Origin of the sequence: Streptosporangium sp. NPDC051022, from assembly GCF_040683035.1 — a bacterium.
GTDB lineage: Bacteria > Actinomycetota > Actinomycetes > Streptosporangiales > Streptosporangiaceae > Streptosporangium.
Genome location: NZ_JBFBCF010000027.1, coordinates 1 through 55,107 on the forward strand (window position 1 = coordinate 1; position 55,107 = coordinate 55,107).

The 55,107-nt window shown below is 69.5% G+C and carries 60 protein-coding genes (1 of these 60 only partly in view); 6 read left to right on the plus strand and 54 right to left on the minus strand.

Annotated features, from left to right (window positions below; translation table 11 throughout):
- Nucleotides 1–177 precede the first annotated feature (177 nt).
- Entirely contained in the window at nt 178–2,436 is a 2,259-nt protein-coding gene (locus AB0N02_RS33725; RefSeq protein ID WP_363954745.1) for an excinuclease ABC subunit UvrA, read from the minus strand.
- A 63-nt stretch (nt 2,437–2,499) separates the two neighbouring features.
- On the opposite strand from AB0N02_RS33725, the gene AB0N02_RS33730 reads away from it, so the two are divergent.
- Complete coding sequence (locus AB0N02_RS33730; RefSeq protein WP_363954748.1) at nt 2,500–3,528, plus strand: YafY family protein; 1,029 nt, start codon at nt 2,500–2,502, stop codon at nt 3,526–3,528.
- A gap of 96 nt (nt 3,529–3,624) precedes the next feature.
- On the opposite strand, the gene AB0N02_RS33735 is transcribed toward AB0N02_RS33730, so the two are convergent.
- On the minus strand, nt 3,625–4,149 hold the full coding sequence (locus tag AB0N02_RS33735; protein WP_363954750.1) for a DUF2087 domain-containing protein: 525 nt from the start codon (nt 4,147–4,149) through the stop codon (nt 3,625–3,627).
- A gap of 39 nt (nt 4,150–4,188) precedes the next feature.
- Here AB0N02_RS33735 and AB0N02_RS33740 point away from each other — a divergent pair, with 39 nt between their 5' ends.
- Entirely contained in the window at nt 4,189–4,581 is a 393-nt protein-coding gene (locus AB0N02_RS33740; protein ID WP_363954753.1) for an MmcQ/YjbR family DNA-binding protein, read from the plus strand.
- 164 nt (nt 4,582–4,745) lie between these two features.
- Here AB0N02_RS33740 and AB0N02_RS33745 read toward each other — a convergent pair whose 3' ends face one another.
- Nucleotides 4,746–7,238, minus strand: a complete 2,493-nt coding sequence (locus AB0N02_RS33745; protein WP_363954756.1) for a DUF3516 domain-containing protein — start codon at nt 7,236–7,238, stop codon at nt 4,746–4,748.
- Between the two features lie 121 nt (nt 7,239–7,359).
- Nucleotides 7,360–8,649: an acyltransferase family protein gene (locus AB0N02_RS33750; protein ID WP_363954759.1), complete on the minus strand. Its 1,290-nt coding sequence runs from the start codon at nt 8,647–8,649 to the stop codon at nt 7,360–7,362.
- Between the two features lie 189 nt (nt 8,650–8,838).
- On the opposite strand from AB0N02_RS33750, the gene AB0N02_RS33755 reads away from it, so the two are divergent.
- Nucleotides 8,839–10,086: a sensor domain-containing protein gene (locus AB0N02_RS33755; RefSeq protein WP_363954762.1), complete on the plus strand. Its 1,248-nt coding sequence runs from the start codon at nt 8,839–8,841 to the stop codon at nt 10,084–10,086.
- The gene (locus AB0N02_RS33760; protein ID WP_363954765.1) at nt 10,077–10,724 is read left to right on the plus strand and encodes a response regulator transcription factor; all 648 of its coding nucleotides are present in this window, start codon (nt 10,077–10,079) and stop codon (nt 10,722–10,724) included. Before AB0N02_RS33755 ends, AB0N02_RS33760 begins: the two co-directional genes overlap by 10 nt.
- A 31-nt stretch (nt 10,725–10,755) precedes the next feature.
- Here the strand turns inward: AB0N02_RS33760 and AB0N02_RS33765 are convergent, their stop codons facing one another.
- The gene (locus tag AB0N02_RS33765) at nt 10,756–11,157 is read right to left on the minus strand and encodes a heme-binding protein (RefSeq protein ID WP_363954768.1); all 402 of its coding nucleotides are present in this window, start codon (nt 11,155–11,157) and stop codon (nt 10,756–10,758) included.
- A 120-nt stretch (nt 11,158–11,277) separates the two neighbouring features.
- Here AB0N02_RS33765 and AB0N02_RS33770 point away from each other — a divergent pair, with 120 nt between their 5' ends.
- Nucleotides 11,278–12,291: a phosphotransferase gene (locus AB0N02_RS33770; RefSeq protein WP_363954771.1), complete on the plus strand. Its 1,014-nt coding sequence runs from the start codon at nt 11,278–11,280 to the stop codon at nt 12,289–12,291.
- 43 nt (nt 12,292–12,334) lie between these two features.
- Here AB0N02_RS33770 and AB0N02_RS33775 read toward each other — a convergent pair whose 3' ends face one another.
- The 33 genes from AB0N02_RS33775 to AB0N02_RS33935 all read right to left on the minus strand — a co-directional run bounded on the left by AB0N02_RS33775 (nt 12,335) and on the right by AB0N02_RS33935 (nt 40,422).
- On the minus strand, nt 12,335–13,429 hold the full coding sequence (locus tag AB0N02_RS33775) for a ThiF family adenylyltransferase (RefSeq protein WP_363954774.1): 1,095 nt from the start codon (nt 13,427–13,429) through the stop codon (nt 12,335–12,337).
- Between the two features lie 61 nt (nt 13,430–13,490).
- Nucleotides 13,491–13,619 carry a hypothetical protein gene (locus tag AB0N02_RS33780; protein WP_363954777.1) on the minus strand — a complete coding sequence of 43 codons (129 nt, stop codon included), beginning with the start codon at nt 13,617–13,619 and terminating at the stop codon, nt 13,491–13,493.
- 52 nt (nt 13,620–13,671) lie between these two features.
- On the minus strand, nt 13,672–14,964 hold the full coding sequence (locus tag AB0N02_RS33785) for an MFS transporter (protein ID WP_363954780.1): 1,293 nt from the start codon (nt 14,962–14,964) through the stop codon (nt 13,672–13,674).
- A gap of 42 nt (nt 14,965–15,006) precedes the next feature.
- Nucleotides 15,007–16,848, minus strand: a complete 1,842-nt coding sequence (locus AB0N02_RS33790) for a tetratricopeptide repeat protein (RefSeq protein WP_363954783.1) — start codon at nt 16,846–16,848, stop codon at nt 15,007–15,009.
- A 499-nt stretch (nt 16,849–17,347) separates the two neighbouring features.
- A complete protein-coding gene (locus tag AB0N02_RS33795) occupies nt 17,348–18,019 on the minus strand; it encodes a pyridoxamine 5'-phosphate oxidase family protein (RefSeq protein ID WP_363954786.1) in 672 nt (223 codons plus the stop codon).
- Between the two features lie 180 nt (nt 18,020–18,199).
- The gene (locus AB0N02_RS33800; RefSeq protein WP_363954788.1) at nt 18,200–19,978 is read right to left on the minus strand and encodes a phosphatidylglycerol lysyltransferase domain-containing protein; all 1,779 of its coding nucleotides are present in this window, start codon (nt 19,976–19,978) and stop codon (nt 18,200–18,202) included.
- A gap of 515 nt (nt 19,979–20,493) precedes the next feature.
- The gene (locus tag AB0N02_RS33805; protein WP_363954790.1) at nt 20,494–20,655 is read right to left on the minus strand and encodes a hypothetical protein; all 162 of its coding nucleotides are present in this window, start codon (nt 20,653–20,655) and stop codon (nt 20,494–20,496) included.
- A gap of 47 nt (nt 20,656–20,702) precedes the next feature.
- Nucleotides 20,703–21,536 carry a helix-turn-helix transcriptional regulator gene (locus AB0N02_RS33810; protein WP_363954793.1) on the minus strand — a complete coding sequence of 278 codons (834 nt, stop codon included), beginning with the start codon at nt 21,534–21,536 and terminating at the stop codon, nt 20,703–20,705.
- Between the two features lie 4 nt (nt 21,537–21,540).
- Entirely contained in the window at nt 21,541–22,083 is a 543-nt protein-coding gene (locus AB0N02_RS33815) for a DUF6879 family protein (RefSeq protein WP_363954796.1), read from the minus strand.
- Nucleotides 22,067–22,495, minus strand: a complete 429-nt coding sequence (locus tag AB0N02_RS33820; RefSeq protein WP_363954799.1) for a hypothetical protein — start codon at nt 22,493–22,495, stop codon at nt 22,067–22,069. The genes AB0N02_RS33815 and AB0N02_RS33820 overlap by 17 nt, the downstream gene beginning before the upstream one ends.
- Before the next feature lie 124 nt (nt 22,496–22,619).
- Nucleotides 22,620–22,886: a hypothetical protein gene (locus AB0N02_RS33825; protein WP_363954802.1), complete on the minus strand. Its 267-nt coding sequence runs from the start codon at nt 22,884–22,886 to the stop codon at nt 22,620–22,622.
- A gap of 59 nt (nt 22,887–22,945) precedes the next feature.
- Nucleotides 22,946–23,725, minus strand: a complete 780-nt coding sequence (locus tag AB0N02_RS33830; protein WP_363954805.1) for an N-acetylmuramoyl-L-alanine amidase — start codon at nt 23,723–23,725, stop codon at nt 22,946–22,948.
- 2 nt (nt 23,726–23,727) lie between these two features.
- A complete protein-coding gene (locus tag AB0N02_RS33835) occupies nt 23,728–24,003 on the minus strand; it encodes a hypothetical protein (RefSeq protein WP_363954808.1) in 276 nt (91 codons plus the stop codon).
- A 333-nt stretch (nt 24,004–24,336) separates the two neighbouring features.
- Nucleotides 24,337–24,747 (minus strand): hypothetical protein, encoded by a 411-nt coding sequence (locus AB0N02_RS33840; protein WP_363954811.1) that lies wholly within the window; start codon nt 24,745–24,747, stop codon nt 24,337–24,339.
- A complete protein-coding gene (locus AB0N02_RS33845) occupies nt 24,744–26,603 on the minus strand; it encodes a hypothetical protein (protein ID WP_363954814.1) in 1,860 nt (619 codons plus the stop codon). The genes AB0N02_RS33840 and AB0N02_RS33845 overlap by 4 nt, the downstream gene beginning before the upstream one ends.
- Nucleotides 26,604–26,618: 15 nt before the next feature.
- Nucleotides 26,619–28,397, minus strand: coding sequence for a LamG-like jellyroll fold domain-containing protein (locus tag AB0N02_RS33850; protein WP_363954817.1), 1,779 nt, complete (start codon nt 28,395–28,397; stop codon nt 26,619–26,621).
- Nucleotides 28,398–28,409: 12 nt separating this feature from the next.
- On the minus strand, nt 28,410–28,919 hold the full coding sequence (locus AB0N02_RS33855; RefSeq protein WP_363954820.1) for a hypothetical protein: 510 nt from the start codon (nt 28,917–28,919) through the stop codon (nt 28,410–28,412).
- Nucleotides 28,920–28,927: 8 nt separating this feature from the next.
- A complete protein-coding gene (locus tag AB0N02_RS33860) occupies nt 28,928–29,374 on the minus strand; it encodes a hypothetical protein (RefSeq protein WP_363954823.1) in 447 nt (148 codons plus the stop codon).
- The gene (locus AB0N02_RS33865; protein WP_363954826.1) at nt 29,374–29,805 is read right to left on the minus strand and encodes a hypothetical protein; all 432 of its coding nucleotides are present in this window, start codon (nt 29,803–29,805) and stop codon (nt 29,374–29,376) included. The genes AB0N02_RS33860 and AB0N02_RS33865 overlap by 1 nt, the downstream gene beginning before the upstream one ends.
- Nucleotides 29,802–30,053, minus strand: coding sequence for a hypothetical protein (locus tag AB0N02_RS33870; RefSeq protein WP_363954829.1), 252 nt, complete (start codon nt 30,051–30,053; stop codon nt 29,802–29,804). Before AB0N02_RS33870 ends, AB0N02_RS33865 begins: the two co-directional genes overlap by 4 nt.
- A 29-nt stretch (nt 30,054–30,082) precedes the next feature.
- The gene (locus tag AB0N02_RS33875; protein WP_363954832.1) at nt 30,083–33,433 is read right to left on the minus strand and encodes a phage tail tape measure protein; all 3,351 of its coding nucleotides are present in this window, start codon (nt 33,431–33,433) and stop codon (nt 30,083–30,085) included.
- Nucleotides 33,434–33,575: 142 nt separating this feature from the next.
- On the minus strand, nt 33,576–34,106 hold the full coding sequence (locus AB0N02_RS33880; RefSeq protein ID WP_363954835.1) for a hypothetical protein: 531 nt from the start codon (nt 34,104–34,106) through the stop codon (nt 33,576–33,578).
- A 1-nt stretch (nt 34,107) separates the two neighbouring features.
- A complete protein-coding gene (locus AB0N02_RS33885; RefSeq protein ID WP_363954838.1) occupies nt 34,108–34,566 on the minus strand; it encodes a hypothetical protein in 459 nt (152 codons plus the stop codon).
- Nucleotides 34,563–34,982, minus strand: coding sequence for a minor capsid protein (locus tag AB0N02_RS33890; protein WP_363954841.1), 420 nt, complete (start codon nt 34,980–34,982; stop codon nt 34,563–34,565). Before AB0N02_RS33890 ends, AB0N02_RS33885 begins: the two co-directional genes overlap by 4 nt.
- Entirely contained in the window at nt 34,979–35,350 is a 372-nt protein-coding gene (locus tag AB0N02_RS33895) for a hypothetical protein (RefSeq protein WP_363954844.1), read from the minus strand. The genes AB0N02_RS33890 and AB0N02_RS33895 overlap by 4 nt, the downstream gene beginning before the upstream one ends.
- Nucleotides 35,351–35,360: 10 nt before the next feature.
- Nucleotides 35,361–35,675 carry a hypothetical protein gene (locus tag AB0N02_RS33900; RefSeq protein ID WP_363954847.1) on the minus strand — a complete coding sequence of 105 codons (315 nt, stop codon included), beginning with the start codon at nt 35,673–35,675 and terminating at the stop codon, nt 35,361–35,363.
- A complete protein-coding gene (locus tag AB0N02_RS33905; protein WP_363954850.1) occupies nt 35,675–36,061 on the minus strand; it encodes a hypothetical protein in 387 nt (128 codons plus the stop codon). The genes AB0N02_RS33900 and AB0N02_RS33905 overlap by 1 nt, the downstream gene beginning before the upstream one ends.
- Nucleotides 36,061–37,548 (minus strand): hypothetical protein, encoded by a 1,488-nt coding sequence (locus AB0N02_RS33910; protein ID WP_363954853.1) that lies wholly within the window; start codon nt 37,546–37,548, stop codon nt 36,061–36,063. The genes AB0N02_RS33905 and AB0N02_RS33910 overlap by 1 nt, the downstream gene beginning before the upstream one ends.
- Nucleotides 37,549–37,563: 15 nt before the next feature.
- Nucleotides 37,564–37,833, minus strand: a complete 270-nt coding sequence (locus AB0N02_RS33915) for a hypothetical protein (protein ID WP_363954856.1) — start codon at nt 37,831–37,833, stop codon at nt 37,564–37,566.
- 100 nt (nt 37,834–37,933) lie between these two features.
- Nucleotides 37,934–38,284 carry a hypothetical protein gene (locus AB0N02_RS33920; RefSeq protein ID WP_363954859.1) on the minus strand — a complete coding sequence of 117 codons (351 nt, stop codon included), beginning with the start codon at nt 38,282–38,284 and terminating at the stop codon, nt 37,934–37,936.
- 3 nt (nt 38,285–38,287) lie between these two features.
- Nucleotides 38,288–38,590, minus strand: a complete 303-nt coding sequence (locus tag AB0N02_RS33925; protein WP_363954862.1) for a hypothetical protein — start codon at nt 38,588–38,590, stop codon at nt 38,288–38,290.
- On the minus strand, nt 38,590–39,789 hold the full coding sequence (locus AB0N02_RS33930; RefSeq protein ID WP_363954865.1) for a DUF5309 family protein: 1,200 nt from the start codon (nt 39,787–39,789) through the stop codon (nt 38,590–38,592). The genes AB0N02_RS33925 and AB0N02_RS33930 overlap by 1 nt, the downstream gene beginning before the upstream one ends.
- Before the next feature lie 15 nt (nt 39,790–39,804).
- Nucleotides 39,805–40,422 carry a hypothetical protein gene (locus AB0N02_RS33935; RefSeq protein WP_363954868.1) on the minus strand — a complete coding sequence of 206 codons (618 nt, stop codon included), beginning with the start codon at nt 40,420–40,422 and terminating at the stop codon, nt 39,805–39,807.
- 144 nt (nt 40,423–40,566) lie between these two features.
- On the opposite strand from AB0N02_RS33935, the gene AB0N02_RS33940 reads away from it, so the two are divergent.
- A complete protein-coding gene (locus AB0N02_RS33940) occupies nt 40,567–41,094 on the plus strand; it encodes a DUF732 domain-containing protein (protein WP_363954871.1) in 528 nt (175 codons plus the stop codon).
- Here AB0N02_RS33940 and AB0N02_RS33945 read toward each other — a convergent pair.
- The 16 genes from AB0N02_RS33945 to AB0N02_RS34020 all read right to left on the minus strand — a co-directional run.
- On the minus strand, nt 41,061–41,282 hold the full coding sequence (locus AB0N02_RS33945; protein WP_363954874.1) for a hypothetical protein: 222 nt from the start codon (nt 41,280–41,282) through the stop codon (nt 41,061–41,063). The genes AB0N02_RS33940 and AB0N02_RS33945 overlap by 34 nt on opposite strands.
- On the minus strand, nt 41,279–43,741 hold the full coding sequence (locus tag AB0N02_RS33950) for a phage minor capsid protein (protein WP_363954877.1): 2,463 nt from the start codon (nt 43,739–43,741) through the stop codon (nt 41,279–41,281). Before AB0N02_RS33950 ends, AB0N02_RS33945 begins: the two co-directional genes overlap by 4 nt.
- A gap of 21 nt (nt 43,742–43,762) precedes the next feature.
- Nucleotides 43,763–43,972, minus strand: a complete 210-nt coding sequence (locus tag AB0N02_RS33955) for a hypothetical protein (protein ID WP_363954880.1) — start codon at nt 43,970–43,972, stop codon at nt 43,763–43,765.
- A 4-nt stretch (nt 43,973–43,976) separates the two neighbouring features.
- Complete coding sequence (locus AB0N02_RS33960) at nt 43,977–45,530, minus strand: phage portal protein (RefSeq protein WP_363954883.1); 1,554 nt, start codon at nt 45,528–45,530, stop codon at nt 43,977–43,979.
- A 12-nt stretch (nt 45,531–45,542) separates the two neighbouring features.
- A complete protein-coding gene (locus AB0N02_RS33965; protein ID WP_363954886.1) occupies nt 45,543–45,905 on the minus strand; it encodes a hypothetical protein in 363 nt (120 codons plus the stop codon).
- Nucleotides 45,905–46,087, minus strand: coding sequence for a hypothetical protein (locus tag AB0N02_RS33970; protein WP_363954889.1), 183 nt, complete (start codon nt 46,085–46,087; stop codon nt 45,905–45,907). Before AB0N02_RS33970 ends, AB0N02_RS33965 begins: the two co-directional genes overlap by 1 nt.
- Nucleotides 46,087–46,413 carry a hypothetical protein gene (locus AB0N02_RS33975; RefSeq protein ID WP_363954892.1) on the minus strand — a complete coding sequence of 109 codons (327 nt, stop codon included), beginning with the start codon at nt 46,411–46,413 and terminating at the stop codon, nt 46,087–46,089. Before AB0N02_RS33975 ends, AB0N02_RS33970 begins: the two co-directional genes overlap by 1 nt.
- Before the next feature lie 85 nt (nt 46,414–46,498).
- Entirely contained in the window at nt 46,499–46,768 is a 270-nt protein-coding gene (locus AB0N02_RS33980) for a hypothetical protein (protein WP_363954896.1), read from the minus strand.
- A gap of 14 nt (nt 46,769–46,782) precedes the next feature.
- Nucleotides 46,783–48,057 (minus strand): PBSX family phage terminase large subunit, encoded by a 1,275-nt coding sequence (locus AB0N02_RS33985; protein WP_363954899.1) that lies wholly within the window; start codon nt 48,055–48,057, stop codon nt 46,783–46,785.
- Nucleotides 48,054–48,476, minus strand: a complete 423-nt coding sequence (locus AB0N02_RS33990; protein ID WP_363954902.1) for a winged helix-turn-helix domain-containing protein — start codon at nt 48,474–48,476, stop codon at nt 48,054–48,056. The genes AB0N02_RS33985 and AB0N02_RS33990 overlap by 4 nt, the downstream gene beginning before the upstream one ends.
- Nucleotides 48,477–48,698: 222 nt before the next feature.
- Complete coding sequence (locus AB0N02_RS33995; RefSeq protein WP_363954905.1) at nt 48,699–49,358, minus strand: hypothetical protein; 660 nt, start codon at nt 49,356–49,358, stop codon at nt 48,699–48,701.
- A 10-nt stretch (nt 49,359–49,368) separates the two neighbouring features.
- The gene (locus tag AB0N02_RS34000; protein ID WP_363954908.1) at nt 49,369–49,719 is read right to left on the minus strand and encodes a hypothetical protein; all 351 of its coding nucleotides are present in this window, start codon (nt 49,717–49,719) and stop codon (nt 49,369–49,371) included.
- Between the two features lie 226 nt (nt 49,720–49,945).
- On the minus strand, nt 49,946–52,510 hold the full coding sequence (locus AB0N02_RS34005) for a phage/plasmid primase, P4 family (RefSeq protein ID WP_363954911.1): 2,565 nt from the start codon (nt 52,508–52,510) through the stop codon (nt 49,946–49,948).
- Between the two features lie 84 nt (nt 52,511–52,594).
- Nucleotides 52,595–53,320, minus strand: a complete 726-nt coding sequence (locus AB0N02_RS34010) for a hypothetical protein (RefSeq protein ID WP_363954914.1) — start codon at nt 53,318–53,320, stop codon at nt 52,595–52,597.
- 18 nt (nt 53,321–53,338) lie between these two features.
- Nucleotides 53,339–54,118, minus strand: a complete 780-nt coding sequence (locus tag AB0N02_RS34015; protein ID WP_363954917.1) for a hypothetical protein — start codon at nt 54,116–54,118, stop codon at nt 53,339–53,341.
- Nucleotides 54,118–55,107 carry the 3' portion of a UvrD-helicase domain-containing protein gene (locus AB0N02_RS34020; RefSeq protein WP_363954920.1) on the minus strand. The gene runs 855 nt beyond the window's last position, so 990 of the gene's 1,845 nt are visible here — the last part of the coding sequence; its start codon lies off the right edge, out of view; it ends in the stop codon at nt 54,118–54,120. The genes AB0N02_RS34015 and AB0N02_RS34020 overlap by 1 nt, the downstream gene beginning before the upstream one ends.

Sequence of the window (55,107 nt, forward strand, 5' to 3'; positions counted from 1 at the left end):
CCGGCGGACGTCCTGGCCCGGCGGACGTCCTGGCCCGGCGGACGTCCTGGCCCGGTGGCCTCCGTACGGCGGGCCGTACGGAGGCCACCGCGGCGACGGCCCGGTGCGCGGAACGGACGCGTGCCGGGCCGCGCAGGGTCCTCGCCGGGTCCGCGCCGGACGCGCGTCAGGCCCGTGTCAGATCTGTGCCGGGCTCAGGTCGCGGCGGAGGTGCTCGGCGGTGAAGGAGCCGGTCGCGGCCAGGAGCCGCTCGGGCGTGCCCTCGAACACCACGGTGCCGCCCCTGCCGCCGCCCTCGGGACCGAGATCGACGATCCAGTCGGCGTTCTTGACGACGTCGAGGTTGTGCTCGATCACGATGACCGTGTTCCCGCCGTCCACCAGCCTGTCCATGATGGCGATCAGGTGGCCGACGTCCGACATGTGCAGTCCGGTGGTCGGCTCGTCCATCACGTAGACACCGCTGGTCTTGCGCAGCTCGCCGGCGAGTTTGATCCGCTGGCACTCGCCGCCCGACAGGCTGCTCAGCGGCTGGCCGAGCTTGAGGTAGCCCAGCCCCACCTCGTTGACCGCGCGCAGGACACGCCGGGGCTTCGGCTCGGTGAAGAACTCCGCCGCCTCCTCGGCCGTCATCTCCAGCACGTCGAGGACGGACCGGCCGCGCAGCGTGTGCCGGAGCACCTCCTCCCTGAACCGCCGTCCCCGGCAGACCTCGCACGTCGAGGTGATGCCCTCCATGAAGGCCAGGTCCGTGTGGACGACCCCCAGGCCCTGGCAGTTCGGGCAGGCGCCCTTGGAGTTGAAGCTGAACAGCGCCGGGCTGACCCCGCCCGCCTTGGCGAAGAGCTTGCGCACGTCGTCCATCAGCCCGGTGTAGGTGGCGGGATTCGACCGGATCGAGGTGCCGACGGGCGACTGGTCGATGACCGCCGCCCCGGGGTGCTGGGCCAGGAACGCCTTGTTGACGAGCGTGCTCTTGCCCGATCCGGCCACGCCGGTGACGACGGTGAGCACACCGGCCGGAAAGGCGACCGTGACGTCCCTGAGGTTGTGCGCGGTCGCGCCGGTGACGGTCAGCGTGCCGGTCGGCTCGCGGAAGACCGCCTTGAGCGGCCGGTTGTGGCGCAGGTGCCGCCCGGTGAGGGTGCCCGCCTCGCGCAGGCCCGCGACGCCGCCCTCGTAGACGATCTCACCGCCGTGCGCCCCCGCGTGCGGCCCGACGTCCACCACGTGATCGGCGATCTCGATGACGTCGCGGTCGTGCTCGACCACGATGACCGTGTTGCCCTTGTCGCGGAGCTCCCGCAGCAGGCCGTTCATGTGTGTCACGTCACGCGGGTGCAGGCCGACGGTCGGTTCGTCGAAGACGTAGGTCATGTCGGTGAGGCTGCTGCCCAGGTGCCGCACTATCTTGATCCGCTGCGACTCCCCGCCGGAGAGCGTGACCGTCTCCCGGTCCAGGCTGAGATAGCCCAGGCCGATGGAGACCATGTGGCGCAGCCGCTCCAGGATCGCCGCGACCATCGGCGCCGCGACGGGGGCGGTGATCTCGGCGATCACACCGACCAGGTCCCAGATCTCCATCGCCGACAGCTCGGCGATGGAGCGGCCGTTGACGCGGCAGGCCAGCGCCGCCTGGTTGAGCCGGGCGCCCCGGCACAGCGGGCAGGTCAGGGAGGAGGTGAACGTCAGCAGGACCTCCCGGTTCGAGGAGGTCTCGACGTCCTTCTTGATGTAGAGCCGGTCGAACTTGTCGATCAGGCCCTCGAACCTCTGGTGCACCGGACCGCCCCGCGTCTCGAACGGCACGTCGGGACCCCGGCCGCGCAGCAGCGTGTTCCACTCCTCCTCGGTGTAGTCGGCGAGTCTCCTGTCGTCGTCGAACAGCCCCGAACGGGCGTACGTCTTCCAGTACCACGTGCCGACCCCGAAACCGGGCAGCAGGATCGCGCCCTCGTTGAGGGACTTCGTCCTGTCGAGGGCCCGGTCGAGGTCCAGCGCCACCTTCCTGCCGATCCCCGCGCACTCGGGGCACATCCCGGCGGGGTCGTTGAAGGAGAAGGCGTTGGAGTGGCCGGCGAAGGGGGTGCCGGCGCGGGAGTAGAGCAGCCGCAGCAGGGAGTGGATGTCGGTGATCGTGCCGACCGTGGAACGGGAGTTGCCGCCCAGGCGCCGCTGCCCGATCACGATCGCGGGCGAGAGGTTCTCGATGGCGTCGGCGTCCGGCTTGCCGTACTTGGGCAGGCGGTTGCGGACGAACGTCGGGAAGGTCTCGTTGAGCTGCCGCTGCGACTCGGTGGCGATCGTGTCGAACACGATGGAGGACTTGCCGGATCCCGAGACGCCGGTGAAGACCGTGATCCGCTGCTTCGGGATCTTCAGCGAGACGTTCTTGAGGTTGTTCTCGCGAGCGCCCGTTATCTCGATGTGGCTCATGGCCGAGACGGTAGTAAGGGTTTAGGCCGGTTCCTGGCCGCAATGGGTGGCATCGTGGAAACCATGGCGGACACCGCGGGCAGGGTGCTGAGACTGCTGTCGCTGCTCCAGGCGCACCGGGAGTGGCCGGGGCCCGAGCTCGCCGGGCGGCTGGGCGTCAGCCCTCGCACGCTCCGCCGCGACATCGACCGGCTGCGCGAGCTGGGCTATCCGGTCCACGCGACGACCGGTCCCGCGGGGGGATACCGCCTGGAGGCCGGTACCGCGATGCCGCCCCTGCTGCTCGACGACGACGAGGCCGTGGCCATCGCGGTCGGCCTGCGCACCGCGGCGGCCGGTACGGTGGCCGGGATCGAGGAGACCTCGGTCCGCGCCCTGGCCAAGCTCGAACAGGTCCTGCCCTCCCGGCTGCGCAGCCGGGTCAACGCCCTGCAGACCCAGACCGTGCCGCTGAACGGGACGCTGACCCGGTCCTGGCCGACCGTCGAGCCGGACACGCTGGCGCTCCTCGCCCAGGCGTGCCGGGACGGGGAACGGCTCAGGTTCGGCTACCGCCGCAGGGACGGCACGCCGAGCGCCCGGGTCGCCGAGCCGTACCGGCTGGTCTCCACTGGGCGGCGCTGGTATCTCGTCGCCTGGGACACCGGCCGGTGCGACTGGCGGACCTTCCGGGTCGACCGGCTGGCCGAGCCGCTGGCCACCGGCGTCCGCTTCCCGCCGCGCGAGCCGCCGGACGGGTACGTCGAACGGTCCATCGTCGCCCCCATCAGCCGCCACCGGGCGGTGGTCACCCTGCACGCGCCGATGGCCGTCGTCGCCGACCGGGTGTGGGCCGCCGCCCACGGAACGCTGGAGGCCACCGGCGAGCACAGCTGCGTGCTGCGCACCGGCGGGGACTCGCTGGAGTGGCTGGCCCTGACCCTGGGGCTGCTCGACGTCGGCTTCACCGTCCACGAGCCGCCCGAGCTGATCGGCTACATCCGGCGGCTGACCGGACGCCTGCTGGCCTCGACGGAGAACGCGACGGACCCGGCGGGGGATCCGGAGAAGGCGGTGGAGAGACCGCCGGGGGACTCGGCGGGGAAGGCGTGAGACCAGGCGGCCAGAGGCGACCGGCGGCCCGAGGCGACCGGCGGTGCCCCGGGACGGTCCCCGGCCGGTGTGCCCGCCGGTCGGGGGACCGCCGTGTCAGCCGGTCGTGTCGACCTGCCCGCCGCTGCGCCAGTAGACGTTGTTCTCACGGCTCAGCAGCCCGTCGTCGACCAGATAGCGGCGCAGCGCCGCGTAGTCGTCGTGGAAGGCGCGCAGCGCGACGTCGACCTCCTTCTCGGGATAGCGGACCCCCGGCTCGAAGACCTGGGCGATGTAGTTGAGCACGATCAGCTGTTTGTCGCGTTTGGTGGGGATCGCCCGGAGTCGTCCTTCGACGAGGAAGGCCTGGAGCACCCGCTCCTCGGGGGAGGCCGTGGGAGCGGGGGGTCTGGCCGTGGTGTGCAACAGCTCGCGGAACCGCTCCCGCCGCACCTCCCAGCGTCCCTCCCCGTCCCGTACGGCCAGCCCTCCGCGTTCCAGCCGGTCGAGCGCCCGCCGTACGGCCTCCTTGCCCAGCCCGGACTCCCCGGGATCGCCGTTCAGCACCAGGGCCGACAGCACCCGAAGCGTGTCCTGCTGGTAGAGCAGTCCCAACACCTGCCTGATCGCGTCGTCACTCATGCCCTCATTCTTGTCGGTCCCTTCTGGTACCTCTGCCCCATGGACAGTCATGGAGTGAGCCCCGAGGAGTTCCTGCGGATCGCCTCCGCCCTGCCCGAGGTGGAGCTGGCCCAGCACAGCGAGGAGTGGGTCGGGCTCAGGGTCAAGGGCAAGGGGTTCGGCTACCTGTCGGAGGCCAAGGGGACCGCGCAGCTCAAGGCGACCCTGGCCGAGCGGGCGGCGATGGTGGGGGAGAACCCGGAGGTCTACGGGCTCTCCTGGACCAGCGGCCAGTTCGGCTGGGTGGAGGTGCAGCTGGCGAAGGTCGATCCGGAGGAGCTGGTCGAGGTGGTCACCGAGGCCTGGTGCCTGACGGCCCCGCGCCGCCTGGCCGCCGACTACGAGGCCCGCCTGGGGCTCGCTCCCCTGGCCGACGGCCTCGTGGAGGGATAGCGCCGTGATCGGCGGGGCGCCGCTGATCAGCGCCGAACCGCTTCGCCCCGCCGCCCGCCGTACCGGCGCCTTCGACGGCCACAGGTGTGCTGGGGAAACGCGGTCACCGCTCGCCGGGGACCGGGCTTCCCCAAGCCCGCGACGCCGCCAGGCGGCGCAAAGAATTACAGCCGGTTCAGGCCGATGACGTGGATCACGGCGCGGCCCTCCTCGTCGGAGGCGCTCAGGTGGACCTGGGCGTCGATGCCCCAGTCGCCGTCTCCGGCCGGGTCGGCGATGACCTGGCGGACCCGCCAGAGCTCCTTCTCCTCCTCGATGCGGAGCAGGCCGGGGCCGCGGGCGTCCGGTCCCGTGCCGATCTCGTCGTGGTCGTCGTAGTAGGCGTCGAGCGCGGCTCCCCAGTCGACGTCGGGAGCGAGCTCGGCCAGCTCCTCCTCCCGCTCCACGGCGGCCAGCTCGACCAGCCGGAACATCGCGTTGCGGACCAGCACCCGGAAGGCGCGGCTGTTGGCGGTGACCGGCTTGGTCTTCTCCTCCAGCGAGGGCGCCTCCAGCTCGCCGGTCGGGTTCTGCAACTGCTCCCACTCGTCGAGGAGGCTGGAGTCGACCTGGCGGACCAGCTCGCCGAGCCACTCGATGAGGTCGATGAGGTCCTCGGTCTTGAGGTGCTCGGGGATGGTCCGTGACAGGGTGCGGTAGGCGTCGGCGAGATAGCGCAGGACGGTGCCCTCGGACCTGGCCAGCTCGTAGAACTGGACGTAGTCGGCGAAGGTCATCGCCCGTTCGTACATGTCCCTGACGACCGCCTTGGGGCTGACGGTGTAGTCGCCGACCCAGGGGTGGCCGCGGCGGTAGGTCTCGTAGGCGCCCAGCAGCAGGTCGGCCAGCGGCATCGGGTAGGTGACCTCGTTGAGGAGTTCCATCCGCTCCTCGTACTCGATGCCGTCGGCCTTCATCTGCGCGACGGCCTCCCCACGCGCCTTGTTGAGCTGCGCGGACAGGATCTGGCGCGGGTCGTCGAGGATGGACTCGATGATCGAGACCATGTCCAGGGCGTAGGTCGGCGACTCCATGTCCAGCAGTTCGAGGGTCGCCAGCGCGAAGGTGGACAGCGCCTGGTTCAGCGCGAAGTCCTCCTGCAGGTCAACGGTCAGCCGGGCCATCCGGCCCTGCTCGTCGGGCTCGGCCAGCTTCTCGACCACCCCGCCCGCCAGCAGCGAGCGATAGATCGCGATGGCCTGGCTGATGTGCCGCCGCTGCCACTTGCGGTCCTCGTGGTTGTCGGTGAGCAGGTGCCTCATCGCCGCGTAGCAGTCGCCGGGGCGGTTGATCACCGCGAGCAGCATCGCGTTGCTGACCTTGAAGCGGGAGGTCAGCGGCTCGGGCTCGGCGGTCTGCAGCTTCTCGAAGGTCTCCTCGCTCCAGCCGACGAAGCCCTCCGGCGGCTTCTTGCGGGCGTAGCCGCGCCGCCGCTTGGGGTCGTCGCCGATCTTCGCCAGCGCCCGCTCGTTCTCGATGACGTGCTCGGGGGCCTGGCAGGCGACGTAGCCGATGGTGTCGAAGCCGGCCCGGCCCGCCCGCCCGGCGATCTGGTGGAACTCCCGGGCGCGCAGCCGCCGGACCTTGTTGCCGTCGTACTTGCTCAGCGCGGTGAACAGCACGGTCCTGATCGGCACGTTGACGCCGACGCCGAGGGTGTCGGTGCCGCAGATGACCTTCAGCAGGCCCGCCTGGGCGAGCCGTTCCACCAGCCTGCGGTACTTGGGGAGCATCCCGGCGTGGTGGACGCCGATGCCGTGCCGGACGAGGCGCGACAGGGCCCGGCCGAAGCGCGTGGTGAAGCGGAAGTTGCCGATCATGGCGGAGATGGCCTCCTTCTCCGCCTTGGTGGACATGTTGATGCTCATCAGCGCCTGCGCCCGCTCCATGGCCGCGGCCTGGGTGAAGTGGACGACGTAGACGGGGTACTGGTTGGTGGTGAGCATCTCCTCCAGCGTCTCGTGGAGGGGGGTGAGCCGGTAGGAGTAGACCAGGGGGACCGGGCGCTCGGCGTGCTTGACCACCGCGGTCGGCCGGCCGGTGCGGCGGGTGAGGTCCTCCTCGAACCTGGTGACGTCGCCCAGCGTCGCCGACATCAGGACGAACTGCACGTCGGGCAGCTCCAGCAGCGGCACCTGCCAGGCCCAGCCCCGGTCGGGCTCGGCGTAGAAGTGGAACTCGTCCATCACGACCTGGCCGATATCGGCCTGGGCGCCGTCGCGGAGCGCGACGTTGGCGAGGATCTCGGCGGTGCAGCAGATGATCGGGGCGCCGGGGTTGACGCTGGCGTCGCCGGTCATCATGCCGACGTTCTCGGTGCCGAACACCGCGCACAGGTCGAAGAACTTCTCCGAGACCAGCGCCTTGATCGGCGCGGTGTAGAACGTGCGGATGTCCCGGGTCAGCGCGGTGAAGTGCGCCCCGGCGGCGACCAGGCTCTTGCCCGACCCGGTGGGGGTGGACAGGATCAGGTTGTTGCCGGAGACGACCTCGATCAGCGCCTCCTCCTGGGCGGGATAGAGCGTGAGCCCCCGCTCGGCGTTCCACTCGACGAAGGCGTCGAAGATGGTGTCGGGGTCGGCGTCGATCTCTTCTGGCAGGCGATCTACAAGGCTCACGGTTCAATACTGCCGAAGAATGAGGAGTGGTCGGACCGAGTCGGGCCACGGATGCCGTTGCATCGCCCGCAAAATGGGAACTCTGAACGGTTAGATCATCCTAAATCTCATTAAATGGTGATTAATTGGACTGAGTGAGAGATGAGGAGAACGAACGGGCGAGCGCCAGGCCCGCCAGGAGCAGTCCCGCACCGGTCAGCGACACCAGGCCCGGCACGAACCCCATCACCGTCAGCGTCAGCACCCCCGCCCCGGCCAGCGCCGTCGCCACCGCGATCCTGACCGCCCCGCCCCGGTACGGCGCGCCCCGCCCGGCCACCTCGAACCGGGCGAAGCCCCGCAGCAGCGGCCACAGCGCCAGGGCGAGCACGAGCAGCCAGTGCGGCCACCCCGACAGCCAGGCCGACGTCCCCGGCTCGGGGGTCGACACGCCCAGGCCGACCACGACCACCGCGGTCACCACGAACAGCGCGCTCATGTGCCACAGGTAGACGGTCATCATCCTGGTGCCGGCCCAGCCGAGCATCCGGCTCACCCCGGGCCAGCGCGCGACCCCCACGATCCACGGGCGCAGCGCCGTGGCCAGCCCGATCTGGCCGATTCCCACCGCCAGCAGCGCGACCGTCGGCGGTGCCATGTTCGACACGGCCGCCCCCGGCATCCCGATCATGCTGCCCGGGTAGGGGCCGAAGACGACCAGCGCCGCGGCCAGGCCGTACCCGGCGAGCGCCATGGTCCAGGGGCGGGTGAGGCGGCCGTCGGCGTAGAGGAAGCCGAGCTGGTGCACCGCCAGCCACACCAGCCCGACGTTGAGGAATCCGACGACCTCCAGCCCCGTGCCGAAGCGCGCGATGTCGACCACGACGGCCCCCGCGGCCAGCGCGGCGGGCACGCGCCAGCCGTACACCATGTTGAGCCTGAGCATCCGCGGGGTCACCGCGACCACGACCAGGTAGACCGCCAGGAACCACAGCAGCTGCCCGGCCAGCCGCGAGGCCGTGATCACCGGCTGCTCCGGCATGCCCACCGCCAGCAGCAGGTGGGGGAGGGGGATCCAGACCGCCGCCAGCGGCACCACCGGCGACATCAGGCGGCGCAGCCGTACCGCCAGCCAGGAGGGGAACGCCTCGCCGCGCCGTACCGCGGCCCGCCAGCCGATCGCGTTGGCCGCGCCCCCGGCGAAGAACACCAGCGGCATCACCTGGCTGATCCAGGTGATCGCCCATCCCCAGCCCGTCGCCAGCGCGTTACCGGTCGAGATCCGCCCCCCGGCGAACGACAGCACCGGCATGCTCCAGTGCTGCAGCACCACCAGGGCCATGCCGAACACGCGCAGCACGTCGATGAACGGGTCGCGTCCTGGTGGCGGCGGCGCCGTACGGGGGGCCGAGCGGGTGACGAGGACGGTCACGGGGGTCTCGATTCCTTCGGGAGGGGACGGTGATGACGACCCTCCCGCGTGGGACCCGGGTGGCGCAGTAACGCCCGCGGCACTCTTGACCTCCGTGACACCCCCGTTTCAGGGGTAGGGCTGGCCCCACCCCCTAATGCCGGTGAGCAGGGTCGCTCAGCAGGCCCGATGGCTCGTACCGTTGGCGGCATGAGAACCCTCTTGCGTCGTATCGGCAGTGACAGCCGCTATCTGATCGTCGGCTTTCCCGTCTCGATCGTCTTCTTCTGTCTGGCGCTCGTGGGTTTCGCGGCCGGAGCCGGAACGGTGATCGTCTGGGTCGGGGTGCCGATCCTGGCGACGACGCTGCTGGTGGCGCGGGGGCTGGCGGACGTGGAACGGCGGATGCTGCCCGAGGTGCTCGGCCGCCCGGTGCCCCGGCCCCGCTACCGGCCGGCGCCGGAGAACGCGGGATGGTTCCGCCGCATGGTGAACCCGCTGACCAGCGGGCAGTCGTGGCTGGACCTGCTCTACGGCATCGTGTCCTTCCCCGTCTCCGTTGTGACGTTCGTCATCGCGGTGACCTGGTGGGCGGGGACGGTCATCGGGCTGACCTATCCGCTCTACGGGTGGATCATCGCCCGGATTCCCGACAACCACGGGCTGCCCGAGCTGCTCGGGTTCGGCGACAGCGTCGCGGTCGAGGTGGTGTTCAACACCGTCATCGGCGTGATGTTCGCCCTCACCCTGCCGGTGATGCTCCGCGGCGCGGCGCTGATCCAGGCCGGACTGGGCCGCGCCATGCTGACCGGCGTCGCCGAGCTGCACGAGCGCATCGACGACCTGGCCCAGGGCCGGGCCGCGGCGGTCTCGGCCGAGGCGAACGCGCTCCGGCGGCTCGAACGCGACATCCACGACGGGCCGCAGCAGCGCCTGGTCTCCCTGGCCATGGACCTGTCGCGGGCCCAGCGCCAGCTCAAGCGCGACCCGCAGGCGGTCGAGGAGATGCTCAGCCAGGCCATCGCCTCGACCCGGGAGACCCTGGACGAGTTGCGCGCCCTCTCCCGGGGCATCGCGCCGCCCATCCTGACCGACCGGGGCCTGGCTCCGGCGCTCGCCGCGCTGGCCGGCCGCTGCACGATCCCGGTCGAGCTCGACGTCCAGACGACCGGCCGCTTCGCCGCCGCGGTCGAGAACACCGTCTACTTCGTGGTCGCCGAGTCTCTGACCAACGTGGCCAAGCACAGCCACGCGACCGTCTGCACGATCACCCTGAGCAAGACCGGTGGCGTTCTGATGCTGACGATCGGCGATGATGGAGTCGGCGGTGCACACACCGCCAAGGGACATGGCCTGTCCGGCCTCGCCGACCGTCTCAAGGCGGTCGACGGGACGCTGGCGGTGGATTCACCGGTGGGCGGGCCGACAGTGATCGTGGCGGAGGTTCCGTGCGGGTAGTCGTGGCCGACGACGCGGTTCTGATCAGGGAGGGCCTGATCAGGCTGCTGGAGGAGTTCGGGTGCGAGGTGGTGGCCGCCGTCGGCGACGGCGACCAGCTGGTCGAGGCCGTCGCCGAGCACAGGCCGGACGTCTCGGTGGTGGACGTCCGGATGCCGCCCGGTTTCACCGACGAGGGCCTGAGGGCGGCGGTCGAGGCACGCAGGCGGGTGCCCGGCACGCCGGTGCTGATCCTGTCCCAGTACGTGGAGGTGTCCTATGCGGACGACCTGCTCGCCGACGCCAGAGGCGCGGTCGGCTACCTGCTCAAGGACCGGGTGGTCGACGTCGACGACTTCATGGGGGGCCTGCGCACGGTCGCGGCCGGCGGTACGGTCTTCGACCCGCAGGTGGTGGCACAGCTGATGGTACGGCGCCGCCGCGACGACCCCCTCGCCCAGCTCACCCCGCGGGAGCGGGAGGTCCTCGGCCTGATGGCGGAGGGCAGGTCCAATCCGGCCATCGGGCGTCAGCTCGTGATCAGCGACGGCGCCGTGGAGAAGCACATCCGCAGCATCTTCGCCAAGCTCGGGCTGTACGCCGAGGACGGCGACCAGCACCGCCGCGTCCTCGCGGTCCTGGCCTACCTGCGCTCCTGACAGCCCGCCCCGCCTCTCCCCGGTCCCAGGGCTACCCCCGCTCCCAGAGCGCGGCGGCGGCCTCGGCGCAGGCCACGTCCTGGGCGACGGTGCCGCCGCTGACGCCGACCGCTCCGGCCACCCGGCGGCTCTCGCCCGGCTCCAGGAGCGGGATTCCGCCGCCGAAGCACACGTAGCGGTCGCCGGCGAGGCCGTACAGGTCACCGCCGGGCGCCACCAGCGGCGCGAGGTCGGCGGTGGACATCCGGCGCGCCACCGAGGTGTAGGCCTTGCCGGAGGCGAGTGACGGACCGGAGATCTCCGCGTCGTCCATTCGCTGGAAGGCGACCAGGTGGCCGCCCGCGTCGACCACGGCCACCGACACGAGGGCTCCCTCGCGTGCGGCCTGTTTCACCGCGGCCTCACACATGCGCAGCGCGAACTCGAGGTTCACCGGCCTCCTCACTCACCCCTCAGGGGTTCCGGGTGGACAATCTGCTTTGTATCCACGCCCGGCGAAGTGATGCAAGATCTCATAGAGGATCGGCGTTTCGCGTGCCCACACGGAGGACCCATGCAGGCCCACGACCTGTCCGCGGGGGGCGACGTGCTGGCCCGCGCGCACGACACCGCCCGTGAGGCGGCCCGTCTCCACGGTCTGCCCGACGCCGAGGTCACGCTGGTCAACGTGTCGGAGAACGCCACCTACCTGGTCGACGACCCGGCCACGGGGAACCGGTCCGTCCTGCGGGTGCACCGGCTCGGCTACCACTCCACCCCGGCGATCCTGTCCGAACTGGCGTGGCTGGAGGCGCTGCGGCGGGAGGCCGGGATCCGGACCCCCAGGGTGCTGCCGGCCCCCGGAGGGCGGCGGGTGCTGACCGTTCCCGGCGCGCCGCCCCGCGACTGCGTGATGTTCGAGTTCCTGCCGGGAACCGAGCCGCCGCGCGACCGGCTGCCGCCCGCCTTCGAACGGCTCGGCGCGCTCACCGCGCGGATGCACCGGCACGCGCGGAGCTGGCGGCGCCCGCCGTGGTTCACCCGCTTCCACTGGGACCACGACGCCGCCCTCGGCGGCGAGTCGCGCTGGGGCCGATGGCGGGACGGCGTCGGCGTGGACGCCGAGGCCTCGGCCCTGCTCGAACGACTCGACAAGGAGCTGCGGGAACGGCTGCACCGGTTCGGCCGCGATCCGGGGCGTTACGGGCTGATCCACGCCGACCTGCGCCTGGCCAACCTGCTGGTGGCGGGCGACGGCGAGACGCCCAGTGTGATCGACTTCGACGACTGCGGCTTCGGATGGCACCTCTACGACCTGGCCGCGGCGGTGAGCTTCATCGAGCACGACCCCCAGGTCCCCGAGCTGGCCGCCTCCTGGGTGCGGGGCTACCGGACCGTGCTCGACCTGCCCGCCGAGGACGAGGCCGAGATCTGGACGTTCATCATGTTCCGCCGCCTGCTGCTGGTCGCCTGGATCGGCACGCACACCGGCGTGGACATCGCCGCCGAGCTCGGGGCGGGCTACACCGAGGGCACCTGCGAGCTGGCCGAGCGCTATCTGTCCGGCCGGTCCGGCCTCCCGGGCTGACCGGCCCGGGAGGCCGGACCGCGGTCACGCGGCCGTACGGCGGTCAGCCCCGGCAGCGTCCGCATCCGTCGCCCTCGGCGTACTCGCCGAAGACGAGCTGGTCGGGGGCGATCAGGTTGACACCGTGGATGAAGTTCGCGGTGACCTCGGGGACGCCGGTGACGACCCTGACGACCGCGTTGGCGACGAGATGGCCGGAGATTCCGGCCGAGGCGGCCGTCACGCCGGGACCGCCGAGGTCGACGGAGAAGTTCCCGGAGTCCACGTGCAGGGGGGACTCCAGCTCCCTGCGCCGATCCTGCGTCCTGATGACGCATTCGTAGCAGAGCCCCCCGCCCGGCACGAAGACGCCCGCGGTGACGAGCGGGCCGTTGTAGCCTCCGCCGACCCACGGCACCCCCGCCGCCGCGCACGCCCTGCTCGTCCACACCCGGATGCCGTCGGCTCCCCTGGGCTCGTCGGCGCACAGCGCCACGACGTCGAAGCCGCCCAGGAGCCGGGTCAGGTCGTCCTGGCAGGTGACGCGTATCCTTTCGACGCTGATCCGGACGCCGGAGTTGAGGGCGCGCAGCCGTTCCAGGGCGACCTCGGTCTTGGGCCTGCCCACGTCCTCCTCGGAGTAGAGGACCTGCCGGTTGAGGTTCGACAGCTCGACCAGGTCGGTGTCCACGCAGTGCAGAATCCCGACGCCGGAGGCCACCAGGGCCTGCGCCGCGGTCGCGCCGGTCCCGCCGAGGCCGAGCAGGAGCACCCGGGAGTGCCGCAGGCGGAGCTGGGCCTCCCAGCCGTGCTCCCTGGGGGTGAGGTCGGCCCAGCGGAAGAAGGCGTGACTGCGGCTGTAGCGCTCCCGTTCACGCGGGGTCAGTTCCGCGGGGAAGGGGGCGCCCGCGTCCTCGACGTGGCCGGAGCGCATCAGCTCGCCGACCAGCTCGGCCGCCTCCGCTCCGGACAGCGCGGCCAGGCTCTCGGCGACCTCCGCGGGGGTGCGGGTGCCGTCCATCGCCCCCAGCGCCTCCCATATCAGGCCGTCGGGGTCCTCGATTTCCTCGGCGACGCCGTAGATCTGGCCGCCGATCCGGATTCTGCCGTCCGCCAGCCGGTAGGCGGCGTGCTCCCGCTTCACTCTTGGCAGGTACACGGAACTCTCCACGGGCCGGTCCGGGTGTCACGGGGGCCGGGCCGGCCCTGACCGCTCGGCGTCAGTTTCCGCTGGAGTTGCTGGCGACGTTACCGGTCGTCTCGACCTTATCGAGTCTGCGGATGCGGATCTTGGTCTTGACCTCGGTGGTGGCCTCGGTGGGCTGCGGGGTCTTGGTGGTTTCGGTCATCACGCACTCCGTCCGAATCGGTGGTGCCGCTGTTTCCCCGAGTCGTTCGACCCTACTGATGATCATAATGAGAGGCAACCGGGACGACTTCAACTATTTTTTCATCATTAGCGTATTTTCGGCGATATTTACTCGTGAAGTGTGTTGTTCCGGAAGTGAACAGTGCCGTCAATGGCAGGGCGACGCCCGCGAGCCCGGACAGCAGAAGAAACGGCGTCGCCCCCAGGACGGAGACGGCCGGACCGGTCAGGAGCAGGCCCAGGGGGGTCAGCGCCGAGGCGGCGATCCAGTCCAGGGAGGTGACACGCGCGAGCCGATCCACGGGCACCTCGCGCTGGAGCGACACCACCCACTGCACCGCGAAGACCTCCAGTCCCAGTCCGGCCAGGGCGAGACAGAGGAGAAGGACCCAGGCGGCGTGCGGCACACAGAGGGCCAGTGGCACCAGCCCGTACGCCGTCAGCCCGGCGACCCCCGCGAGACCGGCTCGCCGGGGTTTCCAGACCATGCTGGCTATCCCCCCGGCCAGGCCGCCGACCGACAGCAGGGCGAGGCCGGTCCCGTAGAAGGCGTCGCCGCCGAAGTCCTCCCGGGCCAGGATCGGGAACACCACCTGGACCGGGGCGATCGTGAGCATCGACTGCAGGGCCGTCACCACGATGACCGTGCCGATCCAGCGCCGCCGCCAGACCTCGCGCACCCCCTCGCCGATCTCTCGCAGGGTCGAGCTCCGAGCCGTACGGGCCACCACCGGCTCGTGCAGGGTCAGCAGGACGCACAGGCTGACGAGGAAGGCGCCCAGCGCGATCAGGAAAGCCGCCCGCACCGACAGCGCCGACACCAGCAGGGCGCCCAGACCCGGCCCGGCGATGGCGCCGACGCGCCAGGAGACGACGTTCAGGGCCGCGGCCGCCGGACGCTGCTCCGGCGCGAGCACCGAGCTCAGGCACGCCTGGAAGGCGGGACGGAAGAACGACTCGGCCGCCCCGGCGAGAAAGACCATCCCGCCGAGCACCCAGGCGGACGTCACATTCGACAGGCCGACCGCGACCACACAGCACAGGAAGCCCTGCGAGGCGAGCATGACGTGCCGCCGGGGCAGCCGGTCGGCCCACACGCCGCCGAAGAGCCCGAAAAGGACCAGGGCGGCCCAGCGCGAGGCGAGCACCGTGCCCACCGTCGTGGCGTCGCCGCCGGTGTTCAGCAGCGAGACGACCACCGCCACCGGAAAGGTCTGGTCTCCGGTGACGGAGGCGATGAGGCTGATCCAGAGCGTCCGGAATCCGCCGTTGCCCAGCACCGAACCGGCGAGCCACTGCTGTGCCGGTTTCCGGATGGCCCTCATAGTGGTGAATGATGCGCCGATTCCCCGGGGGGAACAAGGCTGTCAAGGACGTCGCAGTGCCTTGCGGATGTCGTCGTCGTCAGGGGCCAGATCCAGCGCCCGCGTGAGATCGGCAATCGCCTCCTCCTCGCGTCCGGCGGAGCGCAGCGCCATCGCCCGGTTGAACAGCAGCGCCGGATCCGCGCCCGGCTCCAGGGCTCGGGTGAAGTCGGCGATCGCGCCCTCGGCGTCGCCGGTCTCGAATGCCAGCATCCCCCGGTTGGCCCAGGCCGTCGCCAGTGACGGGGCGATCTCCAGTGCCCGGTCGAAGGCCGCCCTGGCCCGTTCGGGACGGCCCTCGGCCATCTCGACCTGGCCCAGCGCGCACAGCAGGTACGGATTGAGCGGGTCGAGGACGAGCCCGGCCTCCGCGTCCGTCCTGGCCCCGCCGTACTCGCCGAACGCGGCCAGCAGTCCCGCCCGGTTGGCCAGCCCGTCCACGAACTCCGGATCCAGCTCCAGCGCGTGGTCCAGGTCGGCGAGCGCGCCCCGGTGGTCGCCGGCCGAGAAGCGGATCTCGGCCCGGTTGTAGTACGGCTCGGGGAAGGGCGGCCCGGCCCGCATCGCCGTCTCGTAGTCGGCGACGGCCTCCTCCAGCCTTCCCAGCCGGTGCAGCAGGTTCCCCCGGTCGATGTAGTAGTCGGGGTAGCCGGGATCCAGCGCGATCACGGTGTCCAGGTCGCCGAGGGCGTCCTCGGGACGGCCCAGCATCACGGCGAGCTGTGCCCGGTTGGCCAGCAGCACCATCCGGTGGATCGGGTGCCCGTCCGCCGGAAGGTCCCGGTCGGCCAGGTCCAGCGCCTCCCGGACGAGCTCCAGCGCCTTGGCGGGGCGGCCGAGCCGTACCTCGACCAGCGCGCGGCCGTTGAGGTCGAACCCCAGTTTGAACGCCCGCTCGTGCGGGTCGGGGAGCAGGGTGGAGATGGCGATCGCCTGGTTCACCCAGCCCAGCGCGCCGTCGAGGTCGCGCAGGGCCGGATCGTGATGGCGCACCTTGAGCATCGCCGTGGAGTAGGCGGCGGCCGCGTGTGTGGCGGGGGCGACGCTCTCCCGCCTGGCCAGGTCGAACAGGGCCTCGGCCTCCGGCTCGCGGCGCAGTGCGCCCAGCGCGGTCGCGGTGCTGTGCAGCAGCCGCCACCAGGTCTCCGGCTCGGCGCCCGGGTCGGCCAGGGCGAGCGCGCGCAGGCCCAGCTCCGCCACCGCGTCATGACAGCCCGCCTCCAGGCACCATTCGACGGCGAAGCGGAGCGCCTCGACCGCCTTGCACGGATCGGTGCCGTGCTCGCGGTGGTAGGGGATCGCGCCGAGCCGCGCGCCGATCGTCCCCTCCCGCTCCAGCTCGTCGGCCAGCTCGTCGTGCTTGTCCGGAGAGAGGGGCTCCTCGGGTACGGCGCGCTCACCGGTCACGATGGTCAGCAGCTCCGGGCCGATCCGCCGCCGCAGCACCGCCAGCAGTTCCCGGTCGGTGGGATCGGCCTCGTGGACGTTCTCGACGACGAGCGTCCTGGCCCCGATTTCGGACAGGTGCTCACGGACGAACTCGGCTATCCCGTTCGACAGGCGCAGCGTACGGCGCGGCGCGTGCACCAGGATCCGTTCCGCCTTGGGCAGCAGGTCCGCCAGCGCCCCGCGCCTCACCGGGATCAGCGCGTGCGCGTCGGGGGCCACCGCGCGGAGCTCGACGTCGTAGCGGGCTACGAGCTCCGGCCGCGCGTCGAGCACCAGGGCCGAGACGATCGCGCTCGCGGCCGTGTACGGCCCGCACAGACGCCGGTCCGCGTCCACGGGGGGCAGGAGCAGGGGGGCGAGAGGTGGGTTCTCCGGAGGGAACGGTCCCGGACTCACCGGTCTCCTTATGTCATCTCATGTGCTCGCTGGGGGCCGGCGCCCATCGCTGGACGCCGGTGCTGTGGGCTCGACGTCAGCCGATGTGCTTGGGGCTGGCGGTTCCGCTGAGCGTAATCGTGCCGGGCTTGTGAACAATAATTCGCTTCATCATGCGCCTCTCCCAAAAATAAGAACAAATCGCAAGTATTCGCACTAATCACTTGGACTGACAAGCTGTATTTCTAAGAGTGGCCGAATCAGGACAAACCTATGGACAAATCAGTTCAATGTCTATTTTGCGGCGACTCGCAGCGCCCGGCCGCCCTCCGGTGCGCCGGGTTCCGGGCACGGAGACGGGTGGAACCGAGGACCCGGAGGCGGGGGAGAGGCGGGCGGGATGAGTCACTGATGACAATCACGGAGAGAAGTTTGGAGGCCTCTGTCATGCCTTCTGGGCGTGCCGCCCGCCGATCTCGTGTCATGGCTCCTGGGCGTGCCGCCCGCCGATCCCGATCCGTCACGCGTGCTGGATGCGCCGCCCGCTGATCTCGACGGGGACGATCCGGATGTAGAGCTCCCGGTCGCCGCCCGCCCACGGCTCGACGTCCGCGGCCGTCACGGCCGCACGCTCGCGCTCGGTGGAAACGCGGTGGGCGGCTCCCCGGACGAGCACGCTCCAGCCTCGCCTGTTGACATCGTCGATGTGGTCGACCTCGAAGGCGACCTTGAAGTCGACCCCCTTGACCCCCGTGCGCAGGTTCTCGTCCAGCGGGCCGCCGAACGCGGTGCGCAGCAGTACGGCGTTGTCGTGCATCACGTAGTTGACCGGCAGGATCAGCGGCCCCGTGGGAGTGTCGAGGGCGATCCGGCCCACGCCGCCGGGGGAGATCAGGCGCAGGCACTCGTCGGCGTCCAGCTTCTCCAGCCGGGGGTGCGCGGCCGCGGGACCGTGTCCAGGGGGCAGGCCGGCGGTACCGCCGAGCAGCTCCTCGATGCTGGTCTCGAGCGCGGAGGCGAGCCGTTCCACGGTTCCCGCGCTGGGAGAGGCGGCGTGCTCCTCCAGGTAGCCGAGATAGCCGGGATCGATTCTGGCCCGTCCCGCCACCTGCTCCCGGGTCAGGCCGAGGGACTTACGCCGCTGCGCGACCCGGCGGCCCAGATCGCCCGGTGTGCCGCTGTGCTCGGTCATGGAGACCCCCCGTTCGCGATCGCGCGTCTCATACCCCGCGAAACGGCAGATCACTCGGGCCGCCGGGGCGGCTGCGGCCCCCGGACCTGGGCGTTCGGACCCCGGGCGCCGTGGGAACGCCCCGCGGGCGACGGCCGGGTCCCGCGGTCTCGGCGGGAACCCGCGGGCCGGGCGCGGTCCTCAGCGCGCCAGAGAGGTCTGCTCCCCGGAGACGTCCGGGCCGGAACGGGTGCGGGCCTTGCGGCGGAACGGGACGCCGGGGAGGCCGACGTTGATGAAGGCCTCGGCCTGGAGCGCCGATATGCCGATCCGCGGCAGGTCACGGGCCGCCGGATAGACCACGAACCGGGGGAACCACAGGGGCTGGAACTTGGCGTTGAACCTGTACAGCGACTCGATCTGGAACCAGCGGGACAGGAAGACGAGGATGGCGTGCCAGGCCCGCAGCACCGGGCCCGCGCCCAGCCGTTCGCCCCTGGCCAGCACCGCGCGGAACATGGCGAAGTTGAGCGAGACCTTGCTCACCCCCAGGCCGGGGGCGGCCTGCAGGGCCTTGACGATCAGTAGTTCGTTGAGCCCGGGGTCGGCGTCGCGGTCGCGGCGCATCAGGTCCAGGGAGATGCCGTCGTGCCCCCAGGGGACGAAGTGCAGGACGGCCCGGATGTCCTCGCCGGGCAGGGCCGTGTCCCCCTCCACGCCCTTGTGCGCGGTGACGACGACGCAGTCGTCGTCGGCGGGGTCGCCGAAGCGGCCCAGCGCCATGGAGAAGCCCCGCTCGGTCTCCGTGCCACGCCAGGAGTCCGCGGCGTGCCGGATAAGCTCCTTCTCCGTCTCGGAAAGGGTCCCCACCCGCCGTACCCGGCAGGTGTAGCCCGCGCGTTCGATCCGGTTCACCATCTGCCGGACGTTGCGCATCGCCCTGCCCTGGAGGGTGAAGTTCTCCACCTCGACGACGGCCTCGTCGCCGATCTCCAGGGCCGACAGGCCGCCCTCTCTCGTCCAGACCTCGCCGCCCGTCTCGCTGCACCCGATCACGGCGGGCACCCAGGCGTGCCGCCTGGCCTCCTCCAGGAACCGTTTGATCGCCCCCGGCCACGCCTCGGTGTCGCCGATCGGGTCGCCGCTGGCCAGCATGACCCCCGCGACCACCCGGTAGGCGATCACCGCCTTGCCCGTCGCGGAGAAGATCACGCTCTTGTCGCGGCGCAGCGCGAAGTAGCCCAGCGAGTCTCGGGCACCGTGCCGCTCGAGCATGGCCCGGACCGTCTTCTCCTGGTCGGGACTCAGCTCGGCGACCGGCTTCTCGGGACGCAGCGCCAGGTACAGGGTCGTCACCGCGGTGAGCAGCCCGAGCCCCGCGAGGGAGAAGTAGACCAGGTCGCCGGTCCGCTCCGAGGAGTACTGGACGGGGCCCTCCAGGCCGATGAGACCCAGCAGCACGTGCTGGAACCGATCGCTGAGACTGGGGTCTCCGACGATGGTGTGCGGATGGGTGTTGACCACGACCCAGCCGATGGCGATGTCGAGGACGGCCAGGAGCAGGAAGTTCCACAGCGCCCGCCACCGGGTGCGGGGGTCGGACAGGGCGTGGAACTCGCGGCGGTTGATCAGGAGCACCGTGAGGAACAGCAGGCTGATCGCCGCGCTCACGGGTCTGTGCAGGTGGATCAGCTCGATGAAGGCGCTCAGCGGCAGCAGCAGCACCACGGCCCGCCAGGCCCGCACCTTCCTGCGTTTGAGCGCGTGCGCGATCATCACGAGCAGGATGCCCATGACCAGCGACGCCGCCTGGGCGAGGGAGGTGACCGTACCGGGCAGGAAACCCGCGATCTCGCTCACCCGGGTCCCCCGGAAGGGAGGGACAACGGCCTTGACGATGTCCAGGACGCCGATCGTCAACGACGCGTAGCCCGCCACGGCGGGCACCCAGGGGCGGGAGATGGGTGGGCGATCCCTCATGAGAGGACATTACTGCGAGCCCATCTATGTACGGATGTTAGTACGACCAGGACGCGCCCCACCTGTGTGATGGCAAATCATGCGGTGTAACCATGCACACTGGTCGGCGATTTATACACCAAAGACCTGGCGGATTCGGTGCGTCCGAAAATGGGTGTGGCCCCCGTGCAGGTGACTCTGCACGGAGGCCACACGATGAGACGGCCCCGCCCCACCCCTCCAAGAGCTGCGGGGCCGCCGGTTCCCGGCCCGCCTGGTAACGCAGGCTGGGTGTGGGCCAGGAAGACTTCAGGGCCAGTGGACGCCGTTCCGGGCGGCACTGCACAAGCCGGTGGCGCGGCCGCCGGGCGTCCAGTTCACGCCGAGGGCAGTCCGTATCGGCACGATCGGCTTTCCGCAGGACGCGCAGACTGCGGCGTCCGGCGACGAGGCAGGATCCGGCGCCCGCGTGAGGGGCGTCCAGGTGGGGACCCACGGCCCCGCAATCGCCGACCGGAACGCTTCCTCGGGAGTCATCACGTCTGCTCGTCGGAGACGTCCAGCGTGGGGTTCCATAGGCTCCCGGCCATCGACCAGGGCATCCACGCCCACGCCTCTCGCGATCTCAGGATGCGGTCACGGACCGCGAGCGGGTCGGGAGGGCCGGGATTCTGGGCGAGCTGGAGGTCTTCGTCCATGCCCATCACTGTGCGTGTTTGCGTCAGTGTGGATCAACGAAGTTGCCTTAAATTGCCGCGAGTGCCGCCACGATCCGTTCCCGAGCGGCCGCCCCGTAGACGGCCGCCGCCTGCATCTCCGCGAACGTCCGGGCGTACAGGGCGATCTCCGCAGGCTGGGTGATGGTCAGCTGGGCAGTAACGGTCTCCACCCTGACCACCGCCTCGTCGAAGATGACGAATCCCTCGCTGGGGCTGATCGACCGCGGCGCCCCGGTGGGGATGATGCCGAGGCTGATCCGCTGCATGCTCATCACGGCCAGCAGCCGGTCCAGCTGGCCGGCCATCGCATCCCGGTCACCGACAGAGGTCCTCAGTGCCTGCTCCTCCAACACGATGAGGAAGCGCCGGTCGCCGGAGTACAGCACCCGCTGGCGGTCCATGCGCGCCGCGACCGCCTCCTCGACGTCGTCGGGCAGGCTGAGGAAGACGCGCACCCGCCGCAGGATCCTGGCGGCATAGTCAGCGGTCTGGAGCAGGGCGGGCGGGATGAAGGGCTGATAGATCCGCAACAGCTGGGCTTGTTCGTACAGCGGCGCGGATGCCTCCTGGCGACGGCGTAGGCCGGTCCGGAGCTGGCGCCGCCATTCGAGATAGGCCGTCTCGATACCGCGGTGCGTGGCGATCAGGTCGGCCAGCTGGTCGGCGGCGCCGCAGTGCAGGCACCAGGCCCGCAGGTCATCCTCGGACGGGCCTCGGGTGCCGAGCTCGACCCGGGTCACCTTGGACGGGTGCCAGCCGGCCAGGGCGGCGAGCTCCCGCCCCGAGAGCCGCGCGTCCTTGCGGATCTCCCGGAGGCGGGTACCGAGGCCTTGGCGGGTCTGCTCGACTTGCCCGGACACAGGATCAGGCCGTAACCGGCGGGTAGTCGGCATGAGGGATCGCCTGGCCCCACAACAGGTCACGCACCTGGACGCAGGCCGCCACGACGACCGGATCCTCGATGAGCTCCCGGCTGGACGAGCGGCCGTCGGCGTCGAAGTGGTTGACCACCAGCGCGGAGTCGTCGAGGAGCCACCAGTCGTTGCCGCCGACCGGGAAGACGATCCCTTCCGGGAGCTGGTGGCGGGGAAGCCACCGGATGTCCTCGCCCGCAGCGATGTTGTGCGGGGTGTCGTGGTGCTCGAACGCGATGTACGGCGAGATCGGCTCTGTGACGACCCGCACGCGGTGCACGCTTCGGCCCGTGCTGGTGATGGCGCGGACCTTGCCGGTCCAGTCGCGGAACCACTCCGCTACATCGGCGTACGACTCGCGTTCGCCGGCCAGCCACCGACCGAACCGGGACGACTCCTCGGCGACCCCGTAGGAGTCGCGCAGCTCCAGGTGGAACGCGCCGTGCTCGACGGCGGCGAACCGGGCGCGCCACTCCTCAAGACTCAAGGACACCGGCGTACTCCTTCCGTACCGCGGAGCGCAGCGCCAGGGGCACCTCGACGACGTCCTCGTGAGCGGGGATGCTCATCGCGGCGAGTGCTTCGGCGTCGACGACGGCCTTGCCGCGGATGAGGTAGGTGTCCCGGTCGGTGAGGGTGATCTCGACGGGGCGCTCGTCGTCAGGAGCCTCCAGTTGGCTGCTGTTGACCATGCGGACCATCAGCCGACGAGGCACTTCCACGCAGGTCTGGCCGGGCTCTACGACCGTCTCCGTCCTCCATCCCTGAACGAGGTAGGTGTTCCGGTCAGTGTCGTAGAGGCTTGGGCAGTCGTCTTTGTCCGAGTCGGGGTCCTTGCCGAGGAAGGTGATGCGCATCGGTGCCTCCGGTTGCCGGGGGTTGCCCTTCACCTGGGATGCTTCCACGACTCCAGCGTCGCGCGAGGCGGACACGCGAAAAGAGCCCCCGCCCGCCCTCCGAAGAGGACGGACGGGGGCTCTCATGCCTCCGAGGCGATGCCATCACAGTACGCCTGCAAGGCAGGGACAGCTACAGACTGCGCAGATCCCGATCAGAATGCGCGCCCGGGTGATATCCCGGCGTGCCGCCGTCGGTCCGCAGCCACCCCGGCAGCAGGGCCTGGACCGCGGGCAGGGCCATCACCCGGGCGAACCCCGCGGACACGGCCAGAGATCCACCGACCCAGGGCAGCGCCTCCGGGATCCCGGACGCGGTCACGATCATCGGCAGGGCCACGGCCACGCCGACCGCGGTCTGCAAGGCGGTGCGGATGGCCCGCTTGGTCTCGACGTTCATGAAGTCCTCCTGGGGGAGGTCGGCGGCCGCCGATGACGGCCGGGGATGGGGGAGCGAGGTCAGGCGATACGGAGCAGGACAGGCCACGTGCGCGGGCCGACGATGCCGTCGACCGTGAGGCCGGCCGCGGCCTGGAGGCCCTTCACACCGGCCTCGTGCGCGGCCGTGAAAGTCGTGTCGTCGACACCGTCGAGGCCGCCGTAGTCGCGGGCGATCAGCAGGTGATGGACGGTTTTGACGTCCCAACCGTGATCCCCCTTCTCAAGAGTGGGGAGCTGCTTCACGAGAGCCTCCGTCTCGGTAGGGGTCGGCTTCTTGGTCTCGGCGGGCCGGGGCGCCCCCGCCTTCACCCACGCGTACAGCGGCCCACCCGGGCAGTCCGTGGCGTAACCGTCCCGATGCCCCTTGATCTCGGTTCCGGCGCCGCCGTGCTGCCGCAGGTAGGCGACCGCGTCGAGCACCGCGTGCAGGAGCTCGTCGGTCGGCTGCGTGAAGCCGGAGGATCCGACGAGGGCGAGGACGGCGTAGTGGGAGGTGTTGAGGCCGGGGCCGTTCGCGGCCGGAATCACGCCGGGCCCCCGGCCGATGAAGATCCGCCGGTGCGGACACGCCACCATGTTGTAGCCGATGTCCGAGTACGGCTGCTCCCGGCCGCCCGCCATGTGCATCCGTTGAATGCTCAGGACGAGCTCGATGCACCGGCGGTGGTCGTCCACGATCGACGGCGGCACGTGGCCGCCCGTGTAGTGGACTTTCACGCCCCGCGTCTGCGTGACGCGGTCCAGACGGCGGGACGGCGGTTTCGCGCCCCAGCCTGCGCGGGAGATCACCTGCGCCATGGTCAGCCTCCTCGAACGAACGTGATCAATGCGAGCACCAGCGAGGCGACCGCGACCAGGGCGGCGATCGACGGGAGCGGCCACCGCCCCCGCTCCAACGCCCGGATCCGCGCCTCGTGGTCGGCATGGTCGGCGACGAGCTCGCCGTGCGCCTGGGCGACCTGGGACACCTCGGCCCGGATGCCGTCGACCTTCCTGTCGGTCGCGAGGAGCAGGTCGTAAATCTCGCGTGCTCCTATCTGGACCGGGCCGAGGCCGAGCGGGTCGAGCTGCGTCACGTACTCCTCCGGGGGTGAATGACGGATTGAAAAGGATCCGTCATGGCAGCGATAAGGCTTTGAGCTGGGAAAACGACCCTCGGTGCGGGGCGGGATGACGGATGACGGATTCCGCCATATTCCCCGCCGTATATAAGGGGGTGTTCTTACGCGCGCCCGCGCGCATCACGTACGCGCGCATTACACGGGGAATGAGGGAAAACCTGTCATCCGTCACCGCATAGACGTTTTCGCAGATAAAACGCATGACAGATCCGTGCCGATCCGTCATGAAGGGGTGCCGTCCACGCTCCCTTAGGCGCGCATTCCAGCCGACGCGGACGGCACCCCGGCTCAGGTGGCGATGATCCCCCCGCCCCGCAGCGACGCCAGCAGCCCCTGGTAACTGATCCGCAGGGACTCCAGCGTGTCGGTGTAGGTCTGAATCTGCGCCTGGCTATAGGAGGCCGGGGGGTTGAACAGGCTGAACGTCGCGTTCGGCACCGCAACGCCCTGCTGATGCACCAGGGAGTAGTCCGCGCCGGTCGAGCTCCGCCACCGCGCCTCCCCGCCCGACGTCGCGTACAGGTACGCGCCGGAGGCCGGCGCGGCCGGGGTGGAGACCGGCGGCAACCTGAACGCCTGCGACGCCTGCACGATCGGTGTCCCCTTCTCCTGCCGGACTTGAGCCTCCAGGTCCGCGATGCGCCGCTCCAGCTGCTGAATGATGCGGGTCTGGTTGATCCCGAACTCGTCTGGATTCACGGCGCCTCCTGGGCGGTGACGATCTGGAGTTTGTCCTTGCCGGAGCCCCGGGACGCGGGGGTGAGCGACCAGCCGATGAGCCTCTGCAGGGGCATCTGGAACGCGCCGCCTTGGGCGGTCCTGACGTGCCAGTCGTTGTTCATCACGAACTCGACCCAGGACCCGATGCCGTTCGGATCGAAAACCGACCCCTTGCCGAGGATCACGTTCGCGCTGAAGACCCTGGGCGCGCCGGCCGCAGTCGCCGCGTACCGCAGCGCGTACCGCTCCAGCTCAGTGAGATCCGTCGACGCGGCGGGGTGGTTGACCCGGAGATCGATGATCGGCCACCCTTGGCCGAGGTGCGGCGTCTCGATCAGCTGGCTCCGTACGGCCACCCGGTCCTGGGTGGCGTCCGTCGCCTCCGGCGTGCCGCCGATCACCCCGATCCGGGTGCCGCCCTGCAACGCGGACCTGATCTCTTTCCAGTCGGTGATCTCGCCGCCGTCGCGGCCCTCGACGAAGGTCCACACGGAGTCCGGCAGGCTGGGTGCTGGGGAGCCCCATCTCCACCGGCGCTCGATCGCGCCCTGGGTGGTGACGGTGGGGTCGATGACGTAGCCGAACCCTCCGTTCACCCGGGCGTAGTCGCGGAGCACCCGGCCGTACGTCGTGTTGTCCGCGCGCTTCGCCGTCAGCGGCCGGACGAGGCCAGACGTTCCGCCCTGCAGCGTGAAGCCGGGGGATGATCGTCCATCGGCGCTCATGTGGAGGATGAAGTCGCGGGCGTTGGCGATCTGGTCGCCGACGAACTCGACATCCGACTCCAGGCTGACGCTGTTCATGTAGCCGTCCAGGGTCGTCCCCTGCAGCCGAACCCCCAGTCCCAGCCGGGACGTCTTGGCGATCTCGGCGGTGTGGATCCAGTGGATCCCGCACAGCACGCCGTCGCGCCAGGAATGCACCACGAGGCGCCCGGGCCCGGAGGTGAGGTCTTCGGGGTCGCGGGGGATGATCTCGGCGATGCGGTCGGCCGCGCGCCGGTTGGCGATCGGCAGGAAGCCCAACCACCCGTCGGCCTCCCCGTCGCGGCGGCCGTATGTCGGATCAGCTGGGTAGATGTCGCCGCGGAACTCACCCGTCAAGAAATCGTGGACGGTGTAGCTGGTGCGGGCGACGCCCTTGGTCGGCGTGAAACTGGGGAACGGGATCGGCGTCGGCGTCTCCCCGCCTCCCGCGGAGCCGGACGACGACGGGATGATGATCGTGTACCCGTACGCGGTGAGGATCTCCGGCCCGGACAGGCCGAACGCCGCCTCGGGGAGCGCATTTGTCGAGGTGACCGTCTTGAAGGTCACGCCGCTGGTCGCGAACTGCCCGCTGTACGCGCTGGCCACGCCCGGATATCCGGCCGGAGCCCCCCACACCGGACTCCCGCCGCTCTGCACGAACACGGCGCCGACGCGGAGCTCCACCCCGGACGGCGAGGCCGGGACCGCCTCCAGGGTGAGGACCTGGCCACCGCCAGCCTGGATCTCCACCGTGATCTGCGGGGCGCCCGCGGAAGCGCCGGCCACCGTGGCGAGGTGCAGGGTGCCGTCGGCGGTGCCGTGCGCCGCAGTGACGGAAGACGGCACGCTGGACAGCGTGCAGCGCCACATCTTCACGTGCAGGCTGCCCGCACCAGAGTCATCGGTCCGGACGGGTGCCCAGGTGCCGGGAGTGGGCGCCGTCATCTGGTCCGCCGTACCGCCGATCGCCGTATGGATCGCGTACAGCTGGTCTCCGGCCCGGGTCGCCCCATCCGGGGTGGCGGTCACCTGGCCGGGGCCGACAGGGGAGTGTCCAGAGGTGACACCGCGCACGATCGCCGCCATGGCACCTCCAAGGGGTTACAGGTGGGCGTGGCGCCAGAGGACGGTGGCGGGTGGGGCGCCGCCCTCGGCCGTGCTGTAGGAGATCTCGGAGCCCTTGGGGCCGAGGACGAAGTCCGGGATGGCCACGCTGGCGCCGGTCCTGGACCGCAGCTTGGACACGCCGCCGATCGACGCCGCCGAGTTGAACGGGTCAATGATCAGCGTCTCCGTGGGGCCGATCTCCAGATCGAACCCCAGCACGCGCAGGTCCGTACTGCCGTCGGGCAAGATCCGCTCAACCACCAGCTCCGGGCCGTTGGCCGGACCCGGGCAGCGAATGAGCGGTTGCGTGCGGGTGTTGCCAGCGTTGAAGACCTCGACGAACCCGCCGTCGGCCACGGTCGCACTGAGCAGTTCCCGGCTGTAGAGCTCCGGGCGGGCGAGAGTGAACTGGGCGGTCGCCCGGAGGTGTCCGAGCCGGGTGAGCTTGTCGAGCGGGGCGGCCCGTGCGGTGCAGGCGCCGTACCCGATGAGGATCCGGTCGAGCACGCGGACGGCCAGGGGCAGCTGCTCGTCGGCATCAGGCACGGGGAGACCGGCGAGGAAGTCCATGGCAGCCTGCTCGATCTCCGTCTTCGGCGCTTTGATCAGCGATTCGTACGTGACGATGCGCGCCTGGCTGAGCTTCTGGCCGGCCATGGCGCCGTGCGCGCTCGGGTGGGGGACGTCGCCGTTGTCCAGGGCGGGCATGTCGACCCACCAGCCGGTCAGCAACTGCCAGGAGTACGGCGTGCCGCCGCCCATCTTGAAGCCGTTGTACGACAACTGGCCGGGCCCGGTGAGGTCGTCGCCCGGGTTGATCGGCACGCTGACGGCCGGGGTCGGGATGACCGCCCGCGCCACCAGCAGCGCCGGAGTGGCGGTGACGTTCTTGACGGTCGACACGCCCGGCGCCGGGATCACCGTGCTGCCGTGGATGATGCCCGGCTGGACGTTCGTGGGCGGGCTGTCGCCGGTGAAGATGTCCGGTGCCGGGATCGAGACCGTGCCGGTGATGAGGCTCGGAGCGACGGTCCGGCCGATCGACACCGCCGGTGTCGGAATGCTCGTCGAGCCGGTGACGAGGCCTGGGGTGGCCTCGGCGGGCACCGACAGCGGACGGTGGATGCGGCGGCGTCCCTGCCGCCAGGCGATACCAGGACCGTCCTCCGTGGTGGCGCCGGATCCGCCGGAGAGGGTTCGTCCGTTACCGGAGTAATCCGTGGTCTCAGCCCGGGTGAGCGGATACCAGGCCTGCAGGCCTGCGGTCCTGCGTGGCTGGTACGTCCACGCCTCGGCCTCCAGCTCAGCCTGCGTGAGCGTGGCGCCGCTCCAGACCTTCACCGCCGCCAAGCAGCCGTTGAGCCACTCGTCTGTGAAGATCGCGTCGCCCAGCCGGAAGTTTTGCAACGACGTGGACGCTGCGGCCGTCGTCCAAGTCGACACGGTGAACGACGTGTCACCGGCCGCCCGCGACACCATCGTGCCGTTGGCGCCGTTGACGCTGACCCCGACGTAATACCAGGTGCCGACCGTGAGAGCCCGTGACCCGAAGGTGTTGTCGGCGTCGTCCAGAAGGAGAATCGTGGTGCCGTCGGCGTCGGTCTGCAGGATGTAGTAGTCGAGGGTGGACCCGTCGTCCAGGCCCCACACAGTCGAGTAGGCGTTGCGGTCGGTGGTGATCTTCACCCAGCAGGAGACGGTCCACTGGGTTTGGGATCCGAGGCTGAGGCTGCGCGTGTAGTTCTGGCCGGACGCTGAAAAACGGACCGCCACGAGTCACCCCGATCAGGTATCGCTGTAGCTGAGCCGTATCGAGGTGAGCGCCGCGTCGTTGGCCATCGTGTCGTTGGCGTGGCCGCCGATCCTCGACACTTTGAGCCAGACCTCGTCCCCGGCCGCGAGGCTGTCCAGACTGGATCCGCTGATCGTCGCCGTGGCTCGGTGCAGGCGCTTCGAGGTGGTGCCGAGGTGTGTGTCATCCACGGTGACCGCAGCGGCCAGGCTCTTGGTCTCCGCGTCCTGTGAGTCCGACTCCGGGGTGATCGCCGCCAGGGCGACCTCCCACCTGACGACGCCCGTGGTGGCGTTGACGGCGTACCAGATCAGGTCACATGTGAGGTTCCCGGAGCCGTACGCGAGCGGTTCCAGCTTCCAGAAGGCGCTCTCCGTGGCGCTCGCGTCGTACAGCAGCCTGCTGACGGGGTAGTTAGTGCCGTTGACCTTGTCGAACGCAGGAAATGACGAACTGAGGGCTTGTGCCTCTTCCGGGGCCAGATACTGCCTGACAGTGGACACCTGGCCTCCTACGGGGTGAGGTCGATCGAGTAGATCCCGGCCGGATCGTGCGTGACGAGGAAGGTGCCGTCCTGCGTCGACTGGGGGCTGCCGAACCAGACGGCGGCCAGGGCGCGGTCGCTGTGGGCGTGGTCGTACAGCAGGTAGCCCTCGGCTGTGATCGTGCTGTTCGGGAGGCTGAAGTTGTCGGCGTCGAACTTCATGCTTCCGCTGGAGGCGACCAGGGTCGTGCCCGTCACGACGATGCCGCCCGCCGTGTAGCCCGCCCCCGACGACTGGCCGGAGTTCCACGGCGAACTCCCGTAGGCCAGGTCGGTCGTGAAGTTCGGGGTGACGCTCGACCCCCAGAAAGCCGCCTTGATGTCCGTCTCCGACGTGATGTCGGTGGCGAGCTGCGTGTCGTCCCACTTGTCCACGTGGGAAGCGACCATGAGCCCGGAAGCTGACCACGCCATCAGACACCGTCCTTTCCGTACCGCGCGCGCCCGCGAACAGTTCTCGGCGTGACGGAGACGGAGCCCGGAGGCGTCTCCCCGCCCGCGGCCGCCGAGGAGGCGCCGGCGAGTTCCTCCATGGCGGCGAGGAGAGGCCCGAAAAGACGGGGAATCCGCTCCAGGTCCACCTGCGCGGCCTGGAACTTGGCGGCGTCTTTCGGGTCGGTCGCGTTCGCGTACTCGACGACTTCCTGCGCCGCGGCTCGGAGCCGGGCGGCCGCCCGCAGCCACGTCCGGGTCTCTGCCATCGACGCCATCTCGGCCCGTTTCGCCGCGATGTTCTCCGGCGTCGGATCCTCGGCCGCTGCCTGCTTGGCCGCCTCCAGGCGCTCCTGCTCGACCTCCAGCGCGGCCACCAGCTCGAGCTCGCGCCGTGCGCGCCCGCGCATCATGCTCGCCGCCCGATGGGGGCGAAGCCGCGGATGTGCGGGGCCTGGACGTGCACGTCGCGGTGGTCGCCGCGCCGCGCGAAGTACTCCCGCGTGGTGACGATCGCCCCGGCATCCGTGCCCCGGCGGATGAGGCGCACCACGCGCAGCCCCACGCGGTGCTCCCGCACGCGCGGCACGGTCCGGCCGGGGCTGGTTTGGATGGAGCGGAGTTTGGCCAGGTCGGCCGGGGTGTAGCCCTGCAAGGGCATGGCATACCGCCTTTCAGATGGGGGAGGGGTCAGACGGAGCCGCGCAGCGAGTACTCGAAACCGAACTGCGCGCCGAGCTTCGTGATGTCGGCGTCTTCGCGGACGGTGGCGTTCTCGATGTTCACGGTCACGCCAGAGGTCGTGGTGGAGGCCGGGGCGGGGGAGCCCCAGCCGCCCGCGGTGATGCCGGCCACCTGGCCGCCGTTGCCGCCCGAGCCGACGGCGCCGACGATGCCGATCTTCGCCGTGGTGGAGGCGGCGGCCTGGCCGATGCTCCCTGCGGTCGTGCTGGCCTTCACGGCCTTGGCGATCACGGCGGTCATGGCGTTGACCGTCGCGTTCTCACCGGCCTGGATTCCCTGGATCAAGCCCTCGATGGTGTATTGGCCGATCTCCGCCATCACCTGCGACGGAGACTTAATTTTCAGCTCCCGCTTCAAAGCGGCGATGAGGGCCTTGGCGATTTTCTCCATTTCCTTGTCGAGCTTCTTTAGGGAATCCTCAAGGCCCTTGAGATATCCTTCGCCTGCTTTTTTACCCACGTCATACAGGGCATCCGCGCTGTTTTTGCCCAGCTGCTTCGACATATTGTCGATCTGCTTCTGGGCTCGGTTGATGGCCTTGATTTCGGAGCCGTCGGCACCGACCAGCATGTCGGCGAGACTGCCGCCCTGCTCCACCCCGGCCTCAATGATCTGCCGGAGCGTGGTCTTGTTCAGGCCGCGCTTCGCCAACGTTTGAATGTCGCTGGCGAAGTCCTTGATTGACTGCGCTCGCGACTTTAGCCCGTTGGTGAAATCGCTCGCACTACCGCCCGACTCCGGAAGCTTGATGCCGGTGATAGACGCCCATTCCTGCGCGTCACCGGCGATTTTCTTGGCGTATTCCTTTGCCTCCGCCAGCTTCTTGACGAGCTCCTCGCGCTGCTTCGCCAAGGCCGCCAGACTGTCGTTCCCGCCCTTCACAAAATCGAGAAGGCCGTCGACGACATCCGGCCTGCCCTTGAAGGCTGCCTTGATCTGCTCGACCATCTTCTCGACAGTGGATACAGCGTTCCCGCCCTCCGCCGTCAGGCCGACGATAAGACCCTGAACGGTCCATTTGCCGATCTGCTCGAAAACCTTCGAAGGTGAGCTGATGCCGAGCGCATTCTTCGCCACCTGAACCGCATTATCCACGGTGGCCTTCGCGGCGGCCGCCAGCTCCGCGGCCTTGGCGCGGACCCCGTTAATCATGCCTTGGATCAGGTCCCGACCCACCTGGAGGAGCCAGTTTCCGGCATTCGTGAAAACGGCCTGTATTTTTGCTGGCAGACCCTTCACGAATTTCACCACGGCGTCTATGCCATCAGAGACAGCTGTGCTGATTCTCTTCCAGGAGCTCGCAGCGTCAGATTTGAGCTGCTCCCAAGTATCGCCCGCGATTTTCCCGACGGCGGCCAGGGTGCGCTTTATGGTGTCTTCCACCATCTGCCACAGCGCATCCCAAATTTTCCGGAGACCGTCTTTCAGCTCGGTCATGTCTCCGGTCATCACGCCTTTAACGACTTTGATGGCGCCAGAGACAATTTTCCAGAAACCATTCCAAATACTCAGGAAAGTATCGACCAGATAGGTGACGGTGGTGATGACATCATCGCCGTACTCGTCCCACAATTCCTTGGCGATAGTCAGAGCGTCATCGACAACTTCACCGACTGTCGCCATTCCGTCCTGGAGTTTCGCGGTCCATTCGTCAATCGTGGCCTGATTCTCGGAGACCCACTCCTGGACATCCGCGACGATCGAATCCCAGATCTCGCCGAGCTTTTCTTTCCACTCCTCGACCTTGGCCAGGGCATCGGTGAAGTTGAAATTCTCGTTCAGCTGGGTGACGAAACTCTCGATACCAGGTAGAACGGTGCCGCCGAGGAAGTCGACAATTCCTGTGGTCAGGCCTCGCTTCCATTGCTCGATCTTGTTCGACGCGGTGTCATGCAGTGTGTCCCCGGCCTTCTTCGCTGCTCCGTCGACCTGGCCCAGCGCATCCACGGCCTTCGACGGATCCATCGCGAACAACGCCGCGCCGAGGTCCTCGGCCTTCGTGCCGAACAACTCGACCGCGACTGCGTTCCGCTTGGCCGGGTCCTCGATGCCGCGGAGCTTGTCGAGCACGAGGTCGAACGCCTTCGCCGCGGTGGGGCCACCCTTGGCGAAGCGGGCGACCATGTCGTCAGCGTTCAGACCGAGATCCTTGAAGCCCTGCTTGACCCGGGCGCCGCCCTGCACCGCCTCGATCGCGAACTCCTTCACCGCGTCCGCGGCGGTATCGCTGTCTCGGGCGCCGCCGCGCAGGGCCTGCACGATCAGGCCCATCGCCTGCTCGCCGGACAGGCCCAGGGTCCGGAACTGCGTGGAGTACTCGCTGAAGGTGTCGAGGAGGTCGTCGGCCTCGTTGCCGGAAAGCTGGGCGCCGCGAACGAGCAGGTCAAACGCCTCATCCGCCGAGCTGACGAGGTCGGTCGCGAGCATCTTCGCGACCGCACGGACCACGGTGGAGACGTCCTCGTCGAGGATCTGCGCGGTGTCGAGCGCCCGCTTCGACAGCGTGCCGAGGCTCTCCTCGCTCGCGCCGCGGATCCCGTCCACGTTCTGGATCAGGCTGCGCACCGCTTCAGTGACGTCGCCCAGGCCCTCGCCGTATCCGTCGGCGTACACCTGGCCGGCCACCCGGCCGAACCGCTCCATCTCCTTCTCGGACGCGCCGACCTTGGCGAACAGCTCAGCGAGGATCTCCTCCTTCTCCAGGGCGCCCTGGATACCGTCGACGAGAGCAGCACCGATCGCCGTCCCGGCTGCGAGCGCGAGTCCGATACCGGCTGTCTTCAGGCCGTCCATGAGGCTGGTGCCGACGCCGGACATCCGGCCGCCGCCGCTCTGCTCGACTCCGTCCCCGAATTCCTGGCCGCTCTCCTCGCCGGATTCCCGGGCGATCCGTTCGGCGTCCCGCAGCCCATCGCGGAGGCCGTCGGTGAGCTCGTCCCCGGCGCGGCGGCCGGACTCCCGGGCGTCGTCATCGAGCCGGTCGAACGCCTCGTTGATCGCCGCGTCGAGTTCGGCGGCGAAGGCGTCGGCCTCGGCGAGCATCTCGTCGAAGCTGGCGTCGAGCGCCGCATCCAGCTTGTCGAGTTCACGGATCGCCTCGGTGGGGTCGAGGCCGTCGGCGATGGCCTTCTCGATCTCGTCGAGGCTCTTGACGACGGTGGACTCGACCGACGACATAGTGCCGGTGGTCGAGGACTGGAGCCGGGACATGTCCCGGGCCGCGCCCGCGAGCCCCGACGCGAACCCCTTGTCCTCCAGGTCAATGAAGCCGACCAACTCACCGATGGTGAGAGCCACGGGAGATCACCCGCCTCTCACCACGTATCGATGGCCGCGTCTGCCTGCTCGCTGCTCAGCTCAGGGACATGGCTCGCGACGGCGAGCCGGTAGATCGCGTCCTTGGACAGGCCGGCCAGGAGGACGGCGAACTGCCGGTGGGTCAGGTCCGCGATGTCGTTCGGCGTGAGCTGGTACTCCCGCCGGAAGTCCGCTTCGACCGCCCACCAGAAGCGCCTGACTTGCCGCTCGTGCGGGTCGAGCTCTTCGCTTTTCCCTCGCTCTGCTCCCGGACGATGCCGTACGCCTCACGGAAGCTGAGGGGCTTGCCGCGGCCGTGGGACATGCCCCACATGAGCACGACCCGAAACTCGGTCTGCGTCATGCCCGCGTCGACCCACTGCTCCAGGACGTCGTCGCCGAACAGGTCGACCAGCATGGCCCGGACGCTCTCATCGGTGCTGGAGCCCTTGAGCTGTTCCAGGCGCCGGTCGAAGCGGAGGGGAAGATCGTGCGGGACGTTCACGCGGACGCCGCGGATGACCTCGGTCGCGGGGCCGCCGTGCTGCGCGTCCTCCTCGGCTTGAATCTCGGCCCAGAAGTCGTCCCAGGACTGGGTGGCTTCGGCGTCGCGGACAGCAGCGTCGATGCGCTCGTCCAGGTCGTCGTGGTCGATCGGCTCGGAAATCGACACGTCAGCTCACCGCCACCTTGACCGTCTTGCCGCACTTGCGGACCGTGGCGCCCCACGATCTCTTGACGTTGGTTTCGCCGCCGTTCTCCGACAGACGGACGGTGCAGGTCCACACGTTCCACTGAGAGGACCGGGGCGAGCGGAAGCGGACCTTGCCGAGACTGTCGGAGCCGAGCGCGTCCTCGCCAGCGAGGGCCTCGATGCGGGCCCGGCCAACCGGCGCGACACCGGTGGTGTCGTCCTCCATCTCGTCGCCCGTGATGGTCAGGCTGGAGCCGCGCTGCATCACCTCCTCCTCGTAGGCGCCCTCACTGTCGTAGTCGGTCGTTTCGGCGACCGCCTCGTTCTCGCTCGGGTTCCTGACGACGCTCTTGAGGTGTTCGACGCGATGCCACGTCGTTCCATCCGCCTCGGCGACCTCGAAGATGATGTCGCGGGCGTTGACCTTCGTCTGGGTCACGTTCTGCTCCTGTTCGTGCTGGGCTTGTACATGCGGACCTCGGCCCGGAGGTTGACGGTGAACTCGACGCGACCGTTCTGGTCTTGGCCGATGAAGATGGGGCCGCCCTGGGTGGCCACCATGAGCTGGAGCCAGGTGCCACCCGCCAGATAGCGCCTATCGAGGCCGTTGAGGGCGTCGTAGACGTCCTGCGCGTCCTCCTCGGCGACCCGGGCGTCAGCGGCCGGTCCGCGGGCCCGGATCTGGATGGACGGTTCGTCGTAGTCGTCGGCGAGGCTGCTCTCGGGGCCGCCGTACCGGGCCACCACGAGGCACCGGTCCGGGCCGGTCGGCATCCGGGTCAGGAAGATGCTGCCCGGGTAGGTGCCGAGACCGAGCTCGGCGAGCAGCTGCGCGAACTCCTCGGAGAGGTTCATCGCAAGGACCGGCGGATCTCGGCGGCCACGATCTCGCCCATGACCTGCCGTTCAGAGTTCATGGGATCTTCGAGATATTTCGCCTTGCGGCCCTCGTCGTGTTTCCAGGTGAGCTCCTCATGCTGCCGAACCGCATAGACGGTGTCGTAGGAGACGGCCGCGCGCAGCTCACCATCGGCCACGCTCACCGCGCCCGGCCGCTCGGCCGGGTCTCCAGAACGTTCGAGCGTGCCCTCTTCGTGTGGCACCTGCTCGCGAGATACCTGCAAGAGGTGTTCGGCGGCGACCTGAAGTCCTTTGATGGCACCTGCGCGCTCGGCGGCCTTGATCTTCCCCAGGTTCATCTTCAGCTCAGCGCGCTGCGGCACGGTGGCCTCCCTACTGGAGTACGACCTCAAGGTGGTCCGGGACGGGCAGCCCTCCGCCGTCACGCCGCGCGGACGTAATGACCGTGCTCGCGCGGTCGCCGATGATGACCCGCGACCCGGCCGGACAGACGGTGTCGAGCGGCATGATGACGGTCGTCTCGCTGACGACCTCGGCGCCCTCCGCGTTGCGGACGAGGCGGCGCTTGTGGTCGATGAAGCATCGGATGAGGGTCTGCTCGCCGAGCTCCGGCCCGTACGGGCCCTCCCCGGTGAAGGGCTCGACGAGCACCTGGTGGCGGAGCAGCCAGTCGGGGATGGCGCCCATCAGCATCCTCCGGTCTGCGGGGCGTGGCCGGTCAGCCCCTCTTGCTGGAGGACCGCCCATGCTTGGGGAGCGAGGCGGGCGGCGGCCGAGCCTCCACCGCCCGCCCCGCCGCTCGGGGACCGGCCTCCGAGGGTGACGGAGCCGATGGAGACGGTGCTGTATGTCGGGGTGGTGCCGGTGCCGGTCTCGCCGCTCTCCGCCCATGCGGCGACCTGCTCGCAGGTGGCCTCTCGCAGCGCCTTCTGAACCTTGGGGTCGTCCGGGTCGTAGACGGCGCATAGGAGCGCCTGGTCGACGTCGCGTGACGCCCGGGTGAGGAGGAGGGAGGCGTTGGTCGGGAGGGGGGTGACGTATTCGCGGAGGTCATCCACGGTCGCGTACGCCATCAGCTCACCCCCACGAGGGACAGGTAGGTGGTCTCGGTGCCGTGGCTGGCGGGGTTGAACGAGGGGGGGAGGTCTCCACCGCCCGCGCTCGCGTAGAAAGCGCGTCTTGGGCCGGTGCCGGCCACGTTCCGGCAGAACCAAGGCGCATTGGCATCATTGGCGCTGGACGGGTACGGCATGATGCAGCCAGTCATACCTCCGAAGATCAACAAGATATAGACCATCCGGGGTGTGCTCTGAGCTGCGATCGGCCCACCGACCAGAGCGCCGCTACGCCACCCGGCCTGGGTCCACAGCGTATTGTCGTCGGCGGTGGCGCCGAGCAGGGCGCCGGAGTCGTCATAGAGCCCGATCTTGTTCGGGACCGCACTCGCAGAATAGGTGCCGCCTGTCCGTACAGCCGCCACCAGGCGGGTGATGGTCACTCCGGCTGGGATCTCCAATCTGGAGCCGAAGATCGTGTTGTTGCTGGCGTTGCTGCCGAGCCCGAAAGCTTCGGGATCGCCGCTGCAGGCGAGCAGGCCGTACGCGCTGAGCGGGTAGACCGGGCCGCCTCCCGAACCGCCCCCAGCCGAGGGTGTGTTCCACTTCAGGCCGGAGGTCTGTGCGGCGTCAGCGGTGAGGACCTGGCCATCCGAGCCGACGCCGAGCCGGGCGAGCGCGCCGGAACCGGTGGCCGCGAGCAAGTCGCCCTTCGCGGTGACGAGCGACCGCTGCACCGCCCCGGTGATACGCGAGTCGTTCCCGGCCGCCACCGAGCCGGAGGTCGTGCCGACCGGGAGCCGGGCCGCCGCGACCGTGCCCATGGTGATGTCCTCACCTGCGTGTCCGTGGCTCTGCGAGGCGTAGGCGGCGGCACCCTCGGCCGGGGTGAGGTACTGCGGATGCGGATCGCCGGCGGCCGTGTGCGAGGTCACCAGCGTCGAGGCCGTGCCTGCCGGGTCGTAGACGCCACTATGCGTGTGACCTGCGGTTGCGGCTCCCACGTCGGCTGCGGTGAGGGTGACGACGCCGGTCTTCCCGTTGACGCTCGACACGGCGTCGCCGCCACTGCTCGCGGGCAGCTGGCTCGTGGGGACGAGACCATCCGACCCCAGCGAGGCGTATCCGGAGGGCTGTCCGCGCCGTGCCGCCAGCTCGTACCGGGCGTCTCCCGCAGACACGGTGAGACCCACGTCGGCCCGTACGCCAGGAGTCGAAACGAGCACGTCAGCGAGGTTGTGCGTCCCGGTGGCCGGGACAGTGATGGTGTGCCGCCGCTCTCCCTCGGCCACCATGTAGTAGGCGCCGTCAGGGTAGGCGAGCGAGCTCGTGGGGGTGAGCGTGAGCGACCATCCACCGTCCGGGCCGGAAACCGTCGCGACCTCTTTGACGATCTCCCCGCCCCCGGCCAGGAGACCGGAGGCGGCGACGAGGTGCGCGGTCACCTGCACTCCGGCGACCGGCGCCCCGGAAGCGTCCTTGACGACGTTGGTGATGGTGGTCACCGCGCACCCCCGGGGTTACTGGTTGCGGATCCAGTCGAGGGCGTCCTCGACGATGTCGTCCACGGCGGTCTGGGTGGTGATGGCGGAGCTGATGAAGGCGGGCGGTGCCATGACCGGTTCGCCCAGCGCGTTCCGGCCGACGAGGGCCACGACGAGCTCGGGGTTGTATCCGCCCGGCCTGGGTGCCAACTGGAACAGCACCTCGTGGTCGACGATCTCGCCAGGGGCGATCTGGTTGTCGATGGCGTTGGCGACGAACTCGGATACGGGGTCGGTCAGGCGCACAGAGGCGTCCTCTCGGGAGTCAGGAGGGGCGGAGGCTGGTACGCGGGCAGGGCGGTCCCCCTCCATGGCCGCCCCGCCCGCGTGTCTGTGAGGCCCGGCGTCAGGCCATGTCGAGCACCGCGGCTGTCACCGCGGAGTCCGCCCCGCTGTAGTTCAGGTGCACGTTGCCGTCGGGCTGCCGGTACTCCGGGCCCAGCGAGGGCAGGAGTCGCCCCTTGCCGGCGGCCACGGTGAACGTGCCGTCGGCGATGGCGAGGCCCTGCGCGCCGACGGTGCCGGGGGTGGGGATGGTGACGGTGAGGGTGGTGTCGTCGGCGTTGGCCACGTACACCTGGCGGCCCTTTCGCCAGACGAAGCTGTTGCCGTCGGTGAAGTTGACGGCGGTGGCGACGTCGGCCGGGATGACGCCGGTGGCTCCGAGCGCGGTTGGTGTGATGGGGGTGCGTGCCAAGGGTCAGTCCTCCTCGTCGGTGAGCTGGTCGCCCAGCGAGATGAGCTCGGCCTTGGTGAGGTCCTCGGCCTGCTCGCGCTCCATGCCACGAGAGACCGCCCACTCCACCCAGACAGCTTTCGGCGCGGACTGGGCAGGACGGTCAACGGGCGCCTCGACGGCCTGGGACGGCTCGTCCTCGACCCGCCGCCACCCAGACGCCGGGTCGGCGACCAGCTCGTCGAGGCGGGTCTCGTCGTCGCTTCCGGGCTCCGGCCGGACCCGCTCGGCCACGTGCCCCCCGGCCGCGCGCACGTAGGTGGCCATCAGAGCTTCAGGCCCGTCATGACGGCGTGCGCCTTCTCGTTGCCGAACTTGATTCCGATCTCTCCGTAGATCTGGACGTTGTCGCTCGCGCCGGTCTTCGCCAACTCTTCCTCGAAGAACACGCCCTTGCCCGGGATGGACAGGAAGACCGGGGTGAGCTGCTCCAGGCTGACGGCGACAATGGTGTCCTGCGGCATGTGCCGGTCCAGCATGATGTTGAAGATGCCGAAGTCCGTGGTGACGGTGGTGACGTTGACGCCACCGACCGTGCGGGACATCTCCTGGTACTGGCCGTACGCCGACGCGTAGGCCTTGGTGATGGCGCGCTTCTGGATGCTGTTGACCAGCAGAGTCGCGGTGGTCTGCTCGGAGAAACCGCCGTTGTCGTAGCCCAGCTGGATCAGGTCGTTGATGTGATCCCCGCTGAGCGTGGTCGACCAGGGCTTGGTGAAGGCGATGCCAGTGGCGGTGCCGAGGGTAATCGCCGAACCACCATTCGAGGTGGAGACCTTGAAGCTGTTGGTGTCCTGCTGGTCGACGTAGTACAGCCGGCCGGGGATGATGCCGGTCGCGGCCCCGACGGCGGTGAACACGATCTTGTCGCCATCGACGAGGCCGTGACCCGTGCTCGTGATCGTGTCGGTTGCCGAGGTGGCGCCCGTGACGGCGGTGCCCTTCGCGATGCGGTTGGTGGTGATCGCGGCGAGCAGGCCCTTGGTCTGCCGGGCGGTCGCGTTCGTGTTGGGCTTCACGTACTGGCCGTTGATGAACGACCAGTTGACGTCCAGGGCGATGCTCTTGATGGCCTGCTGGACCTGCCAGTTCAGCTCACTGGTGATGGGGTTGTTGGCGCCGTTGTGGTTGAACGGCGCGGACTGCGGACTCGCCACCTGGCCGGTAGCGGCCTGCTTGGTGTAGGAGACCGACACGGTTTCCTGGTGGATCTGGACGACGTTGGTCACGTTCGCCCGCACCCGCTCCTCAGCGGTCGGCGCGGTCGCGCCTTCCACCTTGGTCCGCTGGGAGGGGTCCCTGAGGTCGTAGGTCTGCCATTCGAACTCGGTCGAGGTGGTCTGGCCGCCGCCGGTGAGGCCGCCGATGGAGGACAGGAGCGGGGTGTCTTCCGGCGTCAGGCCGAACAGCTCGCCCGTGTAGTTGGGCAGGTTGAAGGTGGTTCCGAGGCCGGTGATACCCGCCATGGTCGTCTCCTAGAGTTACTGCGGTGGTTGCTGGGTGAGTGCGGCGCGCTGCCGCTTCAGGGCGATGGCGAGCGCGAAGTCGCGGTTCTTCTCAGCCTCGGCGATCTGCTGGTCGAGGCTCTGCGTCTGGTGGCCGCCGGAGCCGGAGAAGTCGCCGCCGGACTGCGGCGGCACCTGCGGGACGGGCGGCGTGGCCGGGGCTGCGGACTGGGTGGCCATCCACGGGTTCGCCTTCAGCGCGGCCTGGATGGTCTCCGCGAGCCGGACCGGGAAGTCCTCGGCGTTCGGGTCGAGGTTCGCCGCGGCGTTGGCGAACGCGACGCTGCCGAGCAGGGCGTCACCGTTCACGCCGTGCTGGCCGGCGGTTGTGTAGGCGTGCCGGAGCACGGTCTCCGTCCGGGCCGACGTGCGGTACTTGGCGGACTCGCCGCGCAGGTCCTGGATCTCCTTCTGGGCCCACTGGGGGAGCCGGGAAAGGTCGCGTCCGCTGTCGTCCGCGGGCGTGGGCTGGGGCGGGGTCCAGGTCGGCGGCTGCGGAACCGGCGGCGCCGGGGGAGGCGCGGGGGCGGGCGGCTGCTGGCCGGACTCCGGCGCAGGCTGGCCAGGATCAGCGGGCGGGGTGGGCATGGTCATGCGGACCCTCCAGGGGAGCGCGGGGACGAGTGGCCGGCGCCTGGCCGACCGGGGTGTTTTGGACCGCTCCCGGCGGTCCTTTTCGGGCATCCGTCACAGGTATTTCAGGACGGACGTGTAGATGTGGGGCGTATGGTGCGCGGCATGCACCCTCCCCAGCAGCAGCCTCAGCGGCCTCCGGCTCCGACCTTGCAGTACGGCCCGCCGCCGGGCCAGCCGCCGATGGGACCACCGCCTGGATGGCGGCCGCCTCCGCCGAAAGAGAGACTGAGCACGCTGAATTTCGTTCTCGTCTCGATCGGCGCGGTGTTCGTCGTGACCGGCCTGATCATCGTTTTGATACGACAGACCGCTTCAACGTCGCCCTCGATCTCAGCGAGCCCCAGCAATACGCCCAGTGGCCGAATGGAGGTAGCGAAGCCGACCGGCCCCCAGGGACGCGCCTACGTGGCTGCGCTGAAGGAGATCGACCCCGGGCTCGCGGTCAACAAAGACCGGGCGATCCGGAGAGGGATCGCGATCTGTGATCGAATGCTGAACGGCATGGACAACTCGAAATACAGCCTGCCGGAATACGTCGTGTTGGAATTATCCGGTGGGCATGCCACGATCAACGAAGAGCAGGCCAGGCAGGTAATTCAGCTGGTCGCGGCCTGGTGCAAGGCGGCATAGCCGTTCGACCAACCCGACTCCACCAGACTGGAGAACAGGCTCTCGTCGCTGTCTCCAGGGCTGAATCGCCGCACCGACGCGATCACGTCCCGGGCCGCGCCCGTCTCGAACCTCAGCTCGCCGTCGACGAGGGTGATCGTGTCGAAGACGGTGCCGTCAGAGACGTCCACGTAGTGCAGCGAGGTCATCCATCGCTCCCGGGGTCGGCGATTCGGCGGCGTGTGCCCTTGGCGTGCGGGGCTATCGCGTCGAGCCTGGCCATCATCGCACTCCACCACTCCTCGCGGCCGAGCGCGGCGAACTCACTCCGGAGGGCGGTCAGACGAGCGCGAGCAGCCGTGATGTCGTCGGGGGACATGTCGTTGTCGATCCACTCGCCGATGCCACGGTTCCACTGGGCCGGCTTCTTCATGAACAGGCCCTCGAACCTGCCCGCCTCGTGCAGGAGTGGACGTCCGTCAAGGACCTTTTTCCGGAGTTTGTCCCAGTAGCCGAAGGTGAGTCCATGGTCGATGGACACGAGGTCTTTGCCGTCGAGGAGCCAGTTGCCCATGTGCCGATCGGCGTAGTCGGTGAGCGCGTCGAAGAACGCCATCCGCCACCCGGAATCGCTGGTCAGGTAGCCGGTTGGCTTCCGGGCACCCTCGGCGAGCTTGCCGTCCATGAACTCGATGTACAGCTCTTTCGGGCCGACACGGTGGACTTCAGGGGCCCGGACTCCGAGGGCGCGGGCGACCTTGCCGCCGAGGATCTCGGCGTCGGCCTGGTCCACGGCGTCGTCTGCGAGGTGCGTCCGTTTGACGATCTTGTGGACGACCTTGCTGCCGTCGGCCAGGGTGACGAGATTAGTGTCGCCGTACATGCCGCCGGACAACGGGGTTCGGGACCGTTCACCCAGGGCGACGCGTTCGGCGAGGGAGGGCTGGGCCTTCTTGGCCTCTGCGCGAGCGCGAGCTTCCGCCTCGGCCTGAGCCTGCTTGGCGGCCTCCCGTTTGGCCTTCTCGGCAGCCTTCGCGCGGGCCTTCTCCTCAGCCTCCGCCTTGGCGCGAACCTCGGCTTCCTGCTTCGCCCTCGCCTCAGCCTCCGCGCGCGCCTTCGCCTCTGCTTCAGCGCGAGCCCGTGCTTCGGCTTCTTCGCGGGCCTTCGCCTCTGCTTCAGCCTGAGCTTTCGCCGCGGCGCGCGCCTGCTCAGCGGCTGCAGCCTCCGCGCGGGCCTTCTCCTCGGCCTCTGCCTGGGCTTTCCGCTCCGCCTCGGCGCGCGCTTCCGCGTCAGCCCGAGCCTGCTCGGCTTCCGCTGCGCGCTTCGCCTCCTCCTCTGCACGAGCACGCGCTTCGGCCTCGGCGCGGGCCTTTTCCGCAGCCTCGGTCTCGGCCGCGGCGGCTTCCGCCTTCTTCCGGGCCGTGGTCTCTTCGGCCTCGCGGGCCTGGCGCTCGGCCGCCTCGACGTCCAGCGCTGTGGCACTCGGCGTGGGCGGTGCGGGCGGCTGCATGTCGGTGACGGGGCCGCCCTTCGGCCCCTCGGGGCCCGGGGTGTTGCCGGCGCCGATCTGCTCCCGGTACGGGAGGCGCTTGAGCTTCGGGTTGTCCTTGAGGTGCTCGCGCAGCGCGGCCTGGGCGGCGCGGACCTTCGCGTTCGCGGCCTTCTTGCCCTCCGGAGTGAGGGCGCCAAGGGCTTGCTCCTTCGCGGCTCGGATCTTCCGCTCCAGGGCACGCTGTCGCTGCCGGGCGACGTCGCCCTCGGGGTCAGCCGTGGCGGTCTTGAGGCGGGTGACGCCGGGCAAGAAGGCGCTGACGGAGTGGCGACAGTTCGGGTGCTGGAAGCCCTTCGCCCGCGCGCCGTCGAGGGTGTCGACGACGTGCACCTCGACGAGCTCGCCGTCGCGGGTGCCGTGCTCGACGCGGATCCGGCCGATCGGCCCGGGGGTTCTACGGAGAACCTTCGACTCGAAGGGGCGGCAGAGCTTGCATTCCTGCGTGTTGTCGGACACGACCACCAGGTCGATTCCGACCGAGGCGAGGCGGTCCATCTGGCCCTGGATCGCGGCCCTGGCAGCATTGGTGCGGCCGATCATCTCTGCGTAGCTCGACAGGCGCCACCGCCGGTTGCGCGTGTCCGTGAAGCTGACGATCCCCTGGTCGACGAGGCGGGCCCACGCGGCCTGTGACGCCTGACGGCGGGTCGCCGTGCCGGTCGCGATCCGGGCGGCGGTGGCGGCCTGGACGGCGCGATAGGCGTCGAGGGGTGCGCGGAGGATGTTGCCTTCGACGACGCCGAGGTCGCGGTGGAGGGCGTTGGCGATGTTCTCGATGACGGCGGCGTTCGGCACCTGGGCGAGCGCGGCCTTCGCGTCGTCGCGGACCTGCTTAGACACCGGCAGGCCGGTCAACGCGGAGGCGTGGCCGTCCCGGTACGCCTGCCGGATCGCCTCGCGCACGGCCGCGCTCTTGGTGTTCTGGAGGCGGTCGTAGACGGCCTGCGCCGCGCGCCGGAGCTTAGTGACCGCGTCGAGCTTCACCTCAGCCGTCGGCGCGATCAGATCCTTCTTGAGCTCGTCGGCCACGACCTTGATGAGCGAGGCCTCGACTGACCGGTAGAGGTCGGCCACGCTGGCGGCGATGTGGTCGAGGAGGTCCTGGTCGACAAGCACGAGGAGGACCTCCTCGTGGTGCTACTCAATCGGCTCGAAGGGGCCGATCACTTCCAGGTCCATCCAGCACACCCATAGTCGCCTCTCAGGTGTCACGTCGCCTCGCCAGCGGGTCCAGGTCCAGGCCCACAGCGAGCCGTCGCAGTCGTCGCACTGCTCGCCGCGGACCGCGACGCTACCGCCGTCGGTGTCTCGTATGCGGGTCACGTTCGCAGGCGGTTCAGGGTACATGCGGTCATTCTCCTTCGGACGGCCCGTCCTGGGCGGCCGCCGGATCCCCGCCTCCGTCGTCCGGGCCCGTCATCTCGCCCGGCAGCGCGAGCGGATCCATGACCTGGGCTGGCCGCGAGTCCGCGATCCGCTGAACCTCGGCCTTCACCTCGGTCTCGTCCCAGTCAGGGTGGAGCATCCGCACGAGGGTCTCGTCGCTGGCGGCCTCGGCGCGGCGCATGAGCTCGGCGGTGGTGGCGAGCTGCATGAGGTCGGGACTGACGGAGTCGCCGAAGACGACCGTGGGGCGCTCCGGCTCGACGCCGGACGAGAAGAGAGCGGCCTCCAGGAGGAGCAGCATCTCGACCGCGTCGGCGAGCGGCGGCCCCGAGTAGACGGCTTTCTTGCCCCGGGTAGTGAGCGAGCGGCGCTCCTTCGCCGACACCTCGGTCGCGGTCACCGCGACGTCCCCGCTGAGACCGAAGGACTGCGCCGAGTATCCGGTCGCTCGGAGGATCGCGGCGAGCAGCTCCGCGCCGGTGTCCCGGTGCTCGACGATCCGGATCCCGAACTGGACGACGTTGAGCTCCAGGCGGTCGCCGTCGCCGAGCGCGTTCACTCCTTCGTAGAGCTCGCGGTCCAGGTCGAACGTGGCGCCCTTCCCGGGGCCGTTCGACTGTAGGTAGCTGCTGGGTGCGATCAGGCGGGCCTTGGCGAGCCGGACGTCGCGCATCCAGCTCGTGTAGACCTCGTCGAGGGCGTCCATGAGGCCGAGGACGGGCCCGGCGAAGTCGGAGCGGCCGAGCGGCGCGCCGGCGGGAAGGTTCCGCCATTCGCGCTGGGGACGCATGTTCGGGACGTAGACCGCGGTGAGGCGGTCGATGCCGGTCTCGACCTCCGGCTGGAGGTTCGCGGTGGCCGGGTTCGAGGCGAGGGGGATCTGCTGGCCGAGGTCCCCGCCCTCACCCCGGTACAGGCCGTGGAAGATCTTCCCGGGTTCGTGGCGCTCCAGGTGGCGGAGGAACGTTCGGTCGTCCTGCTCGACCACGCGCCAGAAGGTGACCGCGGACAGGCGGCCCCATCGCCACTCCGGCACGGCCGCGTCCGCGTGCACCACGGCGAGCCATGGGCGTTCGGCGACCTCCGTGTCCCAGACGGCCCGGAGGTAGTAGCCGCCGAGCGCGGCGCCGACCTCCGCCCCTTCGAGCAGGGTGGCCTGGAGTCCGTTCTCGACGAGCTCTTCAATCCGTTCCTGGGTGGCCGTGTTCTCGACGGTGAGGCTCGGCGGCTCGCTGAACAGGAGGTCGGAGCTCATGACGGCGAGGTCGCTCGCGACGGGGACGTGGAGCTTCGTGCGCTTCTCGCCTTGCGGGGTCGGCTGGCCCCAGAACCACCGGGCGAGAGCGCCGACGACACCGCCGCGATGCTGGGCGGGGCGGTTGGCCGGCCGGGTGGGGTCGTTGTAGATCGCGGCGAGTTCATCGGGGTCGCCGCGGTACCAGGCGTCGAGGACGGCGTACTGCTGGTAGATGGGGGTGAGGTGTTGGGGCGGCCAGGTGCCGCCGCTCGGCAGCGGCATCGAACGCTCCTCTCAGATCATGAGGGGCAGGTCAAGGAGGACCTGCTCCCAGTTCTCGAAGCGGATGCCGCGGTCGTCGATGTAGGCGGCAGCGGGCAGCTTGCGGTTAGTGACGAGCACCTCGTCGCGGTTGTTCCAGAAGTCACGCGGTCGGCCAGCGTTGAGCTCGACGATCGCGGGAATGCCGTGCCCCTCCAGCCACTGGGCGACGGGGTAGGGCGCGCGAGCGGTGTGGATGAAGACGGCGTACCGGTCCATGAGGGTGTGTAGGCCGTCGAGGGCGCCGGGGAGCGGCGGGTCGTAGATGGTGCCGTCGGCCCAGCCGCGGCTGTAGGCGTGGATGACGCCGTCGAAATCGACTGCGATCGTAGCCATCAGCGTCCCCACACAGCGTCGTTGGCCTCGTGGACGGTCCGCCACAGTTCGTACCGGACGGTGTCGTCAGCCTCGGCCCAGCGGTCGCGCATCTGGTCGACGGCGTGGACCAGGGCGCGCACCTCGGGCGGGAGGTAGGCGATCTCGGAAGGTTCGCCGAGCGATGCCAAGTCGGGTGTCATCAGACCCGCTCCGGCCAATGCCACGTGCCGCCGCGGTGCGACGCCTCCATCCACCCGCACCCGCAGTAGCGGAACGGGGCACCGTGCGACTCCTTGCTGGGGCAGTCGGGGTCGCCGGAGGTCTCCGCCCCGTCGTGGTAGTTGACCGCCCGGTTGAAGAACATCCCTTCCGGGTTGAGGACGGCGAGGCCGACCTGATCCGGGTGGTCGGGGTCTCCGGTCAGTTCGGTGACGATCGCGGCCCGGCAGACGCTCGGGTACTCGCCGCCCGGGGTGCCGTAGCTGACGTAGTGGACGATCCGGCCGACGCTCGGAACCTGACTCATTGGGTGCTCCAAGGGTGAAGGGGGAGGGAAAAGCGAAATACCGGGAATGTGCATTCCCGCAAGTTACGACCAAGTAGAGCGGTGCTCACGAAACCCGAAGAGGCCCGTCATCCGGCCGGATGTGACGCCAGCACACCCACGGCTCGCCACGCCCCGGGTTGGCATGCGTGCGCTCCAACTCGACCGGCGAGTAGGCCACCTCGCCGGCAACCAGGAGCTCATCACACTCCGGTGCGCAGCACGGGGCATCCTCGCGCACCGCCTTCGAGACGCCGATGGTGTTCTTGGTGTGAACGACGGTCTCCGCCCATGCGTGCATGAGCGTGTAGGTCTTCGTGTAGGTGCGCGTCAGCATGAAACCTCCGAGAGTTATGCAGCGAGCAGGACCGGCTCGGCGAGCAGCGGACCCCAGATCGCCCGCGTGGTCCGCACGCCGTACCTGAGCGCGTCCACGCCGTGATCGCCGATCTTGATCGGCTTGTCCTCGCCCTTCTCCGACGCGTCCGGATCCCACGCGTACGCCGGAATCTCCCGGATGAGCTCCTTGCACTCGGCGGAGACGAGGAGCCGGCCGGTCGCGAACAGGGACGCGGTCATGCGGATGCCGTCGACGACCTCGTTGTCGGCCAGGGTGGATGTCCAGCCGTCGCGGTGCAGCTGCACACGGAAGCTCGCGGCCGAGGGGTCGACGATGGTGTACTCCGGCGTCACGCCGAGCGAGGTGATCCAGGCGCGGAGGCGCTCGGAGTACTCGGCGTCCGTCAGCGAGCCGCGCTGCTTCTTGGAGTCCCACCGCCACTCATGGCCGACGTACAGCCGGCCGTCGGCGCCCAGGCCGATGAGCAGGGCGTGCAGGGGGTTCGTGGTGCCGTAGTCGAGCGCGAGGCAGATCCACCGGTCGATCGCGGGCAGCGCCTGGACGACGTGCCGGGCCGGGTCCCAGGACTCGTAGATGACTCCCTCGGCCAGACACCATTCGCCGAGGATGAGGCGGCGGTGCCAGAGGCCGGTGAACTCGCTGGAGACGGCGGCGACGTAGTCGGGGGAGAGGTTCGGGTTGTCAGCGAGCTGGAACGAGAACCGGTGAAGGTTGAGCGCGTCGGGGCTTTCGCTGCGATGGAGCTGGCCGTGGATATCGAGGTGCAGCGCGGCCCGGTCGAGGTAGTTGACCTTGAGCCAGTGCTGCGGGCCGTCGGGGTTCGTCGTGCCGTACAGCCGCGCTCCGGGGATCGAGAGCCGGGTGAGCAGCATGACGAAGAACGACTCCGGCAGCGTGGACACCTCGTCGCAGTACGCCCCCACCAGGGACAAGCCCCTGATTTTCTCCTGGGCGCGCTCGTCGTTCGCGCCCACCACGTACACCTTGCGACCGAGCAGGTGGAGCTCTCCGGCGCCGGCGACGAACCGGCAGCGGTGCTCGCCGAGCATCTCGACCATGACGTCGATGATGTTGCGGCGGAGCGTGCGCTCGGTCTTGCCGACCATGAGCAGGGGGCCGGCCGGGGCCGACCTCACGAACTCGATCCATTTCAGGAGCGAGATGATCGTCTTGCTGGAGCGGACGGAGCCGTCCCAGATGTTCAGGCGCGCGTCCGCGAGCCGATAGGACTCGACCTGCTTGCCGACCAGAGGATTGACGATCACTGGCCCGTGATCCCTCTCAGCCACGCGTCGACCGCGGCCAGGCCCTCGGGGTCACGATCCATCTCGACGAGCTGGCGGTGCTTGTCGACCGCGATACCGAACGCGACCGCGGCATCCCGAGCCGAAGCCTGCGGGAGGGCCTCGTCCATCCGCTTGAGCGCCCGCTTCGCAACCACGAGCGACGCGGTGGCCAGCGAAGCGCGGTCACTCGCAGCGTCGGCCTGAGCCGCCTCGGTCGCCTTCTTGGTCTTTCCACGTTGAAAGGCGTCGGTGATGCCTGCCTGTTTGGCGATGCGAGAGACGGTGCCGGGGTCTACTCCATGCTCGCGGGCGATGCCTCGGCAGGACTTCTCGTCGACGCGGATGTCGTTGAGGATTGCGGCGCGGGTTTTGTCGTCGAGGGGTTTCCCTTGGGGCACACGCGCTCACCCCCGGGCGTTGAGATACGGTGACGCATTTGTGCAGGTCAGTCAGGTTACCCAGGTGGGTAACCTGGGGGCGGCTCGCCGCGCTGGAGTCGGCGGTGTTCCCGGAGCAGGCATGAGAAAGCCCCGCGCGGTGGCGGGGCTATTTTCGCGCATGCTACGCGTACGCCTGTGGATAATACCGGTTTCCCCTGGTCAGCGCAAGATCACTGGATCTCATGCGGCACGCTCCTCGGCGGCCTGGATGTGGTGGGCGAGGCGCTCCCAGTCGGTGATCGGCCACACCGGCCGGCCGCGCCACCAGGTGCCGACCTCACGGGCGGGCGGGTCGCAGGTTCCCCAGCAGACGATGGCCACCATGCCGCCGGGCAGCTCCTCGACACGCCACACGTCGCTCTGGTGGCACCAGGGGCAGGTCACGTCGAGGTGTTGCCCGGCGTACACCATGCACAGAGCTCGGGCGACCTGATCGACCATGCGGTGGGCGATCGGCGCCGCCCACCCGACGAGATCGTCGGGGAGTCGCCGCACGGCGTACAGCAGGTACGGCCGGGCGTCGAGGTCTCCGGGCCCGGGCGGGGGGAGCGGAGAATCGCCGACGACGTGGGAGATGGCGGCGGCGAGGTCGTCAGCCTGCACGAGCAGGTCGAGCACGGTGGACAGGATGGCCACGTCGACGGGGGCGGGTGAGGCGCCGAGGGAGAGCATGCTGCGCTCGAACCTCTCCAGGCGGGCCTGTTCGTCGCGGGCGGCGATTGCCTCGGGAGTGAGCTCGGTTTGCCGCCAGGGGCGGCGGGTGCCGGGAATTCTCGTCTCGACCAGGTCAGGCCAGTATTCAGCGACCCATTCGAGGTCGGCAACCACTTCGTTTTTCACTGCGGTCTCCTCAGAATTGGGGCTGGTCGGGGATCGGCTCGCCGTACGGAATGAAGAGCGGGACGGGGTCGGGTCTGAAATGCGGGGCCCGTGCTCCGGGTGGGCATTTGTGGGTGGCGACCACGGCGTATTTCCGGTCGGCGTGGATTCTCCAGGCGTTGCGGTGGATGAGGTACGGCTTTCGGGGCAGGCCGAGCGGCTGCACGTCGTACGTCATCTGGCCGGCGGTGAGGGCGTCGAGCTCGCCGCGGGGGTCGAGTGGGCCCGCGGTGGCTCGGATCAGGAGGCCTTCGGAGTGGCCGACGAGGGTCGGGGTGCCGCAGCGGGGGCAGGTGTCGAGGACGGCGGGGGTGGAGATCATTTCGGCCCCCGCCGGATGACGGATGACAGATGCGACCTGTCATCCGCTATGAGCTCATTGCGTGCGCGCGTGTATGCGCCCGCGTACGTATACGCGTGTAAGAGGGGAATGCGAGAAAATCTGTCATCTGTCACCGAGTCGCGGCGGAGAGCTGAGTTTTCCCAGCTCAGTCCGCATTTTGTGGTGATGACGGATGTGTCATTCGCATCTGTCATCGGAGGGTGCTTCACCATCCGGGCCCGCCGATCTTGTCGGAGTCGGGCTGTGACAGATGCGGGGCCGATGACGGATCCTCGCCTTCGGTGGCGAGGACGGTGATGCCGGTGTAGGAGCGGGAGGATGCCGACCGGGCCTGTCCGACTCCGAACCTTCTCGCGAGCTCCTGGGTGAGTTTCTTCGCCGATACGGGGGTTTCCCCTTCGACGAAGCACCACCGTTCGTACGCCTCGCGGAGTTTGGTGATCTTGATTTGGATGTGGTCGGAGGCTGCGGTGTGGCAGCACTCGGTGACGAAGCGGGCGACGGTGTCCTGGTCGGCTTCGTAGCCTCTGGTGGCGGCCATGACGCTGTCAGGCTCGTTCAGGCCGCCGGAGTGGTAGGCGGCGGCGCCCTGGATGATCCAGGCGAGCAGGGCGGGCCCGTGGTCGCGGGCGAGGATGCCTTGCAGGTCGTCGACCACGGCTTCCGGTGGTACTTCGTGCAGGAACGGGATCAGTCTGAGCCTGCGCCAGAAGGATCGGCCTCCGGCGCGGACTGCGGGCTGGTGGTTGCCCATGAGCCACAGGTGGTGGGTGGCGGTGAACGTGAAATGGTCTTGACGCATGAAGCGGGCGGTCAGGGAATCGCCGCCGGTGAGGTGCTTGACTTTCGTTTCGTCGAAGCGTGCGTCTTCGTCGACTTCGCTGCAGACGACCATTCTCATACCGGCCAGGCGCGCAATTTCAGTTTCGTGTTGAATTGACGTTTTGGCCATCAGGAATCCGCTGGGGGCGGTGGTTGCGTAGTCGCCGAGAACGCCGATGAGGGATTCGAGAAAGACGCCTTTCCCGTTTCCTCCGTTGCCGATGCAGAACGGCAGGACGTGTTTCGCGACGCTGCCGGTGGCGCTGTAGCCGACGAGGCGTTGCAGGTAGGCGATCAGTTCGAGGTCGTTGCCGAACGTTTCGACGAGGAAGGATTCCCAGCGGGCTTTGTCGGCGGTGAGGTCGGGCGAGCACGAGGTGACCTTGGTGTGGAGGCGGGTGGCGTCGGCCGGGCCGAGGAGACCGGTGGTGAGGTCGACAATCCCGGACGGCGTGTTCAACTCCCAGGGGTGGGCGTCGAGGGTGTCGAAGGCGGCGACGATGCGCACGTCGGTCTGTGCTTGGGTCAGCATGCTGCTGGTGCCGAGCGCGGACAGGGCTTTCCGTTTGTGGGCGATGGCGGTCTTGTCGGCTTCGTCGAGGCCGCGGGCGACTCTTTTGCCGTACTCGCGGACGATGCCGCCGCCGACGGGCTGCCACTCCCAGCGGGTGCCGTCCCAGGCGAGCCACCGGCCCCGTTCGGGCACGTACCGGATGACGTCGCCGAACCGGTCGACCAGTTGGAGGGCGTTGCCGTCGTCCGACTGGGCGTACGTTCTCTCCTCGACGACCCGCAGCACCGGGGGTGGGCCGTCGGGGTGGAGCTCGTGCACGGTGGCCAGGGTGCCGACGACCGCGGGGGCCTGGACGGCCGGGGCGGGGACGGTGGGCTCGACCCGTACGCCGTACCCGCGCGCCTGGAGTTTGGTCGCGGCGGCCGACAATGCGGCCGGGCTGGTGGAGCCTTCGGTGAGGAGCGTATGGGCCCCGAACCGGTCGTAGGGTCGTTCAGCCTCGAATTCCGTGCTCGTGGTCCAGACGTACAGGTTGTCGGCGCCGTTGCGGCCGGTGGTGGCGGATATGCCGTGGGATTTGCCGGGGCGGCACCAGTAGGTGACTCCGGCCGAGTCGGTGTAGATCCGCTTCCACCCGCGCGGAGTGAGAATCTCGTCCCACGTCGTCTTGGCGTTGAAGTCGTCGCCCGGGGACACGCTGTCGTCGTCGAACGCTGGGGCGGGCTGGGAGAACAGGGGGCTCGACGGGGTGGCGGCCGCGGGTGCCGGGGGCTGCTCGTCGGGGTGGGGCATGCGGTCGAAGCCGACGGCGAGGTGGTGGAGGGCGTCGCGTTCCGCCGAGGTGATGGTGGGGATCGTGGTGGGGCCGCCGGCCAGGAGAGTCCAGGTGCCGTTGGGGATGTCGCCGTGGGTTCGGCCTGCGGAGGGGGCGACGACGACGAAGCCACCTTCGGCGCGGGTCTCGATGAGGACCTTGATTCGGTGGTCGGGGTTTTCGGCGAGCTCTTCGGGGGTGGCGGGCCGGGAGGCGAGTTTCGCGTTCCGGGCGTCGGCTCCTTCTACTTTGTAAAGGAGGTGGATTCCGCCGGATGGTGTGATCTCCATGTAGCCGGTGGTGACGCGCCGCCAGAGGTCGCCGAGGCCGGACGCTTCGGCGAGCGCGGTGTAGTCGTGGGCGATGTTTTCGCGGACGGCGCGGCCTTCGAACTCGAACAGCTCCAGGTGGCCGGAGGCGGCGCCGCAGACGACGCCGAGACCGTCGTACCGTCCGGAGGTGAACCAGGCGTCGAGCTGCTCCAGGGTGGGGCGTGGTTCCAAGCCGCCTGCCTGGGTGTGGCGCTTCCATTTGACGGCGGGTGCTTTGCCGGTGGTGGCCGGGATGACGCACAGGCCCGCGTGGTGGAGGTGGTGGGCGGCCTGCTGGAGCTGGTTCAAGTGGTCCCCTCGGGTCCGGGTGGGTGGAGATAGGGGGAAGCCCCCGAGACGTTCGCGCACGTCTCGGGGGCCGGTTCAGGGGGTTTACAGGTGGGGTCCGGCGGGGGCCGGGGCGGGCGGGGCGGTCATGCCGAGCGCGGCCATAGCGGCGGCCTGCTCGGCACTGACCTGCTGGCCGGTGGGGAGGGTGATGGGCGCGGCGACGGGCGCCGGAGCGGGGGTGGGGATGGCGGCAGCGATGGCCTGGCCGGTGGCCGCGTACTGCTGGGGCATGGCGGCTACCGGCGCAGGCACACCCACACTGACTCCCGGGGCAGCCGGAAAGGGCGCAGCGGGAGCCTGCGGAACGGGTACAGGAGCGGTCTGGGGCAGAGGGGCGTGAGCCGGGGCGGGAACGGGAGCGGCGGCGGGCGGGGCCTGGAAGGGGGAGGCCTGGGGGAACGGGTTGCCGCCGACCGCCTGCAGGTACTGGGTGGCGTACGCGGCGTCGGCGTCGGTGTACTGCTCCAGGACGTACGGAGCGGTCTGTCCCGGCTTGGCGACGCCCCGTCCGAGACGGCCGAGGACCGGGTCCTTGCCGATGGAGTTCTTCAGAGAGCCGACGAGGACCTTCTGGAAGATGAGGACGTTGGTCTCGGTGCGGGGACCGGACTGGTCGGTGAGGAGGACGAGGTCGGCGGAGATGGCCTCGGCGGTGCCGAGGGTGGTCTGGATGCCGGTGCGGTGCTCGCGGGGGTAGATGAGGAAGAGGTGGCCGGGGTAGTCGGAGATCTTGAAGTCGGAGGAGGGGGAGGCGGGCTGTGCGAACATGACGTTCTCCTTGATCGTTTACTTGGTGGTGGCTCCCGGGCAGCCCCGGGAGAGGTCGGTGGAACCGGGCTGGAAGTAGGCGCAGTACGTGCAGTACGCCTCGGTGGCCGGGAACATGGCCCAGTTCTGCGGGTTGGTGGCGGGGTCGAGCGCGTCCAGGGCGACCAGGACGTTGTCGAGCCGCTCCAGCGCCCCGAGCGCGATGGACCGGTCGTACGGCTCCGTCCAGACGTGCAGGCCATCGATGCGTCCGCCACGGGGCAGGAACGTGATGGCGACGTGCTCGACCTGCTCGCCCGCGTTCTCCTGGCCGAGGCCGTAGGTGTGCGCCTGGATCCGGTACTGGTCGCCCGGCCCCTTGGTCCGGTAGTCCTTGAGCCGGTCGGCGCCGACGATCTTCCAGTCGTTGTTGACGCGGAGGTCGCGGTCGTACAGGTCGGCGGATCCGTAGATGTTGCCGCGGATGTGAAGCCGCTTTTCGACGAGGTAGCGTTCGCGGCCGAGCCGCCGGTTCTCGGCCTCGTAGGTCTCGGCCATCCAGGTGTGGGTGGCGGTGCCGATGATCGACGCCCACGGGTCCGAGTCGGTGTTGACCTCAGGCCAGTCGAGGAGCTTGTACGCCATCCGCCTGGTGCAGGGCATGCCGATCTCGGAGGGGCCGATGACGCGCTGCAGGGATCTCGGGGCGTTGGCTCCGGCGTTCTTGACGGTCTGCACGACGGACGTGGCGATGGTGGCGGCCAGGCCGGACAGCGGGACGGTGGCCCATCCCGCGTCCGGCTGGGAGAACATCGCCATCACGACTCGTCCACGAGCTTGAAGGGCCGGGCGGCCTTCTTCTCGACGAGGTACGCCTGGTAGATGTCGGGATGGTCCTGCGCGAGGCGCTTGCCGTCGAGCTGCGTGCCGGGCTTGGACGTCTTCCAGGTGACGGCGGGGCGGCCGTGGACGGTGGCCTCCTCCCGGTCGCCCAGGAAGTCCTTGAGCTTCTCGACGGCCTGCGCCTCGATGTCCGCCCACCGGGTCTTGTTGGCCTTCGCCTCCTTGGCGAGGTTCAGCCACCCGACCATCGACTCCGGCAGGTCCGTACCGATCGGCTCCGGGTGGGGCACGAGCACGTCGAAGGGCAGCGTCTCGGCCGCCGGTACCGGGTCGGGGAGCAGTCCGCCGGCCGTGAGGGCCGAGCAGTCCAGGCCCTCTTGGGCGCGGGTGACGGCGACGTAGGCCAGCATCACCTCGGCCGGGACGAGGGTGCCCTCCTTGTCGTACGGCTCCGGAAAGTCCGCGGCGAGCCGCACCGTGGGCCACTCGCGGCCCTTGGCGCGGTGCGCGGTGGAGATGATGATGTCGGCGTTGTACTCGTCGACGAGCTGGTCGACGACGTGCAGGATCCGCTCCGGGCCGTGACTGTCGACGAGCTTCACGAACGTCTTCAGATCCTGGCCGCCCGCGTCGTGCTCGGCGTACTCCTGCACCTCCGCCCACGTGTTGAAGGCCATGAGCTCCGGGTGGTAGGTCGGCCGCCCGGACTTCAGGTCCTGGCAGGCTTCGGCGAGACGGCGGATGTCGTCGCCGCCGCCGACCAGCGCGGGCTTACGGCCGACGGCGAGGGCGGCGATGACCTGGCCGACGGCTCCGGCGTTGGTGCGGCACAGCACGGCGCGGGGGGCCGGGATCCGCTCGATCCGGGAGTTCCGGTTCGGGTTGCCGACGAGCCGCAACGGGGCGCCGAGGAGCTCTAGGTGCTCGTTGGCCTCGTCGGCGATCCGCTGCCCGAACCTGAAGCT

Excerpts from the sequence above, each read along its gene's own strand:
- AB0N02_RS33980 (WP_363954896.1), bottom strand. The coding sequence starts at position 46,768 with ATGCTGACGCGCACCTACACGAAGACCTACACGCTCATGCACGCATGG.
- AB0N02_RS33805 (WP_363954790.1), bottom strand. The coding sequence starts at position 20,655 with ATGGACGAAGACCTCCAGCTCGCCCAGAATCCCGGCCCTCCCGACCCG.
- AB0N02_RS33900 (WP_363954847.1), bottom strand. The coding sequence starts at position 35,675 with ATGGGCGCCATCCCCGACTGGCTGCTCCGCCACCAGGTGCTCGTCGAG.
- AB0N02_RS33770 (WP_363954771.1), top strand. The coding sequence starts at position 11,278 with ATGCAGGCCCACGACCTGTCCGCGGGGGGCGACGTGCTGGCCCGCGCG.
- AB0N02_RS33825 (WP_363954802.1), bottom strand. The coding sequence starts at position 22,886 with ATGAACGTCGAGACCAAGCGGGCCATCCGCACCGCCTTGCAGACCGCG.
- AB0N02_RS33975 (WP_363954892.1), bottom strand. The coding sequence starts at position 46,413 with ATGAGTCAGGTTCCGAGCGTCGGCCGGATCGTCCACTACGTCAGCTAC.
- AB0N02_RS33870 (WP_363954829.1), bottom strand. The coding sequence starts at position 30,053 with ATGCCCTTGCAGGGCTACACCCCGGCCGACCTGGCCAAACTCCGCTCC.
- AB0N02_RS33860 (WP_363954823.1), bottom strand. The coding sequence starts at position 29,374 with ATGGCGTGGTCAGCTTCCGGGCTCATGGTCGCTTCCCACGTGGACAAG.
- AB0N02_RS34015 (WP_363954917.1), bottom strand. The coding sequence starts at position 54,118 with ATGGCGATGTTCTCCCAGCCGGACGCGGGATGGGCCACCGTCCCGCTG.
- AB0N02_RS33740 (WP_363954753.1), top strand. The coding sequence starts at position 4,189 with ATGGACAGTCATGGAGTGAGCCCCGAGGAGTTCCTGCGGATCGCCTCC.
- AB0N02_RS33925 (WP_363954862.1), bottom strand. The coding sequence starts at position 38,590 with ATGGCCACCTACGTGCGCGCGGCCGGGGGGCACGTGGCCGAGCGGGTC.
- AB0N02_RS34000 (WP_363954908.1), bottom strand. The coding sequence starts at position 49,719 with ATGATCTCCACCCCCGCCGTCCTCGACACCTGCCCCCGCTGCGGCACC.
- AB0N02_RS33905 (WP_363954850.1), bottom strand. The coding sequence starts at position 36,061 with ATGGCGTACGCGACCGTGGATGACCTCCGCGAATACGTCACCCCCCTC.
- AB0N02_RS33865 (WP_363954826.1), bottom strand. The coding sequence starts at position 29,805 with ATGATGCGCGGGCGCGCACGGCGCGAGCTCGAGCTGGTGGCCGCGCTG.
- AB0N02_RS33780 (WP_363954777.1), bottom strand. The coding sequence starts at position 13,619 with ATGACCGAAACCACCAAGACCCCGCAGCCCACCGAGGCCACCACCGAG.
- AB0N02_RS33800 (WP_363954788.1), bottom strand. The coding sequence starts at position 19,978 with ATGAGGGATCGCCCACCCATCTCCCGCCCCTGGGTGCCCGCCGTGGCG.
- AB0N02_RS33970 (WP_363954889.1), bottom strand. The coding sequence starts at position 46,087 with ATGACACCCGACTTGGCATCGCTCGGCGAACCTTCCGAGATCGCCTAC.
- AB0N02_RS33960 (WP_363954883.1), bottom strand. The coding sequence starts at position 45,530 with ATGCCGCTGCCGAGCGGCGGCACCTGGCCGCCCCAACACCTCACCCCC.
- AB0N02_RS33795 (WP_363954786.1), bottom strand. The coding sequence starts at position 18,019 with ATGACCGAGCACAGCGGCACACCGGGCGATCTGGGCCGCCGGGTCGCG.
- AB0N02_RS33785 (WP_363954780.1), bottom strand. The coding sequence starts at position 14,964 with ATGAGGGCCATCCGGAAACCGGCACAGCAGTGGCTCGCCGGTTCGGTG.
- AB0N02_RS34010 (WP_363954914.1), bottom strand. The coding sequence starts at position 53,320 with ATGTTCGCACAGCCCGCCTCCCCCTCCTCCGACTTCAAGATCTCCGAC.
- AB0N02_RS33730 (WP_363954748.1), top strand. The coding sequence starts at position 2,500 with ATGGCGGACACCGCGGGCAGGGTGCTGAGACTGCTGTCGCTGCTCCAG.
- AB0N02_RS33755 (WP_363954762.1), top strand. The coding sequence starts at position 8,839 with ATGAGAACCCTCTTGCGTCGTATCGGCAGTGACAGCCGCTATCTGATC.
- AB0N02_RS33725 (WP_363954745.1), bottom strand. The coding sequence starts at position 2,436 with ATGAGCCACATCGAGATAACGGGCGCTCGCGAGAACAACCTCAAGAAC.
- AB0N02_RS33965 (WP_363954886.1), bottom strand. The coding sequence starts at position 45,905 with ATGGCTACGATCGCAGTCGATTTCGACGGCGTCATCCACGCCTACAGC.
- AB0N02_RS33940 (WP_363954871.1), top strand. The coding sequence starts at position 40,567 with ATGCACCCTCCCCAGCAGCAGCCTCAGCGGCCTCCGGCTCCGACCTTG.
- AB0N02_RS33945 (WP_363954874.1), bottom strand. The coding sequence starts at position 41,282 with ATGACCTCGCTGCACTACGTGGACGTCTCTGACGGCACCGTCTTCGAC.
- AB0N02_RS33935 (WP_363954868.1), bottom strand. The coding sequence starts at position 40,422 with ATGACCATGCCCACCCCGCCCGCTGATCCTGGCCAGCCTGCGCCGGAG.
- AB0N02_RS33845 (WP_363954814.1), bottom strand. The coding sequence starts at position 26,603 with ATGGCGGCGATCGTGCGCGGTGTCACCTCTGGACACTCCCCTGTCGGC.
- AB0N02_RS33830 (WP_363954805.1), bottom strand. The coding sequence starts at position 23,725 with ATGGCGCAGGTGATCTCCCGCGCAGGCTGGGGCGCGAAACCGCCGTCC.
- AB0N02_RS33890 (WP_363954841.1), bottom strand. The coding sequence starts at position 34,982 with ATGAACCTCTCCGAGGAGTTCGCGCAGCTGCTCGCCGAGCTCGGTCTC.
- AB0N02_RS33735 (WP_363954750.1), bottom strand. The coding sequence starts at position 4,149 with ATGAGTGACGACGCGATCAGGCAGGTGTTGGGACTGCTCTACCAGCAG.
- AB0N02_RS33955 (WP_363954880.1), bottom strand. The coding sequence starts at position 43,972 with ATGTACCCTGAACCGCCTGCGAACGTGACCCGCATACGAGACACCGAC.
- AB0N02_RS33930 (WP_363954865.1), bottom strand. The coding sequence starts at position 39,789 with ATGGCGGGTATCACCGGCCTCGGAACCACCTTCAACCTGCCCAACTAC.